At 63.5% G+C, this 57,671-nt stretch carries 42 protein-coding genes and 1 pseudogene (1 of these 43 running past the window's edge); 10 read left to right on the forward strand and 33 right to left on the reverse strand.

Annotated features, from left to right (window positions below; translation table 11 throughout):
* Window positions 1-571, forward strand: partial view of a thiamine phosphate synthase gene (gene thiE / locus HA399_RS11250; RefSeq protein ID WP_404325030.1) — the 3' portion only. The gene continues 53 nt to the left of window position 1, outside the view; only the last 571 of its 624 coding nucleotides appear in the window; the start codon falls outside the window, past its left edge; its stop codon occupies window positions 569-571.
* Window positions 572-681: 110 nt separating this feature from the next.
* On the opposite strand, the pseudogene HA399_RS11255 reads toward thiE, so the two are convergent.
* The 4 genes and pseudogenes from HA399_RS11255 to HA399_RS11270 all read right to left on the reverse strand — a co-directional run.
* Window positions 682-936: pseudogene (locus HA399_RS11255) on the reverse strand (ethanolamine permease); the annotation flags it as partial.
* A 103-nt stretch (window positions 937-1,039) separates the two neighbouring features.
* Window positions 1,040-1,900 (reverse strand): ethanolamine ammonia-lyase subunit EutC, encoded by an 861-nt coding sequence (eutC, locus tag HA399_RS11260; RefSeq protein WP_404325031.1) that lies wholly within the window; start codon window positions 1,898-1,900, stop codon window positions 1,040-1,042.
* Window positions 1,897-3,303, reverse strand: a complete 1,407-nt coding sequence (locus HA399_RS11265; protein WP_404325032.1) for an ethanolamine ammonia-lyase subunit EutB — start codon at window positions 3,301-3,303, stop codon at window positions 1,897-1,899. Before HA399_RS11265 ends, eutC begins: the two co-directional genes overlap by 4 nt.
* Window positions 3,304-3,481: 178 nt before the next feature.
* Window positions 3,482-4,414 carry a MurR/RpiR family transcriptional regulator gene (locus HA399_RS11270; RefSeq protein WP_107336380.1) on the reverse strand — a complete coding sequence of 311 codons (933 nt, stop codon included), beginning with the start codon at window positions 4,412-4,414 and terminating at the stop codon, window positions 3,482-3,484.
* A gap of 166 nt (window positions 4,415-4,580) precedes the next feature.
* Here HA399_RS11270 and HA399_RS11275 point away from each other — a divergent pair, with 166 nt between their 5' ends.
* The 3 genes from HA399_RS11275 to HA399_RS11285 all read left to right on the forward strand — a co-directional run bounded on the left by HA399_RS11275 (window position 4,581) and on the right by HA399_RS11285 (window position 8,061).
* Window positions 4,581-5,909: an aspartate aminotransferase family protein gene (locus HA399_RS11275; RefSeq protein ID WP_404325033.1), complete on the forward strand. Its 1,329-nt coding sequence runs from the start codon at window positions 4,581-4,583 to the stop codon at window positions 5,907-5,909.
* A gap of 65 nt (window positions 5,910-5,974) precedes the next feature.
* Window positions 5,975-6,547, forward strand: a complete 573-nt coding sequence (locus HA399_RS11280; protein ID WP_404325034.1) for a carboxymuconolactone decarboxylase family protein — start codon at window positions 5,975-5,977, stop codon at window positions 6,545-6,547.
* 257 nt (window positions 6,548-6,804) lie between these two features.
* Complete coding sequence (locus HA399_RS11285) at window positions 6,805-8,061, forward strand: NAD(P)/FAD-dependent oxidoreductase (protein WP_404325035.1); 1,257 nt, start codon at window positions 6,805-6,807, stop codon at window positions 8,059-8,061.
* A 14-nt stretch (window positions 8,062-8,075) separates the two neighbouring features.
* Here the strand turns inward: HA399_RS11285 and HA399_RS11290 are convergent, their stop codons facing one another.
* The 16 genes from HA399_RS11290 to HA399_RS11365 form a co-directional block, all read right to left on the reverse strand.
* Window positions 8,076-9,182: a glycosyltransferase family 4 protein gene (locus HA399_RS11290; RefSeq protein WP_404325036.1), complete on the reverse strand. Its 1,107-nt coding sequence runs from the start codon at window positions 9,180-9,182 to the stop codon at window positions 8,076-8,078.
* A gap of 686 nt (window positions 9,183-9,868) precedes the next feature.
* Window positions 9,869-10,348 (reverse strand): hypothetical protein, encoded by a 480-nt coding sequence (locus HA399_RS11295; protein ID WP_347420849.1) that lies wholly within the window; start codon window positions 10,346-10,348, stop codon window positions 9,869-9,871.
* A 17-nt stretch (window positions 10,349-10,365) separates the two neighbouring features.
* Window positions 10,366-11,532 (reverse strand): glycosyltransferase family 4 protein, encoded by a 1,167-nt coding sequence (locus tag HA399_RS11300; protein ID WP_404325037.1) that lies wholly within the window; start codon window positions 11,530-11,532, stop codon window positions 10,366-10,368.
* Between the two features lie 219 nt (window positions 11,533-11,751).
* The gene (locus HA399_RS11305) at window positions 11,752-12,870 is read right to left on the reverse strand and encodes a hypothetical protein (RefSeq protein ID WP_052384903.1); all 1,119 of its coding nucleotides are present in this window, start codon (window positions 12,868-12,870) and stop codon (window positions 11,752-11,754) included.
* A gap of 8 nt (window positions 12,871-12,878) precedes the next feature.
* A complete protein-coding gene (locus tag HA399_RS11310; protein ID WP_404325039.1) occupies window positions 12,879-13,676 on the reverse strand; it encodes a glycosyltransferase family 4 protein in 798 nt (265 codons plus the stop codon).
* Window positions 13,677-13,790: 114 nt separating this feature from the next.
* The gene (locus HA399_RS11315; protein WP_131432407.1) at window positions 13,791-14,780 is read right to left on the reverse strand and encodes a phosphoribosyltransferase family protein; all 990 of its coding nucleotides are present in this window, start codon (window positions 14,778-14,780) and stop codon (window positions 13,791-13,793) included.
* Between the two features lie 142 nt (window positions 14,781-14,922).
* Complete coding sequence (locus HA399_RS11320) at window positions 14,923-16,047, reverse strand: glycosyltransferase (protein WP_107336372.1); 1,125 nt, start codon at window positions 16,045-16,047, stop codon at window positions 14,923-14,925.
* The gene (locus tag HA399_RS11325) at window positions 16,041-17,510 is read right to left on the reverse strand and encodes a lipopolysaccharide biosynthesis protein (protein WP_404325040.1); all 1,470 of its coding nucleotides are present in this window, start codon (window positions 17,508-17,510) and stop codon (window positions 16,041-16,043) included. The genes HA399_RS11320 and HA399_RS11325 overlap by 7 nt, the downstream gene beginning before the upstream one ends.
* Window positions 17,501-18,340, reverse strand: coding sequence for a WbqC family protein (locus HA399_RS11330; RefSeq protein ID WP_404325041.1), 840 nt, complete (start codon window positions 18,338-18,340; stop codon window positions 17,501-17,503). The genes HA399_RS11325 and HA399_RS11330 overlap by 10 nt, the downstream gene beginning before the upstream one ends.
* Before the next feature lie 2 nt (window positions 18,341-18,342).
* Window positions 18,343-19,485, reverse strand: coding sequence for a DegT/DnrJ/EryC1/StrS aminotransferase family protein (locus tag HA399_RS11335; protein WP_054556247.1), 1,143 nt, complete (start codon window positions 19,483-19,485; stop codon window positions 18,343-18,345).
* A 178-nt stretch (window positions 19,486-19,663) separates the two neighbouring features.
* Window positions 19,664-20,974, reverse strand: coding sequence for an exopolysaccharide biosynthesis polyprenyl glycosylphosphotransferase (locus HA399_RS11340; protein ID WP_225996327.1), 1,311 nt, complete (start codon window positions 20,972-20,974; stop codon window positions 19,664-19,666).
* A 55-nt stretch (window positions 20,975-21,029) separates the two neighbouring features.
* Complete coding sequence (locus HA399_RS11345) at window positions 21,030-23,249, reverse strand: polysaccharide biosynthesis tyrosine autokinase (protein ID WP_107336369.1); 2,220 nt, start codon at window positions 23,247-23,249, stop codon at window positions 21,030-21,032.
* Between the two features lie 90 nt (window positions 23,250-23,339).
* The gene (locus tag HA399_RS11350) at window positions 23,340-24,458 is read right to left on the reverse strand and encodes a polysaccharide export protein (RefSeq protein ID WP_054556249.1); all 1,119 of its coding nucleotides are present in this window, start codon (window positions 24,456-24,458) and stop codon (window positions 23,340-23,342) included.
* A gap of 1,650 nt (window positions 24,459-26,108) precedes the next feature.
* Window positions 26,109-27,218, reverse strand: coding sequence for a glycosyltransferase family 4 protein (locus tag HA399_RS11355; protein ID WP_404326966.1), 1,110 nt, complete (start codon window positions 27,216-27,218; stop codon window positions 26,109-26,111).
* A gap of 119 nt (window positions 27,219-27,337) precedes the next feature.
* Window positions 27,338-28,519, reverse strand: a complete 1,182-nt coding sequence (locus tag HA399_RS11360; RefSeq protein WP_404325042.1) for a glycosyltransferase family 4 protein — start codon at window positions 28,517-28,519, stop codon at window positions 27,338-27,340.
* The gene (locus HA399_RS11365; RefSeq protein ID WP_404325043.1) at window positions 28,516-29,568 is read right to left on the reverse strand and encodes a glycosyltransferase family 2 protein; all 1,053 of its coding nucleotides are present in this window, start codon (window positions 29,566-29,568) and stop codon (window positions 28,516-28,518) included. Before HA399_RS11365 ends, HA399_RS11360 begins: the two co-directional genes overlap by 4 nt.
* Before the next feature lie 709 nt (window positions 29,569-30,277).
* Here HA399_RS11365 and HA399_RS11370 point away from each other — a divergent pair.
* Window positions 30,278-31,039 (forward strand): sulfite exporter TauE/SafE family protein, encoded by a 762-nt coding sequence (locus HA399_RS11370; protein WP_054556253.1) that lies wholly within the window; start codon window positions 30,278-30,280, stop codon window positions 31,037-31,039.
* Window positions 31,040-31,501: 462 nt separating this feature from the next.
* On the opposite strand, the gene glmS is transcribed toward HA399_RS11370, so the two are convergent.
* The 11 genes from glmS to HA399_RS11425 form a co-directional block, all read right to left on the reverse strand.
* Window positions 31,502-33,451: a glutamine--fructose-6-phosphate transaminase (isomerizing) gene (gene glmS, locus HA399_RS11375; RefSeq protein WP_404325044.1), complete on the reverse strand. Its 1,950-nt coding sequence runs from the start codon at window positions 33,449-33,451 to the stop codon at window positions 31,502-31,504.
* 179 nt (window positions 33,452-33,630) lie between these two features.
* Complete coding sequence (locus HA399_RS11380; RefSeq protein WP_153636201.1) at window positions 33,631-34,977, reverse strand: UDP-glucose/GDP-mannose dehydrogenase family protein; 1,347 nt, start codon at window positions 34,975-34,977, stop codon at window positions 33,631-33,633.
* A 671-nt stretch (window positions 34,978-35,648) separates the two neighbouring features.
* Window positions 35,649-36,599 (reverse strand): glycosyltransferase family A protein, encoded by a 951-nt coding sequence (locus HA399_RS11385; RefSeq protein ID WP_404325045.1) that lies wholly within the window; start codon window positions 36,597-36,599, stop codon window positions 35,649-35,651.
* Window positions 36,583-37,338 carry a glycosyltransferase family 2 protein gene (locus HA399_RS11390; protein WP_279832758.1) on the reverse strand — a complete coding sequence of 252 codons (756 nt, stop codon included), beginning with the start codon at window positions 37,336-37,338 and terminating at the stop codon, window positions 36,583-36,585. Before HA399_RS11390 ends, HA399_RS11385 begins: the two co-directional genes overlap by 17 nt.
* A complete protein-coding gene (locus HA399_RS11395) occupies window positions 37,331-38,605 on the reverse strand; it encodes a glycosyltransferase (RefSeq protein WP_404325047.1) in 1,275 nt (424 codons plus the stop codon). Before HA399_RS11395 ends, HA399_RS11390 begins: the two co-directional genes overlap by 8 nt.
* Window position 38,606: 1 nt before the next feature.
* Window positions 38,607-40,109, reverse strand: coding sequence for a polysaccharide pyruvyl transferase family protein (locus HA399_RS11400; RefSeq protein ID WP_404325048.1), 1,503 nt, complete (start codon window positions 40,107-40,109; stop codon window positions 38,607-38,609).
* Between the two features lie 151 nt (window positions 40,110-40,260).
* On the reverse strand, window positions 40,261-41,652 hold the full coding sequence (locus HA399_RS11405; protein WP_404325049.1) for a hypothetical protein: 1,392 nt from the start codon (window positions 41,650-41,652) through the stop codon (window positions 40,261-40,263).
* Window positions 41,649-42,716: an EpsG family protein gene (locus tag HA399_RS11410; RefSeq protein WP_131432419.1), complete on the reverse strand. Its 1,068-nt coding sequence runs from the start codon at window positions 42,714-42,716 to the stop codon at window positions 41,649-41,651. Before HA399_RS11410 ends, HA399_RS11405 begins: the two co-directional genes overlap by 4 nt.
* A gap of 2 nt (window positions 42,717-42,718) precedes the next feature.
* Window positions 42,719-44,014 (reverse strand): sugar transferase, encoded by a 1,296-nt coding sequence (locus HA399_RS11415; protein ID WP_054556262.1) that lies wholly within the window; start codon window positions 44,012-44,014, stop codon window positions 42,719-42,721.
* A gap of 198 nt (window positions 44,015-44,212) precedes the next feature.
* Window positions 44,213-46,576 (reverse strand): GNVR domain-containing protein, encoded by a 2,364-nt coding sequence (locus tag HA399_RS11420; RefSeq protein ID WP_404325050.1) that lies wholly within the window; start codon window positions 46,574-46,576, stop codon window positions 44,213-44,215.
* A gap of 73 nt (window positions 46,577-46,649) precedes the next feature.
* Window positions 46,650-47,849 carry a polysaccharide export protein gene (locus HA399_RS11425; RefSeq protein WP_213114537.1) on the reverse strand — a complete coding sequence of 400 codons (1,200 nt, stop codon included), beginning with the start codon at window positions 47,847-47,849 and terminating at the stop codon, window positions 46,650-46,652.
* A 1,430-nt stretch (window positions 47,850-49,279) separates the two neighbouring features.
* Here HA399_RS11425 and HA399_RS11430 point away from each other — a divergent pair.
* The 5 genes from HA399_RS11430 to HA399_RS11450 all read left to right on the forward strand — a co-directional run bounded on the left by HA399_RS11430 (window position 49,280) and on the right by HA399_RS11450 (window position 54,349).
* On the forward strand, window positions 49,280-49,639 hold the full coding sequence (locus tag HA399_RS11430; protein WP_404325051.1) for a hypothetical protein: 360 nt from the start codon (window positions 49,280-49,282) through the stop codon (window positions 49,637-49,639).
* Complete coding sequence (locus HA399_RS11435) at window positions 49,639-50,427, forward strand: YjbF family lipoprotein (protein ID WP_404325052.1); 789 nt, start codon at window positions 49,639-49,641, stop codon at window positions 50,425-50,427. The genes HA399_RS11430 and HA399_RS11435 overlap by 1 nt, the downstream gene beginning before the upstream one ends.
* A complete protein-coding gene (locus HA399_RS11440) occupies window positions 50,421-51,317 on the forward strand; it encodes a hypothetical protein (protein WP_404325053.1) in 897 nt (298 codons plus the stop codon). The genes HA399_RS11435 and HA399_RS11440 overlap by 7 nt, the downstream gene beginning before the upstream one ends.
* A 100-nt stretch (window positions 51,318-51,417) precedes the next feature.
* Window positions 51,418-53,940 (forward strand): YjbH domain-containing protein, encoded by a 2,523-nt coding sequence (locus HA399_RS11445; RefSeq protein ID WP_404325054.1) that lies wholly within the window; start codon window positions 51,418-51,420, stop codon window positions 53,938-53,940.
* Window positions 53,941-54,019: 79 nt separating this feature from the next.
* Window positions 54,020-54,349, forward strand: a complete 330-nt coding sequence (locus HA399_RS11450) for a YkgJ family cysteine cluster protein (RefSeq protein WP_054556269.1) — start codon at window positions 54,020-54,022, stop codon at window positions 54,347-54,349.
* Between the two features lie 74 nt (window positions 54,350-54,423).
* Here the strand turns inward: HA399_RS11450 and HA399_RS11455 are convergent, their stop codons facing one another.
* Window positions 54,424-56,148: an acetyl-CoA hydrolase/transferase family protein gene (locus HA399_RS11455; protein WP_404325055.1), complete on the reverse strand. Its 1,725-nt coding sequence runs from the start codon at window positions 56,146-56,148 to the stop codon at window positions 54,424-54,426.
* 354 nt (window positions 56,149-56,502) lie between these two features.
* Complete coding sequence (locus tag HA399_RS11460) at window positions 56,503-57,444, reverse strand: LysR family transcriptional regulator (protein ID WP_043334148.1); 942 nt, start codon at window positions 57,442-57,444, stop codon at window positions 56,503-56,505.
* Window positions 57,445-57,671 lie beyond the last annotated feature (227 nt).

The following is a 57,671-nucleotide window of genomic DNA, read 5'->3' on the forward strand; positions in this document are numbered from 1 at the left end:
GCGCGGCCTGGAAGCCACCGTGATGGCCGCCGTGCGCGGTGGCGTCAGTGTCGTGCAACTGCGAGACAAGCATGCCAGCGACGAAGAGATGATCGCCCAGGCCATCCGCCTCAAGTCGCTGCTGGACGAGTACGAGGTACCGCTGATCATCAATGACCGCATCGAGGTCGCGCTGGCCAGTGGCGCCGATGGCCTGCACATCGGTCAGAGCGATGGCGACCCCGTCGAGGCGCGCCGCCGTCTCGGCGAGGACGCCTTGATCGGCCTGTCGGTCCAGACGCTTGAGCAGCTCAAGGCCGTCGATGTCGAGCGCATCGACTACCTCGGCCTCGGCCCGGTGCATGCCACCCCGACCAAGCCGGATCATGCCGCGCCGCTGGGCATCGAGGGACTCACGCAGCTCGTACGCTCAAGCCCGCTGCCGACGGTCGCCATCGGCGGCATCTCGCTGGCCAATGCCGGCGAAGTCATGACCAGCGGCACCGACGGCCTCGCCGTCGTCTCGGCGCTGTGCAGTGCCGAAGACCCCGCCGCGGCTGCCCAGCAATTCCTGGCGCAGTATCCTTTCTGATCAGAGCTGAACTGAGCTGAGCGGATCCAAGCCCGCCAGTCACGACAACGCCCGCCATGGTCAGCCATGGCGGGCGTTGTCGTCTTTGCTACCTGAACTGATTGAGCGGATCAGCTGGCCGCCAGGTCACTCTCGGCATTCGCCACCAGCGCGAACTCCTCCTCGGCGGTCTTCGCCACCAGCCGATGACGGCTGAAGATGGCGTAGTAGGCGATGCCCACCACGAACAGCACCAGGGTGTAATTGAAGGCACGCGGATCGAAGGCATAGACCCCGGTCAGCGCGATCAGCGATAGCACCAGCGCGATGGCGGACGTCACGATGCCGCCCGGCGTGCGATAGGGACGCGCCAGATAGTCCTGCTCATTCGTGCCGTGTTTCGTGTCGCGAGTCATGGTGCCGCCTTGTATGCCTCAGGCATTTGTCATTGTTGGATCGGGAGTTTCCCGCTGCTGCGCTGCCGTCCCATCAGGACAGCAGGAAGTTCTGGATACCGGTGCCGCCTTCCAGCGCCGTCTCGTCGCTTCTGTCCTTGAGGCCCACGCCGGTGAGGCCGAGCTTGCGTGCCTCACGCAGCAGGTAATGCAGACGCTGGGCGGCCATCGCGAAGTCGAGCCCTGCCGGGCGCACGTTGGAGATGCAGTTGCGGCTGGCATCGCTCAGGCCGACGCGCGGCTGCCAGGTCAGATAGAGCCCGAGGCTGTCCGGAGAGCTGAGGCCGGGACGCTCGCCGACCATCACCAGCACTGCACGAGCCTTGAGCAATTCACCGACTTCATCGCCGATCGCGACCCGCCCCTGCTCCACCACGCTGATCGGTGTGAGCGTCCAGGCATCCGGACCATCCTCGGCAAGCGATTCCAGCAATGCGGCGATGAAGGGCGCGGCATTGTTCTGCACCGCCAGAGACGAGAGCCCATCGACGACCACGATGGCCAGATCGGCAGGCTGGGCGTCGAGGGCGGACAGCTGCTGACGCGAATCCTCATCGAGACGCCGGCCGTAATCGGGGCGTTGCAGGTAGGTGGTGCGATCCACTGCGCGACTGTGCAGTCGCTGGATCTGCGGAGCATTCTCGAGCGCTGTGAGCTGATTGAGGTCCTCGATCAGTCGAGGAATCTCCAGCGGCAGGTGGACGGCGTCCTGGGCGCGGGCGTGCGCCAGCTGGAATTCCAGCGAACGATTGGTCGGCAGACTGATGCCGGCACGGCCAAGGCCGATGCGCGCATCCGTGAACTGGCCAAGCCGCTGCCAGGGATTGGGCGTGACGATGGCATCGGGTTCGAGGCTGCGCGAGGTCGCATCAGCAGAGGGCTGGTCATGGCTCATGCGTCTCCTCCTGTCACCTGACGCAGTGAATTGGCGAAGCGGTCGGGCATTTCGCTCGGCAGTGTCTGGGTGGCGACATCGGTGAAGATCTGCATCTCCTCGAGCCAGGCGGCGAATTCCGGCGCCGGGTCCAGGCCCAGCACCCGCCGTGCATAGAGAGCATCGTGGAAGGAGGTGGTCTGATAATTGAGCATGATGTCATCCGAGCCGGGGATGCCCATGATGAAGTTGCAGCCCGCCACCCCGAGCAGCGTCAGCAGGGTATCCATGTCGTTCTGATCGGCATCGGCATGATTGGTGTAGCAGATGTCGCAGCCCATCGGCAGGCCCAGAAGCTTGCCGCAGAAGTGGTCCTCGAGGCCGGCGCGGATGATCTCCTTGCCATTGAACAGATACTCGGGGCCGATGAAGCCGACCACGGTATTCACCAGCAACGGCGAGTACTTGCGTGCCACCGCATAGGCGCGCGCCTCGCAGGTCTGCTGGTCCAGGCCGTGATGGGCATCGGCGGACAGCGCACTGCCCTGGCCAGTCTCGAAATACATCACGTTGTCACCCACCGTGCCGCGCTTGAGCGACAGCGCAGCCTGCTGCGCCTCCGCCAGCACGGAAAGCTCGACACCGAAGCTCTCGTTGGTGGCCTGGGTGCCGCCGATGGACTGGAAGACAAGATCCACCGGGGCACCCTGCTCGATGCACTCGAGGGTATTGGTGACGTGCGTCAGTACGCAGGACTGGGTGGGGATCGCGTACTTCTGGATCACCTCATCCATCAGACGCATCAGCTTGATGCTCTGGGCCACGTTGTCGGTGGCCGGGTTGATGCCGATCACGGCGTCGCCGTTGCCGTAGAGCAGGCCATCTAGAATGCTCGCCGCGATCCCAGTGACGTCATCAGTGGGATGGTTGGGCTGCAGGCGGGTCGAGAGATGGCCGCTCTTGCCGATGGTATTGCGAAAGGCGGTGACCACCTCGCACTTCTTCGCGACCAGAATCAGGTCCTGATTGCGCATCAGCTTGCTGACCGCGGCGGCCATTTCGGGGGTGATACCGGCGCGTACCTGCGCCAGCACCGCGGGGGTCGCGAGGTCACTCAGCAGCCAGTTGCGGAAGTCGCCGACGGTGAGATGCGCGATCGGCAGGAACGCCACCGGATCATGCTCATCGATGATCAGGCGGGTGATGTCGTCCTGTTCGTAGGGAATCAGCACGTCTTCGAGGAAGGTCTTGAGGGGCAACTCCGCCAGACACAGCTGAGCGACGACTCGCTCCTCGGCGGTTTCCGCGATCACGCCAGCAAGACGATCTCCGGAGCGGGCGGGCGTCGCCTTGGCCATCAGCTCGGCCAGATTGGCAAAACGATGGACCTGACTGCCCAGGGTGTAACGGTACTCGCGGCTCATGGGAAATTCCTTGCCCTGACGGATGTCATTTCATATCAGTCGTTTTGCAGGAATCACGCCAATCTCCCTCCATGCCTCTTTGGTCCTGTATGTGCCCGCAAGCTGCATTGGGCAGACCTGCGCTCGCACCACCGTGGTGCATGACCGCGTTCACGCTCGGTGCAGTGAGTCGCGGGCATCAGCCGCGCGCGCCTCCCAACTCCGTGATGATCGCCTCGCGCTGCTTGAGCGAGGCCACACCCGCATCGCCCAGCTTGCTGGCCACCTCACTGAGCAGGCCTTCGGCGAGAAACATGAAGGCGCTCATGCTGTTGCTGTAGAAGAGGCTGTGATTGGGCACATGGAAGCTGTAACGCGCCAGCGGCTCCAGCGGAGAGCTGGCCGAATCGGTCAGCGCGATCACCTCGACCCCACGCTTCACCGCCACCTCGGCGCAGGCCACCACGCTTGGGGTATAGGGGAAGCAACTGGCCACCACCAGCACGTCACCGGCCGACAGCTGGGCCAGAGCATCGGCCACGCCCTGACGACTGGCATCCAACGGCGCCACGTCAGGGCGCAGCATGCCCAGCCCATAGGCCATGAACAGCGCCAGGGAATTGAACTGACGCATGCCGTGCAGGCGCACGCGCGGCGCCTCGGCCAGCAAGGTGGTCGCGGCCTCGAAGGCCGCGGCGTCCACCCTTTCCAGCATGCTGAGGATGTTGGCGCTCTCCTGTCGTCCCAGACGCGCAAGCTGGGCCATGGCGCTGCTATCGGCGTCTCGCGCCAGCAGCTGCGAGGCCTGCTGGCTGTAGAAATGCTCGCCATCCGTCACCGCTTGGCGAAAGACATCCTGAAACCTGCTGAAGCCCTCGTAGCCCAGCCGCTGGGCCAGACGCGAGAAGGTCGAGGCGTTCACGCCGGTCAGCTCCGCCAGCTGGCTGATGGAAGACACTGCCGTGCGTTGCGGGGACTCGATCAGCACCGCCAGCACGCGCCGGGAACTCGCGCCGAGACGAATCTCTACCTCACGACGATCGATCGCCGCCAGCAGCTGCTTCAATCCCTCCAGGGTCTCCGGCGGCGAGTCAGGGGATGCGGGCCCGGGGGCTCGGGAGGATGGGGGCATGGGATACCTCCTTGGCAAGGGACAGGAAAGTTGGCGGCAACGGTAGCATCTCTGGCCGGTCGAGTCCGAAGGCACAAGCGACCATATGCAATTATTTATTGCACAAACGATAAATGCACTACATATTTGCATTACGCCTTCGCACCCCTGCCGCCACGGAGCCCGCATGAGCCACGTACTGCATCGCAACCTCAATCAGAATTATCCCACCGCCGTGAAGGGCGATGGCCCCTACATCGTCGATCGAGAGGGTCGCCGTTATCTGGATGCCAGCGGTGGCGCAGCCGTGTCATGCCTGGGGCACAGCGACGAGGCGGTGGCGCAGGCCATCAAGGATCAGGTCAGCCAACTGGCCTACGCGCACACCTCGTTTTTCACCAGCGACCCGATGGAGCAGCTGGCCGACTTTCTCATCGAACGCGCTCCCGCTGGGCTCGACGCCGTCTACTTCGTCTCCGGCGGCTCGGAAGCGGTCGAGGCGGCACTCAAGCTGGCCCGTCAGTATTTCGTCGAGATCGGCCAGCCCCAGCGCAAGCATCTGATCGCGCGGCGCCAGAGCTATCACGGCAATACGCTGGGCGCGCTGGCCACCGGCGGCAACGCCTGGCGGCGTCAGCAATTCGAGCCGCTGCTGATCAACGTCAGCCACGTCAGCCCCTGCTACGCCTATCGGGACCAGCAGCCCGACGAGACGCCCGAGGCGATGGGCATTCGTCTCGCCGCGGAGCTTGAAGAGGAGATCCTGCGCCTGGGCGCCGACAACGTGATGGCCTTCGTGGCCGAGCCGGTGGTCGGTGCCACCCTGGGCGCCGTCACCGCGGTACCGGGCTACTTCAGACGCATCCGCGAGGTCTGTGATCGCTACGGCGTGCTGCTGATTCTCGACGAAGTGATGTGCGGCATGGGACGTACCGGCAGTCTGTTCGCCGCCGAGCAGGAAGGTGTCACGGCAGATCTGATCACCATCGCCAAGGGGCTGGGCGCCGGCTACCAGCCGATCGGCGCGACCCTGGTCAGCCAGCGCATTCGTGAGACCATCGCCAATGGCTCCGGCTTCTTCCAGCACGGCCATACCTACATCGGCCACGCCACTGCCTGTGCCGCGGCGCTGGCAGTCCAGCAGACCATCGAATCCCGCGACCTGCTCACACGCGTCAATGTCCTCGGCGAGGGGCTCAAGGCGCGCCTGAACGAGCGCTTCGCGCATCACCCCCATGTCGGCGACATCCGCGGTCGCGGCCTCTTCCAGGGGCTGGAGCTGGTGGCGGATCGCGATTCCAGAAAGCCCTTCGATGCCTCCCTCAAGCTGCACGCGCGGCTCAAGAAGGCCGCCATGGCCGAAGGCCTGATGTGCTATCCGATGGGCGGCACCCTCGATGGCCGCCAGGGCGATCACATCCTGCTGGCACCGCCGTTCATTCTGCAGGAGTCGCATCTGGACGAGATCACCACCAAGCTGGGGCGGGCCATCGATACCACCCTTGCCAGCCTGTGACGGCTCAGCTGCAGACGCATTACCTACCTAACGATCTTTGAATGGATTTGAATGGAGTGACTTTCATGGCGATCACATCGCGCCTGACCGAACTGGATGACGCCAGCATGAGCGCGGCTCAGCGCGAGGTGCTGGCCGAGATTCTCAGCGGCCCGCGCGGCAATCTGGACGGCCCCTTCCTGGCCTGGATCCACAGCCCCGAGCTTGCCAGTCATGCCCAGCGCCTCGGTGCCTTCTGCCGCTACGCCACCGGCCTTGAGCTGCGCCTCAGCGAGCTGGCGATTCTCACCACGGCGGTGTGGTGGAAATCCCAGGCTGAATGGCAGATTCACGCGCCGATTGCCGAGCAGGCCGGCCTCGCGCCCGAGGTCATCACGGCGCTGCGCGAGGAGCGTGAACCCGCGTTTGAACAAGACGATGAGCGGTTGGTCTATCGCATCACCCGCGCCCTCTACGCCGAACGGCGCGTCGATGATGCCCTGTACGGCGAGGCCGTCGCGATGTTCGGCGAAACCGTGGTCGTGGAGCTGGTCGGGGTGCTGGGCTATTACGCCCTGGTGGCGATGACGCTGAATGTCTTCGCCGTCCGGCGTGGTGATGACATCCCGCTGCCCTTCGAGGAGCCGAGCCGATCTTGAAACACGTGTCTTGAAGGGCCTGGATTGCGCCACTCTCGGAACGCTTGAGTACGACACGCCCGGTGACAGCGCGCTTGCCGAGCTGTCGCCCGCGAGGCATGCTCGAAAGGCCACCTGCTGCGCCCCGGTCACCCCCGGGGCGTGCGTCATTACGGCGCGAATACCTCGATGACGACGCTTCGATATCGACGCCAGGATGGCAACACCTCGATAACAACACCTCGATAACAACAAGATGACCACAAGGTGAGCGATCAATGAGTGATAGCGAACACACGGAAGTGGCGGTGATCGGCGCAGGCGCCGTGGGTGTCGCCTGCGCCCTGTGGCTGCGGCGCAGCGGCCACGAGGTGACGATGATCGAACGCGAAGGCATCGCCAGCGGCACCTCCTTCGGCAATGCCAGCACCCTGGCGGATTACGGCTGCCTGCCCATCGCCCGTCCGGAAATCTGGCGCAGCATGCCGTCGCTGCTACTGTCACCTGACTCGCCTTTCGTCATCGACTGGAAATGCCTGCCCAGGCTCTCGCCCTGGTTGATGCGCTTCATGGGCCAGTGCAACGCCACTCGCTTTCGCGCCAACAGCGAGATACTGGCCCAGCTGCTCAGCCATACCTACACGGACTACCAGCCGCTGCTGGACGATGCCCCCGCCGCCGCCGCGATGATTCAGCGTAAGGGCTGTCTGTATGCCTACGGCAAGGCCGAGAACCTGCAGGCCGCACAGGGCGATATCCGACTGCGCGACCAGCTCGGCATCCACCAGCAGGTGCTGACGGCGGACGAGCTGATCGCGCTGGAACCGGCCATGGAGCGCCACACCGCGGGCGGCGTGCTGTTCCCCTCCTCCTGTCACCTCGATGACCCGCAGATGTTCATCGACACCCTGGCCACCCCGCTGCGCCAAGAGGGTCGAATCGTCAGCGCCGAGGTCACCCGCCTGAGCCGACAGGCCTCCGGCATGCTGCTGGAGTACGCCGATGGCCGGCGACTCATGGCAGACAGAGTGGTGCTGGCAGCCGGGGCCTGGTCGGCACAGCTGGCCCGCCAGATCGGCGACAGGATTCCGCTGGATACCGAGCGTGGCTATCACATCGAATTCGATCTCGAGCACTCACCGCTCAACCGCCCGACCTGCCCGGTGGAAAGCGCCTTCTACATGACGCCACTGCACAGTGCCGAGGGTGCGCGTCTGCGCGTGGCCGGCACCGTGGAGCTGAGCTCGCTTGCGGGGCCGGCCAACCCGGCCCGTTTCGACTATCTGGAAAGCCGGGTGCGCAAGGTACTGGGCATTGACGCCCCGGTAGCCCGCCGCTGGCTGGGCTTTCGCCCCACCCTGCCCGATTCCGTGCCGGTGATCGGCCCGTCACCCAATGAGCCACGCGTGATCCATGCCTTTGGCCATCAGCATATCGGGGTGACACTGGCAGGCGTGACTGGCCGCCTGGTCAGCGAATGTTTAGCCAAAGGCTCACCAGAGTGGATCACGCCCTGCTCTGCGGCCCGATTTTGACACTCTGGGAGGATTCACGAGGCATCCGCGATGCGGGTTCGACCGGAGGTCAGGCGCTCCAGCAGCTGCTGCCACTCACCGCACAGGGTGTCCGCATCGAAGCGCGCGGCATTGTCGCGTGCCAGCAGGGACATCTCGCTGCGACGAGCTTCATCCGTGATCAGATCACGGATCTCGCGCGCCAGCGCCTCATCGTCCTCGACATCCACCAGCACGCCGCTGCCGCCGGCCAGGATTTCGGCAGGCCCGGTTTCACAGTCTGTCGAGACCACCGGCAAGCCGAAGGATTGCGCTTCCAGCAGGGTCATCGGCAGCCCCTCCCAGCGTGAGCTCATCACGTACAGCGCCGCGCGTTGATACTCCTTTTCCACCTGTGAGGTGCGGCCCACGAAGACGACGCTATCACTCAGGCCCAATGTCCAGGCCTGGGCCTTGAGGTCATTTTCATCCTCGCCCCAGCCGACGATGCGCAGTCGCCAGTCAGGATGGACCGACACGACCTTGTGCCAGGCGTTCAGCAGCACATCGAAGCCCTTCTGCTCCGTCAGGCGCCCGACGGCAAGCACGGTACGCGACGCTGTGCTCTCTTCGCTGGGCTTGGGAAAGTGCGGCACCGGATTCCAGATCGCGCCGACCTTGTCGCGGATGCGATAGCGCGCTCGCCAGGCCTCGGCATCCCGCTCGGTGAGCACCACGATGGCGTCGGCCAGGCGCACGGCGGTCGAGCGCCCCACCGAACGCAGGCGTGAACCATGATCGGTGGCGAGGTTGAAATGCTCCCAGCAGATGATCCGGGCGCGCTGGAACGGGGCCCACGGCGCACAGAAGGCAAACAGGATCGAATCCACCAGCACCACCACATCGGCCTGTTGATGGCGGACCTTGCTCAGCAGCGCCGAACTGATGCCCAGAGAACGTCGGGCCCCGCCTCTGGCTTCCTTCAGATTCAGGCAACAGGTCGTGATGCTGTCCTCCAGGGAAAACGAGCTGGTCGCTGGCCCGAACAGACTCGCGATCATCACCTCATGACCCGAGCGCGCCAGTCCGCTGGCGATTTCGCATGTGACACGTTCCGTGCCTCCGTCGCTGGAAAGATTACCGACGACAAACAGAATCTTCATTGGCTCATGCGCTCCACAGGGAAATGCTCGCCGCGAGGCACCCGGCAGCAGGCGAGATATCGCCTTGCTTTGATCGAAATGCTCAACTGCGGCGCAGAAAAAACCCGCCACCGACGAGGGTCGATGGCGGGAGATAGGGGGTATGACATGAAGCGGTGCGATCTAGTGCAGAACGCTAATGCAGAATGCTAGCGCAGCAACGGTCGCGCAAACTTGCTGAAAGCAAGACGAGCGGCGGTCACCACGTCTTGACCGCTTCATGAAGAACAATGCCTCAGGCATTTTTTGGAAAGACTGTACGTCAGAAAGACAGCACGTCAGCAAGACAGCGCGTCAGCAGGACAGCGCGTCAGCAAGACAGCGCGTCAGCAGGACATCGCGTCTGCAAGACAGAACGGCAAGAGGAGCGTGCGCGGTAAGCGGGCACGGGGAGCTAGTACGGAAAGCGGGTTCGGAAAACGAGAGTGGCAAGCGGCCTGAGCGCTGAACAAACACTGCCAGGCATCATGCGAGGTGCCAGCTCAACGCGTCTTGCCCCCCCGCCTTCTGAGAAGCACGCTTGTCCTGAATCATGGTGAGCGTACAACGCGCGCCGTGGCATGGGTGATGAAAAGATAAATCCAATGCCGGCGCGCCAGGCTCAGTTCAATAGCTCAATAGCTCAATGCTGGCACATGAAGACAGGATCAGCGGCCAGCCATCGGGTGCGACGACTCAGCGTCCTGCTGGCTCGTCCGGCTGGCAGTGATGGCCTCAGTCGAGACGCGATGGATGATGCCGCAGTCTTCACAGTGATAGAGCGGCGCCTTGCCGGCCAGTCGCTGCCACCAATGGCGTTTTACGCGATGTACGCTGGCGCCCCCGCATTGGGCGCAGAAACGATATCCACTCATGACGACATTCTGCTCTCTGTTGATGGTGTTCACGGGCATCCTTCCCTTTGATAACGATCGATCGCGTTCCAGCGAGACGGCCTGTTCAGCGACACGCGGTGTGTCATTGCCAGAAGAAGCACTGTCCCGACCGATTGAGCTCTCCAGGCAGGCGCCTGTCACTCTCACTCGCGGGGCCATTATGCGCGTTAAATCCAGCAGCAGTTCCTGATATTTGCCCAACTGTCGAGAACGATTTTCTTCATCTTCCTGACGAAAATCCAACGGTGTCAATGTGTTAGCGCCCCGCCTCAGGCGGTAGCGAGTACTGACTTACGCAACTCGATATCCAGTGTGTGCTGCAGACAGCCCAGATAGGCACGCACCACGATCTGCTGATCAAATTCACGTTCGATACGCACGCGTGCCGCCTGCCCCGCCTCCATCAATGCCGCATGCGGCATGTCCAGACAGCCCTGCATCTGCTGCTCAAGAGACGCGACATTGGCCGCTTCGCACAGCCAACCCGTGACGCCGGGATTGATTGAGCTGCGACAGCCCGGCACATCACTGACGATCGCCGGACGCCCCATCGAGGCCGCCTCCAGTACCGTGCGCGGCATGCCTTCCCGATACGACGGCAGCACCAGCACATTGGCCTCGGCCAGGAAGGGGCGTACATCCCGCTGTTCGCCCAGGTAGTGCAATATGCCGCGCTCGCGCCAGGCAGCGATTTCCTCATCGCTGATCGCGGTGCGATTGCTGATTCCCGACGGGCCGATCAACCAGAAGCGTGCCTGCGGATAACGCTCATGCAGACGCTCGGCCGCCGTCACGTATTCCCGCACCCCCTTGTCGCCGATCAGGCGTGCGACCATCACGAAGGTCAGCGGTGGCGTCTGCGGTTGCGGCGCAAAGGCGAAGCGTTGCGGGTCGATACCGGCGCCGGGCAGCACGACAGACGGCGTGGACTTCTGCAGCCCGAGGCGCATGAACAGGCGTTGGTCATCACGGTTCTCGAAGAACACGCAACGCGCGCCACGGTTGGCGAAGCCATACAGCGCCCGTACCCGACGAAACAGCCAGCTGTCGTGTATGAAGGCGGTGCCCAACCCCGAGACGTTGTTGGTATAGGGAATCTTGAGCAGCCGACAGGCCAGCCCCGAATAGACATTGGCCTTGATGGTGAAGTTGAGAACATAGTGTGGCTTGAGTTTCAGCAATGTCCCCAGCAGTGCCAGCAGACTCTTGCCCTCACCGATCAGCGAGGTGCCCTTGCCTTCCATGCCCAGCGCACGATGCTCGACCCTGAGCTCGTCCACCAGGTACGCGCTATGCGCATCGGTGGGCGCAAGGCACACCACGCGATAGCCCGAATCACGCAGCCCTTCGATGACGCCGCGATGGAAGTTGTAGAGAAAGAACGACGAGTTGGAGACCAGCACCACCGTGGAGGTCTGAGCGTCACGTGTTGGCATGGGGCATTCCTTGCGTGTCATGCGAAGAAGAACATGCGCGAGCATGAGCCCGCGCGACCGGAAGCATCCGGGAGAGAAACCTTGAATAAGGGGAGCCATCGACAAGAGAAACGATCGAGAAGCGACACCAGCGCGAAAGGAAAGACGTCGCGGCTCGGGCCGGCAACTCGGTCCAGCAATTCGGTCCAGCAACCCAGTCCATCAACTCGTTCCAGCAGGTCAGTCCAGCAATGCAGGCCGGCGTTGCTGCTGCCACAGACGCACCAGCCCTGTGTCATGCGCCATGCACACCACATAGATGACCAGGAACGGGAAGCGATAGCGCACCGCGGTGCCGTAGTTGAAGACGACCAGCCCATAGATGGTGAAGGCGCCGATCAGATACAGCAGCCAGAAGAGCGTCTTCTCACGCTGGACCTGCCAGCACTTGAGGGTCAGCCAGACGAGGAAGGCGACCACCAGCAGGTTCTCTCCCGACTGGATCAACTGCAGCGCATTGGCGGCTTCCCAGGGCAATGGCTTGATCAGGAAATAGAGCGCGCCCTGGATTCCCGTCACCACGAAGTCCCCGAAGCCCTGAATGACCTCCACATCCTCGATCTTGCCGCCATCCTCCAGATACATGGCCGCGCGGAAGAAGTTGATCTGGTCCACCGCCAGCGGATAGATGACCAGCACACTGGCGGCCAGCCCGACCAGCAACCAGCAGAATCGCTTGGTCGACAGGCCCTGACGGCTGACGTCGTAGAGGAGATAGATGCCGAGGAAGATCAGCATGATCAGAGCGTTCTGGAACTTGATGATCCATAACGGCAACAGGAAGATCAGCGCCCACATCGGCCGACGTTCGATGGCCAGCAGGAAGCTGCCGAGCATGAAGCCGGTGACCAGGGTGTCGCGCAGGCTCAGTGAGCTGTAGAGCACCAGGCTCGGGTAGCACAGCACGAACAGCAGTACCGCGTGGGAGATGATGCCGCGGCGAATCAGCACCATCAGCGCGCCGATATAGAGGAACTTGTTGAAGAAGCCCAGGCTGGTGATGGTTTCCGCCAGCGGCAACGGCAACAGCGCTAGAAATCCCGACGAGACCGAGACGGTCAGGGAGTGGTCCATCGCTCCCCAGTCCATGCTGCGCATGGCCAATACCTGCTCCCAGTAGCGGAACTGGTCCGGCATGTATTCGGCATCGAACAGCACATTGTTCAACAGGTACGGCACCGCACTGCTCAGACTCAGGATGATCGCGACATTGCGCGTCACCCAACCACGCAGAAAGCCCACCATCACCAGTACCAGACAGACGAGCAGGTTGGGCAGGTCGAGCAGAATGTGTTCCATGGAAAGACTTATTCTCGTGCGCCGCTGTTGGCCAGTTCGGCCTGCAGACTGGCGGATGACATGAGAGGCGCGGACGCGCCGGTATCAGCGCTGGTGGCCTGCCGACTCACCACGCCAGAGGTATCGAGGGACGGCGAGGACTGCGCGAGGCCAGCCGCAGCTCCCCCATTGCTGACCTGCCAGCGTTGGGACGAGAAGGGTGACGCGCCCTCGACCTCGGCTGCTGACAGCATCAACGACAGGCACTGCATCAATTGATGCTCGCTCAGCGCGCCCGTCTCCTCATCAGGGGCCAACGGCAACGTCACGACGCGCGCTGCCTCGATTCCGCCCTCGTGGCGTGCCTGACAGCCCGCTTCATCGCTTTCGACCAGCACCAGTGCCGCATGCGGATACTTGAGCGCCATTCTGCGCCTCAGGCCCCGCGCCTTGCTGCCCGCCGCCACCAGTTCACTGGCCGGTGTCACGGCATGATGCGCAATCACCGGCACGCGCCAACGATCCAGACGGCGCGCCTTGAGCGCATTGAGGTTGGCTTCCAGACCGCTGGACAACAGGACACATGGGCGATGACGCGCCAGATAGCGCGTCAGGGCCAGCACGCCCGTCAACTCAGTGTGCACGCCCAGCTCTACCAGCCGCACCCCATGTGCCAGACCTTCGATCAACTCCTCATGGGCCTGGGGCACGATGAGGTCCACCTCGTGACCCAGGCGCGTCAGCCCCGCCGCCAACGCCAGCATCTGGCGAGTCTCGAGGGTCATCTGCCGTGCCACGACCAAAAGCGCCATCCGATGCGTCTTCATTGCCACTCCTTCGCCAGTGTTAGCCTTGAGCCAGGCTTGATCGAGTCAATTCACGATGACCGCCATGCCACCTGCGCATGGCGGTCATCGTCAGCCCCACTTCCTTCGGTGTGTTCAGGCCAGGCGCTGATAGACACTGCGCGCCTGGCGGGCCAGCGGCGCCGGCAACCAGGTCACGACCCGGCGCGCCATGCGCTTGAACGTGCACACCAGCACCTGGCCCTTCTTCTGCGCTGACATCGAGGCCCACTCGGGGGTCATCATCTGGTGGGCGTCCACGCAATAGACGGGCCTGCCGGTCATGCGCGTGATGTTGGTGGCCTGCCCCACCTCGCTTTCGATGAACAGGCGACAGCCGGAGTCACGGTAGTAATCCGCCTTGTGACTCGAATGGCGATTCTGGCGCAGCCGCTCTTCCTTGCTGGGCAGGTCGAGCATGATCAGGTGGTCATACTCGACACCGTGACGGGCCAGCCAGGCGGTCGTCTCGGGACGATATTTTTCCAGCCGGTTGGTGACCAGCGAGTGCACACGGTAGGTCGGGATATGCAGAGGCGCCGCGTTGGTCAGGAAGTCGCGATAGCGCGGGCCGTCATCGTTCTGCTCAGGCGTCGGGTCGAGGCACAGCACGCCATCGATATCCAGGCAGCTATCGGCCAGCGCCGGGTGATGGAACAGATTCCACTGGAAGGCACGCGGGTGCTCCAGCTCGACCAGATACATGTCCACCCCCACCACCGGTGCCGGATTGGCATAGATGACACAGGTGGTGATGTCACAGGGGCATTCTTGCGGAATGCGCGCCAGGGAGGCCTTGAGCGAGGCTCCACTGTTGAAACTGTCATCGACCAGCAGCACACGCTGATTTTCCCAGGCGCTCTGCGCCGCCCCCCGGACCTTGCGCGTCATTCCCTTGCCGGGCGAGCCGTTGGCGATGAAGGTGTCGAGATCCGTGCAGGCCCGATTGAGCATGGCGCTGATCATGTAGGCCGGCACCATTCCACTGCGCGGGATTCCGACGATCAGATCGAAATTCCCGGCCTGCAGGCGCGACAACTGTCTGGCGATATCCGAACTCAGGTCGGCGTAACTGCGATAATTCATGTTGCGGTCCCCTTGCGACTCACGACGGCCCAAGGCCGATATCCTTCGCGCTTTTGTGTGTTGCAGCGCTTTTTTGATGTCATTGACGACGTCCTGTCATCAAACGCTTCTCCCGCCCTCATCCCCCGATAACCGGGGGCATTCAGGCGCTTTTACGCTTCTGCACTGCGCTGTCGGATGTCACACGACGGCGACGAGTGCCTATCAACCTGGTCATCACATCCTGACGCACGAGGCGCAGCAGCCGACTGCGGTCCATGTGCGAGAGCAGCGCGACCCCCTGGCGGAAGTTGGCCAGGCGCTGCATGGGGCTCGCGGGCGCCATCACGTACTGCTTGAAGTAGTGATAGAGCGGGATATACAGGCTGTCGGAATGCGGCATATGCCGGGTATTGGCATGAAAGACGTCGATGGCCGAGATCATGTCGCGCTGATAGCGCTGTTCGGCCTCGCTTTCCTGCTGCTGCGATGTCCAGGAACCCTTGGCATTGCGGCGATAGACACAGGCAGCATCTTCGTAATAGAGAGTCTCGCCTTGCAGTGCCATGTAGGACTGCAGGAAGAAGTCCATGATCGGGGCGCCGCGATAGGACGCCATCATCGCGTCGACGGTGGCATCGACGCGTCGGAAGCTGAAGGCCGGCGACGGAATGGAGGCGCCGCGCAGCCCGATCACCGCCTCGGCAGAGATCTTCTTCACGCTATCGGCATAGCGGCAGATGAGCGAATGCTCGCCGGTGGCTTCATTGAATTCCAGCGCCGGATGGAAGCAGACCGTCGCCTCGGGATAGGCATCGAACAAGGCGACCTGACGGGCCAGCTTGTCGGGTTTGATCCAGTAATCATCGCCTTCGCAATAGGCAATGATGTCGCCGCGCATCACCGGCATGCAGAAGGTGATCGGCCAGATATGCTGCGAGTACTGGTTCACGTCCTGCAGGATCGGCCGCACGATGTTCGGGTAACGGGCCGCATATTCCTCGATGATTTCCCGCGTGCCATCCGTCGAGACATCGTCATGCACGACGATCTCGAACGGAAAACGCGTGCGTTGCATCAGAAAGCCATCCAGCGCCATGCGAATGTAGTCGCCATGATTGAAGGCGAAGCACATCACCGAGACGCGCGGGGCGCTGAGATCGCCCTCCCACTCGGCCATGATGGCGGCTTCCTCGGCGGGCGCCGGCGGTACAGGCAAGGGGCCTGACTGCGGTGTGCCATCCATGAGGGGCGTCGCGAGTGCCCGGGCATAACTCAGTTCTAACATGCAGTATTCCCCACTTTCCGTTGTGAAAGACGCTCCTGGATCCAGCCGGCGCCGTACTGCCAGGCCGCGAAGCGCAGCCAGCAGGACAGCAACAGGTAGGCCGCCCCTGCCAGCAGGCCTGATGCCACCAGTACCACCGGCGCCGGCCAGATGGCCAACAGCGCAGGCACGGCCCACCAGGTCGTGCCCGCCACCGCAGTGGCCAGCAGCAGAGCCGGCAGGAAGTCGGCCAGCTGCTCGCGGATGCTGTAGTTGATCAACTCCCGCGAGAACCAGGCATTGGGGATGTAGGACACCACCGCCACCACGATCTGCCCGATCAGGATCGCCATCACGCCATGGCGCCAGGTCACCGCCAGCACCGCACAGATCAATACCTTCTTGACGATCTCGAGCCCGAGGAACAGGTCCGAGCGCCCCTTGACCTTGAGCACATTGAGATTGAGCGTGCTCAGGGGATACATGACGGCCGCGATGCACATCAGCTGCAGATAAGGCACCGCCGCCAGCCACCGCTCGGGCAATAGCGTCAGGAACAGCGGCTCGGCCAGCGCCGCCAGCAACAGCATCGCCGGGAACAGCAGATAGACCATGACCTGCAGGATCTGACGATAGGCACTCTTGAGGCGTACGGGATCCGCCTGGATGCTCGCCAGCGCCGGGAAGGTCACGTTCTGCACCGCCGTCACCAGCTGATTGATCACCAGCTCCTTGAGACGCTCGGCGAAGAAGAACAGCCCCGCCACCGAAGCGGAGAACAGCTTGGCGATCAGCAGCACATAGAGATTGACGAACAGCACATCCAGCATGCGTGACAGGAACATCTTGTAGCCGAAGCGGAACATCGCCTTGAACGACACCACGTCGAATTCCAGCCGCGGCCGCCAGCTGCCCCACCACCACATCAGGGCGGTAGTGACCAGCGCCGCCGTCAACATCTGCCCCACCAGTGCCCAGACCCCGAAGCCCAGCCAGCCCAGCAGCACTGCCACCCCGCCCGACACCACGCTGCCGGGAATGCCAGCCTTCATGCGCGTGCGAAAATCCAGCGCACGGTTGAGCATCGCGCCCTGAATGACCTCGAAGGAATTGATCAGCACCACGATGCCGCCGATACGCACCAGCACGATCAGGCGTGGCTCGGCATAGAAGTCGGCGATCAGGGGGGCGCTGGCATACAGCAGGCCGTAGGCCAGCACCCCGAAGGCGATATTGCTGAAGAAGGCGGTGCTGGCATCACGCGGCCCGAGGGTCGGCATGCGCAGAATGGCCTGCTGAAGACCGGAATCCATCATGGCCGAGGCGATGGTCAGAAAGACCAGCACCATCGCCAGCAACCCGAAATCTTCCGGCACCAGCAGCCGCGCCAGTAGCAGCGTGACCAGGCTGGCCATGCCACGCCGCAACAGCTGATCGGAGAAATTCCACAGAATGCCGATGGCGGTCTTGTTGCTCAGTGACACGAGGCGTGGCCCCCCTGTTGCGAGTGGGCCGAGACATCGCGCGCCAGCGGCCCCGGCACAGACGCCGTATCACCCGCAACATTGCCCGCGGCGCGCAGCAGCTCCAGGTCTTCCGGCAGCAGCTGGTACTCGGCGAGTCTGTCGCGCACCTCGCCCGGTGAGCACCACATCAGCACATCGATGATCGACAGGCCGGCGACGAACTCCGACTGACGCCCCGAGCGACGCGAATCAAGCGGTGTCTGGCAGTAGTCACTCGGCTGGCTGGCGAGGAATGACAGCGTGATGCCATTGGCCGCAAAGGGCGCCGCCTGGTAGAGCTTGCGGCCGCCGATGCTGTTGATGTAACCCTCGGCCCCGCGCATCAGTGACATCTCGATCAGACGGTCCTGGGCCTTGAGACTGCGATCGTGCTCAAGCTCACTGGTGAGCAGAAAGCGACACTCCAGCCCCAGGTAGTCACACACCCGCTCGAAGCTGTACTTGCACAGCGCCCCGATGCGGCGGTCTTCATGCTGGAACACCGCCTGCAGCAGCGGCATGACCTGTGCGTAATACGGCGCCTTGGCATAGGCGTGATGCAGCGTGGTCAGCAGGCTGTCCGGTGTCGGACCGAAGACGAGTTCGCTGATCAAGCGGTTGGGCGACGCCTTGGGCACCGACAGCGTGAAGCGATGCGCCTTGCCGCCCAGCAGTACATTGTTGCGATTGATATAGCCACGCGGAATGAAGGCGACATCGTCATAGACGAGAAACTCGTCACAGGCATGCATCAGCTGGAAATAGCCGATATGCGGGAACAGATAGGGCTGCATGATCGCGATGTTCATGATCAGGCGGCCTTGACGTGGCGATTGACGATGATGCGCACCGCCCCGAGGATCTCGCTGACCTCAAGCCCCGAGTAGAGCGGCAGGCACAGGATACGACTGGCGATATCGGTGGAATGCACGATCTGCGGGGTGATGACATCCTCGTCCTGCAATTCGGCGGCGGGCCGCCCGAGGAAGGACAGCGATTCCAGCGACGGGCAGAAGTAACGTCGTGCCAGATAGCCTTCCTGCTGCAGACGCTGCATCACCTCGAGCAGCATGCTTTCGCTTTCGAGAATGATCGGGAAGTAGGCGTAATTCAGGCTGGCGCCGGTCTGGCGGGTCTGCAGCTGGACATTGCCGCGCAGCGCCTGGGCATAGGCATGCCAGACCAGCGCCCGGCTCTCCAGATTGCCTTCGATCTCATCCAGCACGCACAGCCCCATCGCCGCCTGGAACTCATTCATCTTGGCGTTGATGCCCAGTTCCTCGATGCACTCCGGGCCGGTGATGCCGAAGTTGATCAACTTGCGGGCACGTTCCAGGTCTTCCTTGCGCTTGAAGATGATCGCGCCGCCTTCGATGCTGTGGAACAGCTTGGTGGCGTGGAAGCTCAGGGTGCTGGCATCGCCATGTGACAGCAGGCTGTTGCCGCGATAGGTCACGCCGAAGGCGTGGGCACCGTCATAGATGACCTTCAGATCATGCGCCTCGCCCAGCGCATCGATGGCCTCGACATCACAGGCATTGCCGAACACGTGCACCGGCACGATGGCACGGGTGCGTGGCGTGATGGCCGACTCGATGCGTGCCGGGTCCAGACACAGGGTGTCGGGGTCGATATCCGTGAACACCGGCTGCATGCCCTCCCACTTCAGGCTGCTGGCGGTGGCGATGAAGGTGAAGGGCGTGGTGATGACCTCCGCCGATTCGTACTGGCCCGGCATCTGGGCGATGCCCAGCGCGCGATAGGCGATCTGCAGCGCCAGGGTGCCATTGCTGACCAGCAGCAGGTTCTCGACGCCCAGGTAGGTTTCCAGGCGCCGAGTGAGCTCCTGCTCGAGCGGGCCGTGGTTGGTCAACCAGCGCCCCTCGAAGATGGAATCCACATAGCGGTCGAAATTCTCCCGCTCCGGGAAGTAGGGACGCGTCACCGTAATCATGATATCGACTCCTTTCGTACATCAGATGAAGGTTGGCTCTGACAGCAGACGAGTGCCGGTGCAGCGCGTTCGCTGCCGGGTTCCTCTGGCAGCGACTTGGTACACGTTTCAGAGAAGTGCCGCACACTCGCCTGCGGAGACACTCGTCTACAGACGTCTATAGATAGTGCAGGCCCGCTCAGCGCGAGCCGTTGCCGCTGATCACGATCTTGATGGTGCGAATCACCACCAGCAGATCGAGCCAGAAGGAAAAGTGCTTGATGTAGAAGAAGTCGTATTCCAGCTTGCGGATCATGCCTTCCACTTCAGCGGCGTAGCCCTGCTCGACCTGCGCCCAACCGGTGATGCCCGGACGCACGACATGGCGGTAGTGGAAGAACGGCACGTCCTTGCGATACCAGTCGGCCAGGTTCATCGACTCGGGGCGCGGGCCGATCAGGCTCATGTCGCCCTTGAGCACGTTGAACAGCTGGGGCAGCTCATCGAGACGGCACTTGCGGATGAAGCGCCCGACTCGCGTGATGCGCGGGTCACTGCCTTCCTGGGTGAAGCCCGCGCCCTTCATGCCGTCATACATGCTGCGGAACTTGTAGACGGTGAAGGGGCGGCAGTGAAAGCCCATGCGCGGCTGACGAAAGATCACCGGCCCGGGACTGTCGAGGCGGATCGCCAGCGCCGTCAGCAACATGACCGGCGCCAGCAACGGCAGCATGAGCGCGGCGACGGTGAAGTCCATCCAGCGCTTGATGACCTCATAGTCCTCCCGCGGCGTCAGCGAGCCGAACTCGTTGGCGTAGAGGTGATCCAGCAGCACGCGACCGGTGATCATCTCGTGGGCATGGGTGGCGTGATAGACCGGAATACGGTGGATGGTGCAGTCGGCCAGGAAACTCTCCCACTCGCTGGGCAGCTCACCGCGCAGGTCCGCCACCACGCCGTCGATACGCGGCAGGCCGACCAGATCAGGCCCGCGCAACGACAGCCACTCGACGCCCGGGCGGGTGCACAGACTCGGCGCCTTGCCGTAGGGCACCACCGCGAAGCGCATCCGGCGCAGTCGGGTATCGATGTAGTAGTAGGCCGTGCACAGGCTCACCGCGAGCAGGAAGGACAGGCCGACCTGGTGACGCGAATACTCCAGCCCCAGCACGCCCAGCACCATCATCAAGGTCAGATAGGAGATGACGATCGCCGGCACGACATAGAGGTAGGAGCGCGTGCCCGGCAGGCGGGACAGGCGATTGACCGCCGTCACCGACAGGGTGTACGCCACGCCGGTGCCCAGCAGGGCATGCCACTGATCATCGCTGGTCAGCCACCAGTGGGTGTCACCCTGCATCAGCTGGTTCAACCCTGCCTGGTACAGTGCCGGCGCGATGACCACCACCAGCATCCCGAAGATCAGCTGCAATCGCTTGCTGGCCAGCAAGCGCTCGTAGTGATGCGAGTAACGCCGCTGATGCTCCATCGACAAGGGTATACCGCTCATCGTGCTTACCTCCTCCGTGATTCAAGCGTCATGAGAGCTGCCAAGCGAGACGATGTCAGGCGTAGCTGTAGTTGTAATAACCGTAGCCATGCTTGTCGCCAGCTTGCGGTTCGATGGCATTCAGGATGGCGCCCTTGACGTGAATGCCATTGTTCTCGAGCTTCTTGCGTGCATGCTCGAGTTCGCGCACCTGGTTCATGCCAAAGCGCGCCACCATCAGACTGGCGCCGACGTGACGACCGATGATCAGCGCTTCGGTCACGGCCAGTACCGGCGGCGTGTCGATGATGATCAGGTCGTAACGCTCACCGAGTTGCTCCAGCAGCTCGGCGAAATTGGGCTGCATCAACAGCTCCGACGGGTTGGGCGGCGCGACGCCACGGCCCAGGAAATCAAGATTGTCGATGCGCGAGTGATACAGCACGCTGTCCAGCGGACTGGCCCCGCTGAGCACATCCGACAGACCGCCCTGCTCGGAGGTACGCTGGAAGGCGTGATGCAGGTGGCCGCGGCGCATGTCGGCATCGATCAGCAGCACGCGCTGACCGGCCTCGGCGCTCACCGCCGCCAGATTGAGGCTGACGAAGCTCTTGCCGATGCCCGGACTCGGCCCGGTGAACATCACCGACTTGCGGCGATTGTCGAGCAGGGCGAAGTGCAGGCTGGTACGCAGGCTGCGCAGAGCCTCGATACTGATGTCCGACGGCTGGGAGGTGGCCAGCACCCCCTGATAGATCTCGCGGCCGCCCTTCTCGCCCTTGAGGCGCACGCGGCGCATCATGTTGTGCTGCTGCGGCGACAGCGGCACCGTGGCGTAGACGGGCAGGTCCAGCGCCTCGATCTGCTCGGCGGTGTCGATGCCCTTGCGCATCGCATGACGCAGCAGCGCGGCCAGCGTGCCCAGCATCAGGCCGATCATGCAGAACACGGCCAGCATCAGGGACGTCTTCGGCGAGATGGGCACCGGCTGCAGCACCGCGGGGTCCAGGATGCGCACATTGCCGACGGTGCCGGCCTTCTTGAGGCGCACTTCCTCGCGCTTGTTGAGCAGCGCGACATAGATTTCCTGGCTGACGGTGACATTGCGGTTCAGGTTGAGCGCCTCGCGCTGGGCGGCCGGCAGTTGCTCGGCCTGCTTCTGCACGCGCGCCTTCTCCTGATTGAGCGAATCACGACGTGCCACCAGCGCCCGATAGGCCGGGTGCTCGCTGGTGTAGGCTCGGGACAGCTCGGCCAGGCGCAGCTTGATCTCGGTCAGCTGATTGTCCAGCCCGACGAGATTCTCCATCACCTGCTGACTCTCGGCGGTCAGATCGACCGAGTCGCGACGGCGGCGATAGTCGTTGAGTGCCGATTCGGCCTCATCAAGCTGGCCACGCAGCGTCGGGATCTGGTCGCCCAGAAAGCCGAGCTGATTGTCCGCCTCGGCAGATTCCCGCTCGATGTTCTGCTGCAGGAAGACATTGGTGATGGTGTCCAGGGTGTTGACGATGGCGGTCTGGTCACTGCCGGACAGGCTCAGCGTGACCACCCCGGTGTCGGTGCCATTGCGCACGGCGGTGAAGCGCGACTTGAGCGAATTGATGGCGCTCAGGTCCGAGATACTGGTCAGCGTGAAGCGCGCCCCCGGCTCGGCTGACAACTCGCGCACGAAGACCTTGATGCCCTCCGCCAGCGCGTTCTCGCCCACCTTGCCATCGACGATCGCCTGCCCCTCGGCATCCAGCAGGCGGTAGCGCTCATCGCCCAGGGCCTCTAGGGTCAGCGTCTGCTGTTGCCACGGGCCGCTGAGCTCGAGCGTGGTGACCTTGAGGGTGTCATCGCCCCAGGCGTAATCCTGCCCGCCGAGGCTTGCCGGCAGGCGCAGATGGCGGTTGGAGAGCCAGTCACCGATGACCGGGTAACGCACCGGAGAGACCACGATATTGAGGCGCTCGCGATCCACGGCCTGGCCCAGTACCAGTCGTGAGGCGAGAATTTCCAGCTCATCGCTGGTGCTGCTCTCGTCGCTGCCGGTCGCCTGACCGGCCAGCGGACCCAGCAGACTGGCGCTGCCGCCCTTGTCCTCGATCTGGATCAGGGAATCGGCCAGGTAGATGCGCTGCTGGCTACCGACGAGATAGATGCCCAAGAGAGTGAACAGCAGCGTGCTGCCGATCAGCCACCAGCGTCGATGCCAGAGCAAGGCGAGAATGGTGCTGAAATCGAGTCGGCGCGTGGTGTCCTTGCCAGGCTGTGCAGAAGAGGATGGCATGGGAGAGGTGTACTGATTCATGACGCCGCCTTGAGTAAACGATTCAGGCCCGGCGGGCAGGTGATACGGCAGGTCGCGACGCGACCTGCCATGCGGGAGTGGGACATGACCTCAATCCTCGATGTCATCGATGACCGAGACGAAGGCCCCGGTACTGGTCACGGACGGCAGCAGCTGGCTCAGCACACGGTTCCAGCGGCTGACCGGCGCGGCGGTCACGTAGACCACATCACGCGGTTGCAGCGGGAAGCGCGCGCCCAGCATCAGCGAGGTCGCATCCGAGATATCGAGAATGAAGACCGTGGCCAGCTTGTCGGACTCCGGCGAATTTTCACGCACCACGAAGACGCCTGACGGATTGGCGCGGTCCTCATCGACCCCGCCGGCCCGCGACAGCGCATCGGTGAGGCTCAGACGTTCATTGCCCACCGGCATGTTGCCGGGCTTGAGTACCTGACCGAGCACGAAGACATTCTGGTCTTCCGCCACCGGCACATTGATCACGTCGCCATCCTTGAGCAGACGGTTCTGACGCATGTCGCCCTGCTGCAGCAGCTGATAGAGACTCAGGTGCTCCTGCTGGCCGTCGCGCGTCAGCGTGATGTTGTGGGTGTTGGCCAGTGCGGTGACCCCGCCGCTGGCACTGATGGCATCGATCAGGGTCAGCGGAACATCCGTGACCGGCACGAAGCCTGGCTCGGTCACGGCGCCACTCAGATAGACGCGCTTGGAGCGGAACTGCGCCACCGAGACATTGACCTGCGGCTCGGTGATGTAACGGGACAGCCCCGCGACCAGCGCGGCGCGCACCTCATCCACCGTCATGTCGCGAATGTTGATGCGCCCGACATAGGGGTAGAACAGCGTGCCATCCGGCTGGACGATGTAGGTCAGTGCCTCGACCGTCTGACGCTGCACACCGCTTTCCTGAGCCAGGTCCAGCGGCGTGCTCAGGTTGATGGCCAGGATGTCGCCGCCGCCCACGCGGTAGACGTACTGCTTGATGTCATCGACCAGCTCAGGCGGCGCGGGAGCGGTCTGGGCGGGGCGTGCGCGATAATTGGAGATCAGCCCGGGGGTGATCGGCGTGACTTCCACCTGGTCGGTCAGCGGCGCGACCTCGGCTTCATAATCCATGTGCCCACCGGGCGCGAAGGCACACCCGCTCATCGCCAATACCACGGCGGCAAATGAGAACGCCCGGAGCGTCGTTCTGACCGGTATATCCATATCCTGTCTCTTCCCCTGTGATCCTGACCGCTACCGCCAGGCGCTGTTTCGGCACGCTACCGCCCCGAGGAACTGGCGTTCTCCCCTGCTGCCGATAGCGGCGCCCTGTTGGCGTACATGTCATCTGTCATGGAGTGGTCACGCCTGCCCTTCGATACCCCTGCGATATCACCGGACACACGTCAGGCATGTGTCCATGACACATGCCCATGACCGAACTCCGAAATGGAACGTTTATTAGTATTTTAGTAATTCACTACCAGGCATCTAACACATGAAACATATTGCATTGATCGACTTTCTCATCAATCAAGACAACATGGCTCATTTGATTAACCGATACTTATAAGATTGATCGCACCAACATTACTGATTACTTCTTTCTTGCACTTTTATTGACATTTCCGTTCAAGCGACTCGTTGCTTGAACCTGTCAGGAGCTACTGTCGACGGAAGGTTTGTGCCGCCCCTTCAAGCAGGCGAGACCTGACGATCTCGTTGGCGAGTCAGCTGGCACGGCAGCGTCAGAACGGGATGAGAATTCATGCCCGCATGCATTCCATGGAGAGGTGCGATGATTGAGGTGCAACGCTCGATCGCCCGGATGCGCCTGCGCCATCTGCCCGACCTGGCAGGTAGCGCGACCTCGAATGAGGCGACCGCCCAATGCCCCGCAAGGCAAGGGACACGGCCGCTGGCGCGTAAGGCACCGACGACTTCTTCAATCACGTCCAATATATCAAATCCATTTAATACAAGGTGTTACTGACATTCTCTGCCTGAGCTGACGCACTATCCTGTACGTCTGTGGCAAGCTCGGGTCTGACTGACCACCCAGCGGCAATGGCCCCGACCCCAGACTCGACCCCGGGACTTGATGCCTTCTCATGAAGCATTTCGCCGTACCCGGTGTCGCCCGCTGGAGCGGTACCTCTACCCGCCTGACTGCCCATCTGCGAGGCCCGGCCTGCTCTTGTCTCGTGCTTGTATCGCGCTTGTGTCGCTCGACTCCTGCACATGCTGTCTGCATGCCTCGGCCATGCCCGGCGACCTCGATAGGCCATGACATGACGCACGTCGCAGCGAAGAGAACCTGGCGCTTTACCGGCGACGTCTGATTCGCCAATAAGCGACATTACTGTCCCCTCTTCAACAGGGCTGATAATAAATCAATTGACTTCAACAGCAAGGACTTGTCGGGTCGTCGAGACGATTGTACTGGCGGTGGTAACTTTAAGCTGCTTCCCCTAATCCTCATCATTGGCAGTCAGGCACCTGACAGACGACAGATTACCCTTAGCGCATCTAATGCGAATTGCGAAATCAAACTACTTTAATTTAGCAACAACTCATCATCTGACTCACCTTTGCAGAATGAGAAATCCCAACTGCACTTTGCACGGGCCCCACATACGCTCCGCAGACCCCTGGATACGCCCCGCAAACGTTTAGCAGATACCGCGCAGATACCTCGACCACGCCTGGACACGCCCCAAAGACGAAAAGGCCAGGGAGTGTCAGCGACACCCCCTGGCCTTTCCAATAACGATCATGAGCGACACAACGTGGCCGGCTTTCCTGACCATGCCTTTCCTGAACATGCCTTTCCTGAACATGACTTTCCGTCACTTGGGTGTCCGCTGCGGACACTCAGGGCGTCACCTCCAGCCCCGAGGTGTCCTGCGCCGGTTGGTGGCTGCCATACAGCGCCAGATGCCCGCTCAGGGCGGTATCGATGTGATAACTGGCCCCGTAACGGCGCGCGTTGCGGGCGAAGGCACGCCGCAATTCAGCATCTCCCACCAGTCGCCCCAACGCCTCGGCGTAGCGCTCAGGCGTGTGCTGGTCGACCACCAGGCCGTTGCCGACCCGATGCACCACCTCGGCACAGCCGCCGACATCGGTGACCAGCACCGGCAGACCACTGAGCGTCGCCTCCAGCAGCGAGATCGGCAGCCCTTCCCAGGCAGATGACATGATGAAGGCATCGGCGCTGGCCAGCAGCCCCGCCACATCCGAGATATTGCCCAGCAAGCTGACCTCATCAGTGAGCCCGAGCGCCTCGATCTGCGCCATCAGCTGTGCCTTGTGCGGGCCCTCGCCGGCGATCCTGAGCGTGAACGCCAGGCCCTGCGCCTTGAGTCTGGCGCAGCTTTCCAGCATCAGGGGGTATTGCTTGGCATCGGTCAGACGACCGATCGCCGCCAGCTGTACCGGGGCCTGCTGATTCGCCTCCCGCCAGCCACTGGCCTTGAGACGCGCGCCGGAGACGGCGTTGTCGATCTGTACCACCGGACGCGCCGCAATCGGCGCCAGCTTGTCGGTGCAGGCGCGACAGATACCGACGTAGGCCGTCACGCGACGATCAAACAGCCGGAACATCCAGGCCGGCGCGCCCAGCTCGATACTGTGCACCGTCATCATCACCGGCAACTGACGCGGCAACCCAAAGGCGAACATCAGTGCGTAATACAGGTGGCAGTGCACCACATCCGGCGCGAAGCGCGTCACTTCCCTGCGCAGCCTCGTCACGCCTCGCCACGGGCGGCGGCGTGTCTCGATGCCCAGAAACGAGTAGCTGACATTGCCGGCACTCAGCTGGCTCAGAAAGCGATGCTCGTATTCGAGGTCACGGCCACATTGCGCGGCGGTTTCCAGAAAGGTGATATGCACACTGTGGCCAGCGGCCACCATCGCCAGACTCAGGTCCTTGACGTAGACCTCGGCGCCGCCAGAGGCGGGAGTCGAGATGACATGCATGATTCTCACGGCGATAGCCTCCTGCTGTCGTTCATGAAAAAAGTGAGGGCGGCTGCCCTCACTTGTCTGTCCACTGGCTGTCTTGCCTACCACCCTCATCCAGGCGGTCGTCATGCCGATCAGATCACCTTCAACAGCGCCGGGGCCTCCAGTCCCTCAAGCATCGTGCGCCAGCTGGCCTCGACGGTATTGCGCGAGAAGCGGTCCAGGCCGTAATCCACATTGGCGCGCAACCTGTCGAGCACCGCCTCATCCCCCAGCACCTCATCAAGCTGACGGGTCATGGCCTCCACATCACCCTGCGCGACCAGATAGCCATTGACGCCATGCTTGATGATCTCGCCCGGCCCGGCCGGACACGCGAAGCTGACACAGGGCACGCCACAGCTCAGCGCCTCGACCAGCACCAGGCCAAAGCCCTCGAAGCGCGACGAGAGCACGAACAGGTCCGCCGCGGCGTATTCGCGCCGGATATCCCGGCATTGGCCCGGCATCTGCAGCTGATGGGTGATCTTCAGGCGCTCGGCCTGCGCCATCAGGGCGCCACGCTCTGCACCCTCGCCGACGATGCGCAAGACCCAGCCATCACGGGTCGCCTCAGGCAACGCCGCCCAGGCCTCAAGCAGCAGATCGAAGCCCTTCTGCGGCTCGAGGCGGCCGACGGCCACCGCCACTTTGGGCGACCTGGCGTCTCGTAAGTCCGCCACCTGCTCAGCACTGCTCTCACGGCTCTGATGCGCCTGACGCTCGGCAACGACATGCTCCAGCGGATTGAGGTTGGGCACCACGCTGAGTCGCTCGCGCGCGGCCGGATGCAGACGCTCCCAGTACTGGCGGTCTTCATGCGACAGCACCACGATGCGGTCGGCGCGATGCGCCGCCAGACGCCGCGCCGTATCACGGCGAGCAACGCCGAGATCCGAGGTGGCATTGAAGTGCTCCCAGCACAGGTAGCGCGTGCGGCGACAGAGCAGCGTCGGCAGCAGGAAGGGCAGGAAGCCGATGCTCTCGACCACCACCACCACATCCGGGCGCTTGCGCAGCACCACCCACAGCAGGCGCAGGAACAGCCACAGGCCACGCACGGCGCCCAGATGCGAGCGCTCGGGATAGAGTGATTCGTGCACGATATCGTCATGCAGCGGATAGGGACTCTCCGCCGGGCCATATTCGCTGAGTATCTCGACCTGATAATCGCCACTGGCGGCCAGCATGTTGGCGGTATCGGCGCAGGCACGTTCGGTGCCGCCGGTGCGTGACTGGGCACCGGTATAGAACAGGATATGTTTATGAGTGCTCATGAGGCGTATTGGCTCCGGCGGACAAGTTGCCGGGACAATGCCGGGCTCACTGCATAGCTCATCAACAGTGCCTGCTCCTTCAGCGAGAGCTGGCGCAGAGATGACCAGGACGCTTGTCGCACCTGATCGAGCACGACCTTGCGCACCCGCGAATCATCCGCCGTCTTGTTGATCGCCTGACGCATGATGAAGCTGACGCCGACGAAACGCAGGCCGCGGATTTCCAGCAGGGCCATGCCGTGCGTCGCGGCGAAATGCTCGCGATAATGCTCCGCGAAGACCCGCCAGCTGCGGTGGAACTTGTCCAGCTCCTGGTTGCTGAACGGCTTGCGCGTCAGAGAGCCGTCACTGCGCTTGTCGAAGTAATACAGCACCTCGGGCAGATACAGTACGCGCTCTGCGCGTCCGAACAGATCCAGGTTATAGAGGCCATCCTGCGACACGGGCAGATCAGGGAAGCTCAGCGAGCAGGCCAGATCGGCGCGGATCGCCTTGCCCCAGGGAGACGACACGATGGTGTCATGCATGAAGTCACGAAAGGCCCGGGCCAGCGGGCGCTCCTCGGCCTGCTGGCAGAATGCCAGGCTGTCGTGATCGCCCTTGGGGCCTTGCAGGCAGTAGCGGAAGACCACCGCCTCGGGCGAGTCGAACGCCTCGATGCGGGCCTGCAGAATATCCAGCGCGCCAGGCGCGAAATGATCATCAGCGTCACAGAACAGCACATAACGGCCGCTGACCAGGCTCAGACCATGATTGCGCGTGCCACCCGGCCCCATGTTGTGAGGATTGCGGCGCAGAACCAGCCGCCCGGGGATGTCAGGCGTCTCGCCGGGCGGCGTGGACACTGAGGATTGCTGCTCCATTTGCTGCTGCGCCCGTCGCTCAGCCCACAGGAATCCATCATCCGTCGAGCAATCATCAATGATGATGTGTTCATAGGATGCCTGGTTGTCACGCAAGCTGTTGATACAGCGCGCAAGACCATCCCCTGAATTGTGATTTGGCGTCACGATGGAAAAGTAAGGCGACTTCCCTGTATAGCGTTCCATGCCCTGCCTTCTTTATTGTTCACTGTCGTTGACCAGCACAGCCGACCAGCGCCCTCGAAGCAGAGCACACACTGCACTGAAGAGTGGGTCAGTTCTTGCGACTGACTTTTATTCGCAATTTCTTGGATTTTAGTGCTTGAATCCCGTTCATCCGCCAGAAGCTGATCCTGCACTGAAGATGACAGGTGAACGACGTCACCCTGAGGAGTGGACACTGGAGGGATGTCCGCTCGTGAGAAAGGTAGTGGCAGAAAGTGGCAGAAAGTGGCAGAAAGTGGCAGCAAATGGCGACACTTCCTGCCCCGCCGTTGACCACAGACTAATAATCCCCCCCAGCCCAAACAAGCTGCGCTGTCGCCAAAAGCCGAAATCATGAGCGTTTATGCGCCAATCCTCCGGCAACTCATGCCAGATACTGAGAATCAGTGACTACTGAAATGCGCCCCGCTCACTGAGCCAATTGAGCCAGCGCGACCAAAGCCGTCATGCCCGCGGCCTTATGTGACGCACATCAACGTGAGCACTTTGCGCGAGTGTCATACTGCCAGAGCGCGATGCAGGCTATGATGGCAGGCATTGGTCGGCCTGCCCGCACGCGCACGGCGCCCGCTCTCAAGCGCCCTTGCCTGCCAGCGCCAGGCCTCGCGCATGTTGAAGCCAGCGCCGCCCTGCCCTTTCTGTTCTATCCCCCCTTGCCCACGGAGACTTCATGGAGCCTTGGCAACTTGTCGCCATCATGATGAGCCTGGCACTCGCCAGCTATATCCAGACCCTGACCGGTTTCGCCTTCGGATTGATCGTGATGGGCCTGCTGGCGACCCTCGATGTGCTGCCCATCGAGAGCGCCGCATTGCTGTGTACTCTGCTGGGCCTGTTCAACAACGGGATGGCCATGCGCGGGCACTGGCGAGAGATCAATCCGCGTCTGGCTCGCCGCCTGCTAGTCACCAGCCTGCCAATGTTGCCGGTGGGCTATTTCCTGGCAGTCTGGCTGGGCAGCGAAAGAGCCCCTCTGCTGGGCATGTTGCTGGGCATCGTCATCCTGATCGCCTGTCTCGCCCTGCTGGCTCAACCGGGCCCGCGTGCCACGACATCGCCACGCTGGCACTTTCATACCGCCGGTGTGCTGTCAGGCCTGATGGGGGGGCTGTTCGCGGCCAATGGCCCGCCTCTGGTGGTCGTGCTCTATCGTCAGCCGATGACGCTGATCGCCATTCGCTGCACGCTGTTCGGTGTCTTCATCGTCACCGGCATCGTGCGCATGGGCCTCAGCATCGCGGCCCCGGGGCGTATCGGCGACACCCTGCCCCAGCTGCTGCTCGTGGGTCTGTCGGGCGCTCTCGTCGTGATGCTCTTCACCGAGCTGGCGCGTCGCTTCCCGCCGCCCTTGAGTGACAATCGTCTGCGTCAGGTCGCCTATGCCATTCTGCTGGTCTCGAGCGTCAATCTGATCATCAAGGGCCTGATCTGATGACTCGGACTCCGCCAGCACAGGACGCGACTGATCCAGCGGGCGATGAAGGCTTCATCGAACTCTCGGAGAGCACGATTGACGCCATCAAAGCGGCGGGCAGAAAGCTCGATGAAGACGTGCAGGCGGGGCGTGTCCCTGCGGGCAGCTCGCGCTGGATGATGGCACCGTCGGGGGAGCGCTTCTGCATTCGTCATTCCGGCCCAGCCCTTGATGCAGAGGCTGATGAAAACTCTGATGACGCGCCCGAGCCAGATGCCGACACGCATCGCCAGTCACTGGTGACTCGCTGCTGGCAGCGTCTGCTGGCGCGCGTGAAGCGCGCAGGCGTTATGCGAGGCTGACTCATCGACAAAAGCCCTCGATATCGCTCGCGACAAAGCTCTCGATATAGCCTGCAACAAAAAAGGGACTGCCCATGGGCAGTCCCTTTCGTTTACTTCATATCAACTACCGCAGGGGTCACTCCACCGTGACACTCTTGGCCAGGTTGCGCGGCTGATCGACATCGGTGCCCTTGAGCACGGCGACGTGATAGGAGAGCAGCTGCAGCGGCACCGCGTAGACGATCGGTGCGAGGAAGCGGCACACGCCCGGCACGGTGACGACGTGAACGCCCTCACCGGCCTTGAGGCTGACTTCCGGGTCCGCGAACACGAACAGCTGACCGCCGCGGGCGCGAACTTCCTGCAGGTTGGATTTCAGCTTCTCCATCAGGTCATCCATCGGCGCGACCGCCACCACCGGCATGTCTTCGTCGATCAACGCCAGCGGGCCGTGCTTGAGCTCACCGGCCGCGTAGGCTTCGGCGTGGATGTAGGAGATTTCCTTGAGCTTGAGCGCCCCTTCCATGGCGATGGGGTACTGGCTGCCACGCCCGAGGAACAGGGTGTGGTGACGGTGCATGAACTTCTCCGCCAGCTGCGCGATTTCCCCATCCAGCGCCAGGGATTGCTCGATCACGTGCGGCAGGTCCTTGAGACGCATCAGCAGCTGACGGCTCAGCAGGTCATCCGTCTGACCATCGCCCTTGGCCTGACGCAGCGCCAGGGTGGTCAGCATCAGCGCTACCAGCTGGGTGGTGAAGGCCTTGGTGGAGGCAACGCCGATTTCCGGCCCGGCATGGGTCAGCAGTGACAGGTCGGATTCACGCACCAGCGAGCTGCCCGCCACGTTGCAGATGGCAAGGCTTGCCAGATAGTGGCCGGCCTGCGGGCCTTCACGGTTGAGCTTCTGGATGTCGCGCAGCGCCGCCAGCGTATCGGCGGTCTCGCCGGACTGGGACAGGGTCAGGAACAGTGTCCCCGGTGCCGCGACGCGCTCGCGATAACGGAATTCCGAGGCCACCTCGACCTGAGCCGGAATGCCCGCGACCTCTTCCAGCCAGTAGCGCGCCACCATGCCAGCGTGATAGCTGGTACCACAGGCGATGATCTGTACCTGACGCACATCGGCGAACAGCTGTGTCAGGCGCGCCACATCCACGACCTGCTTGCCGCTCTCGCTGCCTTTTTCGCTGGCGGCGAGGAAGGAATGGCGCGAGACATCGAAGGCCTCCAGACGCACGCCCTGCGGGTCCAGTCGCTCAGCCAACGTGCGCGACAGCACACGCGGCTGCTCCATGATCTCCTTCATCATGAAGTGGCGATACTCGCCCTTGCCGGCGGCTTCGACACTGTGTTCGTAACGCACCACTTCACGCGTGACCGGCGTCAGCTCATCGCGGTCGCCAGTACGTTCCAGCACCTGGATACCCGCCGGCGTGATGGCGACCATGTCGCCTTCATCGAGATAGATGAAGCGATCGGTGACCGGCAGCAGCGCCAGCGGGTCGGAGGCGATAAAGTGCTCATCGATCCCCACGCCGACTACCAGCGGGCTGCCCTGACGGGCACCGACCAGCAGCTCGGGGTTGCGCTGTTCCATCACCGCCAGCGCGAAGGCGCCATCGAGACGCGCGGTGACCGCATTGACGGCCTCCGGCAGTGCCAGGCCGCTGCACAGTTCGCGATCGACCAGGTGCGCGACCACCTCGGTGTCGGTCTCGGAAGTGAAGACATAACCGGCAGCTTCCAGCTCGCCACGCAGCGCTTCGTGGTTCTCGATGATGCCGTTGTGCACCACGGCGACCCGCTCACTGGAGAGATGCGGGTGCGCATTGTGCTGGGCAGGACGCCCGTGGGTCGCCCAGCGGGTGTGCGCCACGCCGATGGCGCCGGACAACGGCGCCTCGCGCAGCTCGTCTTCCAGCGCACGCACCTTGCCCACGGCACGCGCACGACGCAGTTCTCCGGCAGGGTCGATGACCGCCACGCCGGCGGAGTCATACCCGCGGTATTCGAGGCGATGCAGCCCCTCGATCAGAATCTTGCTGATATCACGCTGAGCCAGACCGGCAACGATGCCACACATGAGAAATTCCTCTACTGCGTGCCACCCTCATGGGGAGCGTGGCACGACTGAATGGATGTCTTTCAGGGAGTGCGTACGCAGATCAGGTACGCGTGCTGAATCTTTCAGCGACGTTCAATGCCTGCTTGAGCACTGACGCTTGAGCACTGACGCCCGGGCTGTGATGCCAAGCCGCAAGCTCAAGCCTGATTCAGCAGCAGGGTGTCACCGCGGCCGACCGCGTAGTACATCAGGCCAGCGGCCTTCATGGCGGCAGGCTCGAACAGGTTGCGGCCATCGACCACCACCGGGAAGCCGAGCTGGGACTTCAGCCACTCGCCGTCCAGGGTGCGGAATTCCTTCCACTCGGTGCAGATCACCAGCGCATCGGCACCCTTGACCGCCTGCTGACGGTCCGCGACCAGTACCAGCTCATCGCGCTCGCCGTAGATGCGGCGGCATTCCTTCATGGCTTCCGGGTCATAGGCCTGCACGGTCGCGCCCGCCGCCCACAGCGCTTCCATCAGCGTGCGGCTCGGCGCATCGCGCATGTCATCGGTGTTGGGCTTGAAGGCCAGCCCCCAGACGGCGATGGTCTTGCCCTTGAGGTCGCCATCGAAGGCCCGCGACAGCTTGTCGAACAGCGTGACCTTCTGGCGCTTGTTGACGGATTCCACGGCGGTCAGCAGCTCGGCTTCATAGCCGATCTGGCTGGCAGTACGTGCCAGCGCCTGGACATCCTTCGGGAAGCAGGAGCCACCATAGCCACAGCCCGGATAGATGAAGTGGTAACCGATACGCGGGTCACTGCCGATGCCGCGACGCACTTCCTCGATGTCCGCACCCAGGCGCTCGGCCAGGTTGGAAATCTCGTTCATGAAGCTGATCTTGGTCGCCAGCATGGCGTTGGCGGCGTACTTGGTCAGCTCGGCGGCGCGCACATCCATGAACATCAGCTTTTCATGGTTGCGGTTGTAGGGGGCGTAGCATTCGCGCATGCGCTCACGCACCGCTTCGGAATCGGTGCCGACCACGATGCGCGCGCCACGCGTGAAGTCGTCCAGCGCCGCGCCTTCCTTGAGGAATTCCGGGTTGGAGCAGACATCGAAATCGACGCTTGCACCACGGTCCTTGAGCACGTCCTTGACCCGCGCCTTGACGCGGTCCGCCGTGCCCACCGGCACGGTGGACTTGTCGATGATGACCTTGTAGTCATTCATGTGCTCGCCGATGGTGGTGGCGACGGACAGCACGTACTTGAGGTCGGCGCTGCCGTCTTCATCCGGCGGCGTGCCCACGGCGATGAACTGCAGCACGCCATGCTCGACGGCTTCACGCGCGTCGGTGGTGAAGCTCAGGCGACCGGCTTCCACGTTGCGCAGCAACATGCCTTCCAGGCCCGGCTCATAGATGGGAATCTCGCCCTGCTTGAGACCCTCGATCTTGGCGGCGTCCACATCCATGCACACTACGTCGTGGCCGACGTCGGCCAGGCAGGTACCCGTGACCAGACCGACATAACCGCTTCCAAAAATCGTGATCTTCATTGATGTCATCCTTGCTGGCCTTGTCGCCAGATCGTGTCGTGATACTCAAAGTGAAACGAGGCAATGACGGCTGAATCCTGTGCACATCTGACGGCTTTTCAGCGGCAATCGAGGTGGACCCCAGGGCATTTCGCCGTAAAGTTCTGTTCCCTCACGACTCCCTCGAGACTGCCTCGGATCTCTCTCAAGAGATGTCTTCGTAGGCGGAATTTCCCACCTTCATTGGCCGAAAATGAAATGCCGACAATGTCCTGTGCAAGAGGATCCACCCCCATTGAACAGCGATATTTCGTGACAGCGGCGCGAGGTTACCCAACCCACGGGCCAGAAGGCTCGCAGGTGATTGCAGGTAGACTGCAGGTAGCTCGCAGGGAAAAGACGCGCCGCTTGAGTCAGTGACGGGCAATCATCGCTGCCCGAAGTGTGGCTCTGTTATAAAGCAACTTCGTGAAAATTCATCCTGTCGGGCGCAATATGATCCAAAACATGACCCTATATAACTTGTGACTTATCTTTCTGATCCTGCCTGCCGCAACTTCCCTGATATGCCGCTTGATCAATTGACTACCCGGGCGGCAATGGCCACCTCATGGATGGCCATGCCTTCGCGCTAGAGTCGTCATCAAATCAGAGCCATCAGCAAATGAGAGCCGTCAGCGGTGCGGCAGCCATCAGCGAAAGTAATGCTTCGCGAAGGTCGCCAGGTGGCCATGCTTCATGGCGACCGGCGCCTTGCGCAGGAAAAAGGCCAATGACAACGGCGAGAAACGACTGCCGGTGGCGCGGGCAAACATGCGCCCCTTGGTGCGCGCCTTGGCCGGCGTGCTGTAGAAGTCGCTGCCGGAGGTGACCCCCGCATGAGCGACGATACCCAGATTGGCACGCATCAGACGCGCGCCCTGACGACGCGCATCGCTCAGCACGATGAACTCCTCGCCGGAGGGCTGATCAGTGCCCAGGCCGAACTGCTCATCGAAGCGTGCATGGAACTGGCAGAGATCCAGCGCCATGTCGACCGAGCGCACGCGCGCCAGTGACATCAGGCTGTGGGTCTTGAAGGACACCGGCGGCGCGGGCCGATCCGGGTCTCGCTCATGCAGCGGGAAGGCCTTGACGTGGGGGAAGCTGATCGCGGCCGCTTCGGTGCAGGTGAAGGCTTCCATCACCAACGCGACAGCCTGGGGATGCAGCTCGATATCGTCATCCAGCACATAGGCGTATCGCGTCGCACAGGCGGCCAGCGCCGTATTGCGACTCTTCGACAGGCCCCGCCCGTCGATCGCCAGGTACTCGAAACGGCTGTCGAAATTGGCCAGCGCGTACTCGCGATATTGCTCGCGGCTTGCGGGGTCTGACAGCTGATGCACGATCAAAAAGCGCGCCCCGGGCAGCGCATCATGACGCGGCACGCTGTAGAGGCCGTCATCCAGGGTCGAGATCAGGAAGGTCAGCTCCGGCACCTGGCGACGCGCGCTGTCATCCACCTGGCGTGCCCCGACCAGCACGCGCGGGCGCGAATCGAGGGGCGGCTGCGCGCTTGCATCGGCGTGGCGGGAAGCCGCCGTGGACTCGGTGGAAGGTGTCGCGGACGCCGCGACATCCTGTTCAACGATGTTTTGCATAACCGTTCACCGCGTAATGGACAAAGTTGCGACTGGCGCTGATCACATCCATCCCCAGCACCTCACGATACAGACGCCACTGATAGGCGGCGGCCTTGAACTTGTTGGACGACACGCTGCTCTCGCGACGCGTATAGCGCGCCAGCGGTTCCGGCATGCCCTGCGCCGGGCCCAGCTGACCGATGATGATCAGCCACAGCGCCAGGTCCTGACGCTTGCGGATCGTCGGCATGTAGAAGCGCCCATAACGACCGGCGTCATAGATGGCGGTCAGGCAGCCGATGGAGTTGGAGCGCAGCATGTCGTCACGCGTCAGGCGCTCGGGCGGCGCGAAGTACGAGACGTGCTCGCCCTGCTCGTCGACCATCTCGTAGCCGGTGTAGGAAAGCCCGGCACCGGTGTCCTGCATGAAGGCGATCTGGCGTTCGATCTTCTCGGGCAGCCAGGCATCATCGGCATCCAGAAAGGCGATATAGCGGCCCCTGGCCTCGGCGATGGCACGGTTGCGTGCCCGGCCCGGGCCACCGTTGGTGTCGGTTTCCAGCACGCGGATCTCGACGCCAGCGGTGTCCAGCGCCGCGAAGTCATCACGCAGACGACTGGCGGCACCGTCCGGCGAGGCATCGTCGCTGATCAGGATCTCGCGTACCGGCTCGCTCTGGGCCAGTACCGAGTCGACGGCGGCGTGCAGGCGGCGGTCATAGCCGTAGTTGGGCATGATGACGGAGACATCAGCCATGGGCCTTCTCCTCAAGCGGCTGTCGCTGAACGCGACGCGAGTGTGTGTCTGGGCGCGTGTCTGCGGATGAGTCCTGACGCGCCTGCCCGTTAGTCGCCGCATCGCCGGGCGTCGGCGGCGCGAGACGCGAGATCAGACGCTGATATTGCGGCAGCACCGCGTGCGCGCTGTAGCGATCAAAGCTCTGCCAAGCACCGCTTGAGAGGCGCAGCAGAAGCTCGTCATCGAACTCGAGGCGCGCCAGCTCGTGGGCCAGCTCGGCGATGATGGCGGCATCCCCGCTGCCATCCGGTTCCGCGCTGAGCATCCCGTCACGGCCATGCTCGATCAGCGCCAGCGGGCCGGAGCGCACCGGGCGCGACAGGCATGGCAGCCCCTCACGCTTGGCCTCGATCACGTTCATCGGCAGGCATTCGCGCTCCGAGGTCAGCAGCAACAGGCGTGCACGCCGCAGCTCGTGGGAGACATCCCTGAGCGCGCCGGTGAACAGCACCTGAGTGCCGGCAGGCACCGTGCTGTCGTTGGCGCCCTGGAAGACACGCAGTCCCATCTCGTTGCACAGCGCCAGCAGACGTTCACGCTCCGGGCCGTCGCCGACCACCACCAGGCGACCGCGACGGTAGCCGGAATCCGCGAAGGCACGAATCGCCAGATCGAGGCGCTTGATCGGCGCCAGACGCCCGACCATCACCACATCGACCTGATGCTCGCAGCCGCTGCGTGCCTCGTCCGCCCGCTGGTCGTCCAGATAATTGGGAATCACCGTCGGCGTGAGGCCACGGCGACGCCAGCATTCGGCATCGACCTCATTGAGCACCTGCAGCACGTCGAGGTGGCGATAGGCCAGCTGCTTGACGATGCGCTTGGCACGGCGGTCGTGATGATAGGCGCTGTGCTCCTGGGCGATGATGCGCGTGCGCGGACGCGGACGCCCCTCGCCATCGACGCCACCGGTGCCGCGTGCCGCCAGCTGCGCCGCCAGATGGAAGGCGAAGTAGCCGCTGACCATTACCTCGATCCGCTCCTCCAGCATCAGGCGACGCAGATGCGTCACCCAATGGCGGAAGTTCTGGCGCGTGCCGGTGGCCGGCAGTCCGAGGGTGCGATATTCGACACCCTCCAGACGCCCCCAGTACGGCTCGCCTTCGCGCACCGAGACCAGCGTGACTCGGTGGCTGGCGCTCAGATCCCGCGCCAGACCATGCATCACCTTCTCGACGCCACCACAGGCACTGATGTCCTGGATCAACAGAGCGACATGTGCCATATCAGGCTCCTCGCACGACAGGCTCGCTGTCATGAGCGGCAGTTGCGCTGTTGTCGCCGGCAGGCGCATCCGCAGCCATGGCCGCCTCGGCAGCAGCTGGCTTGGGCGCCACCGGTGCCGGGAAGGCAGCGTCATTGAGCTTCAATTCACGCTGGCCCCAGACGCCGGAACGTCCCGGTGCACGACGCAGGAAGTCGCGCGTGATATCGGCGGTGATCGCCAGCTTCTCGGCGATGACCTTCTCGGCCAGCGCCGGGAAGGCCTTGTCGGCGACCAGCTGTTCGATATCGGCCACGATGCGTGCCGGGTCGAAGTTCTCGATGTCCTGCACACTGTCGCCGAGACCGAAGTCACGCATGATGCCCGGCGCCTTGGGGCCACAGTAGGACAGCGCGTAGACCGGCGTGCCGGACATCAGCGCGAAGATGACCGAGTGGAAGCGGGTGCCGACCAGGAACTGGGCATCGCGGTAGAGATCGACCAGCGCGTCCGGGCTCGGGTCGCCCTGCACCAGCTCGATACGCGTGGCGAGGTCTTCCCCGCCCGCCGTGGCCAAGGCCTTCTGCAGATGATCGAACACCAGCTGGGAGATGCGCTGGTCATTCTCGATATCGGTCGGGCCCAGCACGTGCGGTACCACCAGCAGGCGCTCGATGCCCAGACGCTCGCGGGATTCCAGCAGTGAGCGCGACAGCACCTCGACACGCTCGGCGAAGGCTTGCTGATCCAGGCCCCACCAGTCGCGCAGGGTGATAACGGCATACGGCGAGGCCACGCCATTCGGCGCCTTGACCGCGGCATGCTCGTCGCTGGCACGCGGGGCCATGGCGAAGGCCATGTCGGTGCCCAGCAGCGCGTGCGGCAGCTTCGGGTCGGCCTTCTGGGTCATGGCGTGGGTGATTTCCTCACGCGAGACCACCAGGCAATCGCTCAGGGTGCGCAGGAAGAAGCGCTCCTGGGCCGGGGTCTTGAACGGGCCGAAGGAGTGACCCAGCAGCAAGACGCGCTTGCCGGCCTTGCGGGCCAGCATCACCGGCGCCAGATAGCCGATCAGCGCCAGCCATGAGGACAGCGTCTTCTTGAAGCTGCCGTTGTGGAAGATATGGCCGCCCTTGACGACCACCAGGTCCGCGGCGTCGATGATGTCGTTGCCACTCTTGCCCTGCTTGCCGAACATCATCTTGGCGCCCAGGCCAAGCAGCGAGGTCACGAAGCGCAGCTTGTCACGCATCGGCGGCATCAGCGGCTGGCCGACGGTGACGCGTTCACGGTAGCGGCGACGAATATGCCGGAACGGGCCGCGCTCGGTGGCGAACACCTGATCATCGATGGGCAGGATGTCGATGCGGTGGCCTTCGGCCTTGGCCACGCCGGCGCCGGAGACATCGCTGCGGCCCTGTTCGGCATCGATCAGCTGATCGAGAAAGTCGATGGTACCCATCAGGATGGCGGAGTCGCCCTTGTTGTCGTCATGCCATCCGTGCGTCATGCATATCTTGGCCATGCTGTTCGTCCTTCTGTCCGTAATGTCGCGATTCGAACGCGCGATGCCTGAGGGCTGTGTCTGCATGCCCGGCATCGCCGTCATGTCATCAACCGGAAGGCACAGATGCTGACCTTCCGATTCCTGCTGCGCCCGTGAAGCCCGGTCAGACTCAGGCACTCGCCGCAGCGTTGTCTTCGTGTGTCTTGCCACCGCGGGAAAGTGATGGCTGGAAGAGGATCGCCATCGCCAGCATCACCACTTCGGCGCCGACCGGCACACACAGGAAGAGGCTGTAGAGATCGACGCCCAGAAGGCTGCCGGTGTCGCCGGACGCGTTGCCCAGCGAGTGGTTGAGCGCCGCGATCGCAAGGCCCCCGCCGACCACCAGGGTGGCGCCGGTGCTCTGGCACAGCAGGCGCTTGCCGTTGAGGCGCAGCGCGGCCAGGCGCGTGAAGGCGCAGGTGACGAAGGCGTGCACCAGATAGACCAGCGCGAAGGCGCGCAGCGTCAGGGTCAGGCGCGGGTAGGCGCCGCTCAGGAAGTGTTCCGCCAGCCACGGCGCGATCAGCGCCAGCCCCCCCGCCACCGGCAGCGCGAAGCCACTGGCGATGACCAGGTACTCCTTGAGGCGCGCATCGCCGTGGGTCAGCTTGGGCAGGTAGTAGCGATACAGGCTGGTGGGGAAGACATAGAGCGCGAACACGATGGAGGTCACCACCGAGACACTGGCCACCTGAGCGGGCGCAAAGGCCAGCCCGGCCAGAATCACCCAGGCCTGCAGGTAGGCGAACGACATCAGGTTGTTGTAGAGAAAGCCGCGACCGCGCGCGAAATCCGCCTTGCTCGGCAGGCGACGCTGGCCCGCGCCCTCTTGGCCCACGCCCTCATGGCCCGCCGCCGCGTCGGCCTCGGCCCGGGCATCCGCCAGCGCATCACGTGACAGCCACATGCCCAGCGCCATCACGATGACCAGCGCGATGGCGCTGACCATCACGAAGGTCGGCACCGGCGCCAGGCCGAACATGCCGGCGGGGGTGGTCAGGTCAGCGCTGAACTCGGCGCCGGTGACAAGCTCGACGCCCTGATGATAGAGCGCCGGCCCAGCGGCGCAGGCGACGGCGATCGCCACCGCCAGCGAGATCAGCACCGTCATCAGATTGACGCGACCCAGGCGCTCCTGACGCTGCAGGCGCGAGTTGATCATCTGCAGGCCGACCTGCTCCGCCGCGGCACGCAGCGCACAGAAGGCGAAGATGAAGGCCGACAGGCCCAGCAGCGGCGCGATGCCGACGGCAAAGCCGATCGCCAGCAAGGCATACAGCGAGATGCCGACGCCCATCCAGCGGCGCAGTGCCGACGCGCTGGCGCCGTCGCGGGTGACCAGCAACACCTCGTTGCCGCCCATGCGCGCCAGTACGCCCAGCAGTACCGCGTAGTTGAGGGCCAGCGCGTATTCACCGAAGGCCTCCGGCGCCACGGCACGCGCCAGCAGCAGGCCCGCGGCGGAGGACAGGCCGCGCGCCATCAGATTGAACAGCGAGAAGATCAGCGCTTCGCTCATGACTGGCCTCCGTTGCCGACGACCAGGGCTTCATCGCTGAGGAAATAGAACTCGTAGTTGTTCAAGAAATCGTGGTCCTGATTGCCGGCCGCCACCTTCAGCGACATGAAGAACAGCGCCATCATCAGCACGCCGCTGATCAGGCTGGGCAACAGCTTGTCGCGGAAATGCTCGATCACGTCACAGATGACGAAGATGGCGAACGGCAGGAAATAATAGCTGGCACGTGCCACATGCTCACCGTAGGTGATGAACAGGGTGTAGAGCGCCACGCCGATGAACATCAGGTTGAAGGCCCAGGGATCCAGTGACAGGCGGAAGTGCTTCCACATCACCAGGGTGCCCAGGCAGATCAACAGGTAGATGACGTAGAGCTTCTCGCCACCGCCGGAGAAATCCTCGAAATAATGCGCATAGAGGCCCAGCGCACTGAGAATGCTCTTGGCCAGCGGCCCGGCCACGAAACACAGTGGCAGCAGCCCCAGGTAGAGCCAGAACGGGTAGGCACGACGCAGCAGCGGATAGATCACCAGCAGGGGCAGATACAGTGCCAGGGTGTAGTGAAAGCTGGTGCCGACGAGCATCAGCACCAGCGCGGGCAGCCGCATGCCGCGCTCCAGACACGCCATCGCCAGCATGAACAGCGCAATCGCCACGTGCTGCTTCACGAACCCGAAGGCCGACAGATAGATCAGCGGCAGGCAGACGAAGAACAGCAGGCACCAGGCCAGATTGCGACGGCTCATCACCAGTGCCGAGACGAAGCACGACACGTAGAGGATGGCGGTGATGATGAAGAACAGCTGCGGCTCGCCCCAGGCCCGCGCCATGCGTGCCAGGGCAGCAGGTGCGGGCTCGAGAAAGCTCAGGTCGACCTGCCAGGTGGCCATCTGGCGGTACGAGAAGTAGTCGTACCCTGCGTCGTAACGCAATGCCATGAACGCCAGACACAGCCCACCGGCCAACCAGGCACCCACCATGCGGGTGCGCTCGTTGGCGGCCAGCGGCAGGATTGCCACCAGCAGGGCCATGAAGCCGACGTAATAGCCACTGACGGTCAGCATGCTCAGCGTGCCCCGAAGCCGGTCAGCATGGTCTTGATGGTACGGCCGACGATCAGCAGGTCGAGCCACACGGAGAAGCGCTTGATGTAGTAGAAGTCGTGCTCGAGCTTCTCGCGGGTCTCGTCGGCGTCAGAGGCATAGCCCTGAGTGACCTGTGCCCAGCCGGTGATGCCCGGACGCACCACGTGACGGTAGTTGTAGAACGGGATCTGTTCGGCGAATTCATTCACGAACTTGACCTGCTCCGGACGCGGGCCGATCAGGCTCATCTCGCCCTTGAGCACGTTGATGAACTGCGGCAGCTCATCGATGCGGGTCTTGCGGATCACGCGACCGATGCGGGTCACGCGCATGTCATTGGCCTGGGCGAACTGGGCGCCGGTCTTCTCGCTGTCGTGGCACATGCTGCGGAACTTGAACATGCGATACGGACGACCACCCTGGCCGACACGCTCCTGGACGAAGAACACGCCACCCGGCGAATCGAGACGGATCAGCACGGCGGTCACCAGGCAGATCGGCAGCACGAACGGCGCCACGGCGAGCACGGCCAGCATGTCGAACAGGCGCTTGAACAGCTCATATTCACTGTTGGGGGCCAGCTGGCCGAAGCTGTTCTCACGCACCTGATCGAGCTCGACACGGCCGGTCAGCGACTCGCGGACTTCGCTGGCGTCATAGACCGGGATGCGATGCAGCACGCAGTTGGCCAGGAAACGCTGCCATTCTGCCGGCATCTCGGCCTCCAGGTCGGCGACCACGCCGTTGTAGCGCTCTTCGCCGAGATCCGGCGCGCGCATCAGGTTCCAGCGTGCCCCACGGGTGGTGAACAGGCTGCGGTAGTCACCGAAGGGCACCACGGCCAGCTTGCGGATGCGGGTGCGCTGCTCGGCCCAGAAGCCGATGGAGCAGATCAGCATCGCCGCCAGCCACGAGCTGCCGAGCACGATGCGGCTGAAGCGCAGATCCAGCGCGATCAGCACGCTCATCGCCAGCAGATAGCTGATGGTGATGGCCGGCAGCACGTAGGCGAAGGCCTTGGCGCCGGGGTAGCGCGACATGTGACGAATCGCCTGCAATGCGAGCAGGAAGCCGCCGCTGGCGGCGATGACGCTGTGCATGCGCATCTCGCTGACCCACGGGCGCAGGCCATTGATCAGCAGCAGCGGGACACCCACTGCCAGAATCAGACCGACGATGGCCTGACACAGCGAGTTGAACATCAGTCGCTCGTACATGCGGGAGTGGCGCTGACGCCCTTCCAGCCCGGAGCTTGCATGGTTCGTCGTGGTATTCATATGCCGTTACCCCCTTGGCTTGCGTTCGTGTTGTGGTTCCGTTCATCACGCTCGGAGCCGCTGGTGCCGTCGCTCGACGGCGTGCTACCCGATGCTTCACCCGTACTGCCTCGGCTCTCGCCTCGACTGCCGATCCCCACTGCCAACGAGGCACGCAGTCTCGGACATCGGGTTCGCGGGCTCTAATGCAAGTGGCCGCTAACCCTTGGCGCCACCCTGGTACTGATAATCGTGATAGCTGTAGCCGTAGCTGTAGGTCGTGGTGGCCTTGCGCTCGACGGCATTGAGAATCGCGCCATCGACGTGCACGCCACTGGAGGCGAAGCGCTCCAGCGCCGCTTCGATTTCCTTGGGCGAGTTATGCATGAAGCGCGTCACCATCACGCTGACACCGCACTGCTTGCCGACGATGGCGGCATCGGTGACGGCCAGGATCGGCGGTGTATCGACGATGACCATGTCGAAGTTGGCGCTGGCCCACGTCAGCAGGTCGCTGAAGCGTGACTGCAGCAGCAGCTCCGACGGATTGGAGGGCGAGGTACCGCGCGCCACATAGCACAGGTTGCTCGGCGCGCCGTTGGCGGCCACCCCTTCGCCAAGCGCCGTAGCGGCGGTCTCGGACATCGCCAGACTCGGATCAGTGATGCCACGCACGATGCTGTCGCGGTCGGCCTTGCCGAGCAGGAAGTCGCTCAGGCCCGGTGCGGCGTCGCTGGGCGAGACACCCGCCATGCTCTGGTGGACATGGCCACGGCGCATGTCGGCATCGATGACCAGCACCCGGTTGCCGGCCTGGGCACAGACGGCGGCCAGGTTGGCGGACACGAAGCTCTTGCCGATGCCCGGGCTCGGGCCACAGATCATCAGGCGATTGTCGGGGGCTTCCATCATCGCGAAATGCAGGCTGGTGCGCAGACCGCGCAGACCCTCGATGGAGAGATCCGCCGGATTGCGGATCGCCAGCAGCCCCGGTGCGACATTGTCATTGGCCGCTGCGGCGACACCGCGACCGGTGAAGCGCTTGAAGCCACGCGCCAGACGACGATTGAGGCGTGCCTGCTCTTCGGAGAGCGGCAGGGTCGCGTGGACATTGAGGCCCAGGTCGGAAAGCTCCGACGGCGTCTCGATACCGCGATGCAGCATGGAGCGCAGCAGCACGAAGACCACCCCGAGCATGCCGCCCAGCAGGGTCGCGATCACCACGATCATCGCCTTGCGCGGGCTGATCGGATGTGGCTGTGCGACGGCCTCGTCCAGAATGCGGATATTGCCGATGGTGCTGGCCTGGGCGATGTTCATTTCCTGGGTCTTGTTGAGCAGCTGCACGTAGATCTGCTGGTTGACCTCGACTTCACGCTCCAGACGCAGGATTTCCTGCTGGGTGTCCGGCAGATCACCGACCTGCTTCTCCAGCTCCTTGCGGGTGCGCTGCAGGTCCGCACGCTTCTTGCGCAGCGCCACGTAGTTGGGGTGACTGGGGTTGAACTTGCCGGACAGCTCCGCTTCTTCCAGCTGGGTCTCGTTGATCTGATTGTCGATATTGACCAGCTGCTCGAGCACCGACTTGGTCTCGAGATCCAGATTCACGCTATCGCTCTTGCCGCGATAGGCATTGAGACGGTTCTCGGCCACTTCGAGGCGTTCACGCACCGTCGGCACCTGCTTCTTGAGAAACTCGAGCGACTTCTCGGCTTCGGCGGACTGACGCTCGATGTTCTGCTGCTGGTAGGTATCGGTGATGCGCTGCAGGGTCTGTTGGGTGCGCAGCGGGTCTTCGCCGACCAGCGCCAGGCCCAGCACCCCGGTTTCCTTGCCCATCTCGGCCACCGCGAAGCGTGAACGCAGCGCATTCGTCGCTTCCAGGGTCGACTGATGCATCAGCGTGAATTCAGCGCCCCTGGCCGCGTCCAGTGCGCTGACCTTGAGCGTCACCTCGCCCAGCGGGCCATCGAAGCGTGAGGCTTCGCCGACCACACCGGTGCCCAGCGCATCGCCGTCGTACTGCAATTCGTACTCACCGCCCTCTCCCAGCGATACCAGCGTCAGCGGCACATCGTCCCAGGCCGCCGGCACTTCCAGGCTGGCCACGTCGATCGACTCGCCGGCCCAGACCATGCTGGAACCGGCAAGCCAGCTCGGACGCGCGAATTCGTGGGTGCGCAGGAAGGTGCCGATCAGCGGGTACTGATACGGCTTGACCACCAGATCCAGCTGCTCCTTCTTGACCGTCTCGCCCAGCACCAGGCGTGAGGTGATGATCTGGATCTCGGACTCGGACGGCGGTGCCTCGCCACGCAGCAGGCTGGAGACATCACGCAGCGGGTTCATGTTGCCGCCGCCCTCCTCGACCTGCACCAGCGCATCGGCCTTGTAGATCGGAGTGGCCAGCAGCGCGTAGAGCACCGCCAGCACGGTGAAGGTGCCGGTGATCAGCGCCAGCGTCAGACGGCTGTCATACAGCTGGCCCAGCATGCGGCCGAGATCAAGACTGGTGCGCGCGGGCACGCTTGACGACTCGCTGGCCGAGGCCTGACGCGTGGTGTGGGAATTGCGGTTCGACATCGTTGGGTCACTCTCCTGGTGTCCTGCCCGGCCACGGCGGTGCCGGGCAGGGACGCCTTGACGACCCCTCGCCTTACTGGCCGAGGGTATCGAGGTTGTCCTGGATTTCGGTGCTGTAGTAGATGGAACTCACCGTCGGCAGCAGCTGGGTAATCACACGGTTCCAGCGCGAGACCGGTGCGGCGGTGACATAGACGACGTCCTGCGGCTTGAGGCCGAAGTCCGCGCCCAGAATCAGCGCCGTGGAATTGCGCGCATCCAGCTGATAGACGGTGGCCAGCTTCTCGGGGTCTTCACGATCACGGCGGATGACGAAGATGCCCGACGCATCGGCGGAGTTTTCCTTGATGCCGCCGGCACGCGCGATGGCATCGGTCAGCGAGATCGGGCTTCTGCCCAGCGGCAGGCTGATGGACTTGTCCACCTCGCCCATCACGAACACCTTCTGGGTACCGACGTCCGGCACGTAGAGGGTGTCGCCATCCTTGAGCAGGCGGTCATTGCCCGCCTCATCGTTGGCGCCATTGCGCTCGGCCAGCAGCTCATAGAGGGAGATGGTGGTCTCTTCGCCATTGCGCTTGAGCACCACGTTGTGCCAATCGGCGTCTTCGGACAGACCACCCGCCGCCGCGATGGCGTCCAGCAGGCTCAGCGGCACATCGCTGATCGGTTGCACGCCGGGAGACTGGACCTCGCCGGTGATCCGCACCTTCTGGCTGCGGAAGGCGGCGACCTTGACGTCGATCTGCGGCGCGTTGAGATAGGGCTGCAGCTTCTCGCCGAGATCACGGCGAATCTGGTCCAGCGTCATGCCACTGACCTTGACGCGACCGACATAGGGATAGAACAGCGTGCCATCGGCGTGCACGACGTTGCCGGCTTCCTGCGCACTGCGCTCGGAACCCGTCGGCAAGGTCAGCTCGGGATGGTCATAGACGATGATGGTCAGGATGTCGCCGGGGCCGACACGGTACTGATAGTCCGGTGCCAGGCTGGCGCGCGTGCTGCTGTTGAGCTCCTGGGCCAGCGCCTTTTCAAGCTCACGACGCTGCCTGTCATCGCCACTGGATTGGCGTGATTCGGCGTCTGCGCGCGCCTGGGCCTTGATCAGGCCAAAGGTGATCGGTTCCACATCGACGATGTCGTCCACCGGCGCAGCGCTGGTGTCGTAGTCGATGTTGCCACCGGGGGCGAAGACGCACCCGGCGAGCCCGGTGAGGGCGCCGATGCTCAAGCTGGCGCCCAGAAGTCGTGCTATCAGTGCATTTTTCATCTGAAGTCCGTTGAGTCGACAGGCCCGATGACCCGGCACCCCAGTGCCATGATCATCGCGCCTTCCCCCGCCGCACATGGCCGCCGGGATGGATTCGATAACGTCTTCAGTTCCTGCTGCGTCATGCGTGTCGCCGGCCTTGCCTGGCTGTCACGCGGCTGCCGAGGGTGGGCCCTCGTGCATTTAGGTACCGGACCCTGGCGGTCTCGGCGTCTTGCGACTGGCCGCTGCGACCTCATTCACGCTGCGCCAGTGTGATCCGCAACGCTTACAGCGATATTTCCGCCATATGAATCATGCACATGGCTTGTCATATCCCGCCGTCATCCCCAGTCAGAATGTAGGCGCATCGCTCAAGATGTACGAAACACGACCCTGAACCGCAACCGGCGATGCTCAGACGGTAGGTGCATTCAATGTGCTTTCCACTTGCGGCTCTGACACCACTCTCTGCATGGCGGCCTTCATGCCACTCTTGCTGTCATTTGGGCAATATCTTCAGCGCCATTGCAGAGCAAACTTTCTATAGTTTTTTTACCGAAATGCGGCACACCTCTTTCGACCACAGCCCACGACCCATGGAGCTGCCAGAGGATCCGCCGCTGAATCAGTAACACCAATGCCGTGGCATCGCCGTGCATTGGATCACGCCATTCGTGGCGTTTTTGGCAAGGTGACCAAACCCTGTCTGCCGTGCATTTTACCTGATACACGCCTCCCGCCAATCAGCGCCCTGTTACAAAAATCCAATAAAAACATTGGTTTGTAGCGCCGCAAGTACGCTCGATGTCGCCACTTCCACGAAAGACGCGTTGCCGATGACAGACACCCCAAGCCCCATTTCGTCGGCAATGCGACACACTCAAGCGCAGGATTCCAGTCGCCACGCGGACCCCGTCTGGCGTAGCGCCCGGTGGAACATCGACAGCCACGTCGCCAATCATCCACACCCCAATTACTCTTTTTTACATAAATAATCGTCAAGCGATCAACGCGAATAATACGCAAGTCTTCACGCTAGACAGTTCACATATTCTCGTTAACATGAGCCTCGCTTTGCCACGACTCATCGGCTTTGTGTCTGTGTGGAGAAGGACTTCCTGCATCAACCGCTCTGCGGCTGATACCTGACAGGACTGTCAGGCGCAGACAGCAAGGCGCAACGATGAATTTCGGCAAGCGCATGACCAGGGAATACGGTCATGACAGGAACACCTCAGGACGAGGTCGCGCCACGGAGGATGCCAGGGATGGTGTCAGGGACGGCGCTCTTCTCCTCTATCGATATCTTCAGCAGCAGGGTTGGATGATCGCCAGCATCTGCTGGCAGCCTCGACGCCGATGCCTCAGTCCTTGAGTCATCACATCGTGGTCTGACATCCCTCCCTGGTCGGCTGACCGCCGACAATGCTCATCAAGGAGAGTTATCCATGCGCAAGACACATCTCGGAGCCATCATCGGCCTGACAGGTGCCCTGCTTCTCGCTGGCAATGCCATCGCGGAAGAAGAAGCGCCTCAGGGTGCGACCGGCACCATCGGTACGACCGGTACGACTGGGACTACCGGCACGACTGGGACCACCGGCACGACTGGGACTACCGGCACTGTGCCGACAGGTAGCGCAGCCGGCACCGGCACTGCCAGCCAGAATGCCACCGGCAGCGTGACGCCGAGCGCCAGCAGCGGCAGCGTCGCTGCAGGTGCGGCCACCGGCACCGTCGGCGGCGGCACTGGCACGACCGGTACCACCGGGACAACCGGCACCACTGGTTCAACCGGGACTCGCTGATGAAGACGGCACGTGCGACGCAACGCTTCACGTTCTCAAGCCCTGCGTGGGGCACGGCAGCTACCTCGGTGGTCTCCCGTGCTCTGCGCAGCAGGTCGTTGGCGGCCTTCGGTACCCTCGCGTGCCTGGTGTCGCTGTCCGGCTGTGCCCAGATCGTCTCGAGTTCGCTCGGTGACGTGATGGGCAAGGACGAGTTTGACGCCACACGTGCCAGCGAGCTGCCCTATGCCTCCCTCAAGCTGAAGCATGCCAACAGCACCGCGCTGGTGGTTCTGGCGACGCTGGAAGGCAATGGGCGCATCGCGCGTTTCGAGAGTCGCGACCGCGGCATCCTCGAATTGCGCGATGGCGTCCTGTCCGCCACTTCAGGCTTTGCGCGTGATGTGGCAGACAGGCGTGAGCAAAGTACTACCGGGCGCGCTCTGGCGCGTCCGGCCTGGTTGATGGCCAGTGGCACGACCTATCAGGTCAGTGTCAGTGCGCTGTCCCCCTACCCGCGTCGGCTGGAGCGTCAGGATGCCGCCTCCACCGGCAGCCAGCGCCAGGACGACGTCGCCGTGATGCAGGTACACGAGGCCACGGCGCGACTCGAATGCGAGGCCGCCGCCCCATATTCGCTGCCGCTGGCAGAACTGCCGCTGCAGCACTGCCGCGAGATTCTGAGCTGGGACGATGGCAGCACCACGCGCAATGACCTGTGGCGCGACGAGAACCGCGTCTGGGCGGCCGACATGACGGCCTGGCCCGATGGCCCGCGGTTCGGTTGGGAGGTCGCCAAGGCATGGTGATCCCCGTCTTCGCATCGCTGGCCCGCCTGTCATCACTGGCCCGCCTGAACAGCGCCGCCCTCCTGCTGCCACTCGGGCTGAGCGCACTGCTGGCCGCGCCCCTGGCGAGCGCTGCTGACACCCCGCTGCCGTTCAGCGCCGCGAGCACGCCGCTGGCCAGTCAGGTGCTGCAGGCGCAATGGGATGGCCTGGCGCCGTCAAAAGCGCTGGATTGGCGCTACAGCTTCGTCAGCACGCCGCTGATTCGCCAGCAGATGGCCGCGCGGGCCAACCGCGTCAGCGCCGAGCTCGAACTGATCGCGGCGCGCTACGCCGTCGGCGCGAAGGACGCTAGCCCTCAGGCGCGTTACGCCGAGGCATTGCAGGCCTGGCAGGCCTATGTCGAGCAGGGCCGCGCGCCGGACACTGACGCCGTGGTGGCACGCCTGCCCGGTCAGCTCGACCCGCGCCGCGACATGCGCGATGGCCCGCAGGCGATTCGCATCGCCCCGGGCATGGTGGTCGGTGCCTGCCAGGCGCCGCGCAGCGTGGTGATTCTGGACGCCACCGGCGTTCACGAGCGCAAGTGGACGCCGAATCTCAGTCTGGACGCGCTGATCGATGAGCGCGCCGCTGCCGGCGGTATCGGGCCAGCCGTCGAGGGCAGCCTGGTGACGCCGCAGGGCCAGGTGCTGACCCGCCCGGTGGCGAGCTGGAATCGTCTGACCAGCGGCGATGCCGACCTGCCCGTCGCCCCCGGCGCCAGCGTGGTGATCAGCACGCCGGGCATCGACACCGCGCAGCAGTGGGTGAACGAGGCGCTACCGGCCTGGCTCGCCAGCCGCCTGCCGGGCCATGCCTGCCAGAGCTGGCAGCTGGACGCCGCGAAGCTGCCGACGCCCCCGCGCTAGCCGTCGAGCCTGCCCCGGCGCAGCACACTGCGCCTGACCCGCGAACCCAATCCCTTATTCACGTACGTGAGCCCCTGGCTTGCGTGCATGCGAGACGCCCATGTCGAGTCCTTTTCGCCCTGCCAATCACGTTACGCACTCACGCCCCGAGCAGCGCCCTGCCCTGGCACGCAATGGCTGGCTGGCACTCGGCATGGCGGGCGGATTGCTGGGCGCGCAGATCGCCCATGCGGCGACCGGCGAATCCCAGAGCGACTTCGGTGGCGTGGGTCTGATGCAGACGCCCACGGCGCGCTTTGCGCCCCAGGGCGAATTGAGCTTCACCTACAGCCGCACCCAGCCCTACAAGCGCTTCAGCGTCAACGCGGCACCCTTCGACTGGATGGAGCTGGGCTTTCGCTATGTCTCGGTGGAAACCGTCAGCTATGGCGCGGCCGCCCCGGACCGCGACTACCTGGATAAATCCTTCGACACCAAGTTCCGCCTGCTGCAGGAAGGCCGCTATCAGCCCGAAGTCGCGGTGGGTCTGCGAGATCTCGGCGGTACGGGCCTGTTCAGCTCCGAGTATCTGGTCGCCAGCAAGCGCTACGGCGACCTCGACTTCAGCCTGGGCCTCGGCTGGGGCTATCTGGGCACGCGCGGCGACTTCAGCAATCCGCTGGCAGTGGTGAGAAGCAGTCTCGAGACGCGCAGCGACTCGACCAGCGATGACGGCGGCGACTTCCAGCTCGGCAGCATGTTCAGCGGCAGCCCGGCCGTCTTCGGCGGCATCGAATACCAGACGCCCTGGGACCCGCTGACCCTGATGCTGGAATACGAAGGCAATGACTACTCCGACGAGCCACTGACGGTGGAGATCGAGCAGGACTCGCCGGTCAATCTGGGCGCGACCGTCAAGGTCAATGACAACCTGTCGCTGCATGGCGGCTGGGAGCGAGGCAACACCGCCATGCTCGGGCTGTCGCTGTCGACCAATCTGGCCGGGCTCGCCCAGGCCAAGGACGACGGCACGCCGGAAGCGGTCGCCCCCAGCACCCACAGCCGTTATCGCAACGACCAGACACCCGAGGCCTTCCGCGTGCGCTCGCTCAACGCGAACACCTCCTCGAGCACGGCGCCCTCCACCGCCAGCACGGCCCATTCGGCAGGCGTGACGGCAGAGCCGTCGGCCCATAAAGAGCCTTCAGCGCATGGAGAGCCTTCAGCGAACAGAGAGCCCTCAGCGCATGGAGAGCCGTCAGCGGGTAAGGAGCCGTCAGCGAATAAGGATCAACAAGGCCGCCTGCTGACACTCGACTCGTTCGGCGGCGCGCCCGCGGACTCCCCGCTCGAGCCGGGCGCGGCTGATGACCCAGAGGCAGAAGGTCTCCCGCGTCTTGCCGACGTCGACTGGGACGCACTGGCCGATACCCTGCGCGCCCAGAGCGGCCTTGAGGTGTCACAGCTGCGGGTCGAGGGCGACACCCTGATCGTCGAGGCCGAGGCGACGCGCTTCCGCGATGACCTGCAGGCCGAAGGCCGCGCCAACCGCGTGCTGCATAACCGCCTGCCCGCCGAGATCACCACCTTCCGCTATCGTCTGAGCAGCAATGGTCTGGCGCTGCGCGAAGATGAGCATCCGCGCCAGCCCTTCGTGGCCGCCGCCAATGACCGTCGCTTCGGCGCCGAATACGAGCACTCCATCACTGCCCACGCCGCCTCGCCCCGTGCCACCTCGCCCAATAGCGCCGATGATGCGGCACGCCAGGCGACAGGGGATGGCGTCAAGCTGGCGCGCGAGCCGTTCGGCTTCAGCTGGGGCTTCTCGCCGAGCCTCAAACAGAACTTCGGCGGTCCCGATGGCTACCTCTATCAGCTCAACCTGCAGCTGGACGCCCTGTGGCGCACCGACCGCAATGGCTGGTTCACCGGCGTGGCGACCTATCAGCTCGCCGACAACTTCGACAGCTACGAGTACATCGCCGATTCCGAGTTGCCGCGCGTGCGCACCTACGTCGGGGAATACATCAAGGAAACCGACCTGGGCATCACCAGCCTGCAGTACAACCGCACCCACCAGTTCGGGCGCGACTGGTACGCCCAGGCCTACGGCGGCATTCTCGAGATGATGTACGCCGGGGTCGGTGCCGAGCTGCTCTATCGCCCGATGAACAGCTCGCTGGCGCTGGGGCTGGACATCAACCGCGTCCGCCAGCGCGAGTTCGACCAGCAATTCGGTCTGCGTGACTACTCGGTCACCACCGGTCACGCCACCGCCTACTGGCAGTCCGGCTGGCACGATGTGCTGGTCAAGGGCTCGGTGGGGCGCTATCTGGCCGGTGATGTCGGCGCGACGCTGGACCTGTCGCGCAGCTTCTCCAACGGTGTCAGCGTCGGCGCCTGGGCGACCCTGACCGATGCCGGCGATGACTACGGCGAGGGTAGCTTCGACAAGGGGCTCTACGTCAGCATCCCGCTGGATGCCTTCTTCACCACCTCCAGCAAGGGCAGCACCGGCTTTGCCTGGGCACCGCTGACCCGCGATGGTGGCGCACGCCTCAACCGCCGCTATCAGCTGTATGACATGACGCGCGATCGTGATCCCGAGACTTACTGGGAAGGCATCGACAAGGTCTACAAGTAATCCGCGCGTGAGTGTGTTTCACTGCCGGCTGAAGCGTGCCGATGTTGGTGCCTGACTCACTGTGGCTGACCCTGACCCGATGAATATTCCGATTACCGACGTCTCGCCGGCCACTGCCGGCGCTGCGACACCCGCCAATCACGAGATCGCCTGCAGCAACTGCCAGGCCTGCTGCTGCCGGCTTGAGGTCATCCTGCTCACCGATACCGGCGTGCCGGACTACCTGATCGACGAGGATGAATGGGGCGGCGAAGTCATGCGCCGCCTCGACGATGGCTGGTGTGCCGCCGTCGACCGCGAGACGCTGATGTGCACCATCTATGACCGCCGGCCGCAGCTGTGCCGCGATTACGAGATGGGTAGCCCGGAATGCGAAGACGAGCGCCTGGAAAACGGCCTCGATCAGTAGGCCGCCTGCTAGCGCTCGTCCTGGTTGTTTCTCCCAAACACCCTGCCTGAGAGCGCCCTGCCTGATGTGCTATCTCAGGCAGTGGCGTCCGGCAGCGACGGGGTCGCTTCTTCAAGACTTGGCCCGGGTGCCGTGCGCATGGCGCGCATATGCCCTTTCACCTCTACCTCGCGATGCCAGCTCAGCGCCTGTTCCAGACAATGTGGCGTATGGCCGCCACGCTGGCACGCCTCCTCGAAGTAGGCGCGCAGCGCAGGGCGATAGCTGGGGTCCGAGCAGTTCTCGATCACCTGCACCGCTCGCTCGCGTGGCGCCAGACCGCGCAGATCCGCCAGCCCATGCTCGGTGACCAGGATGTCGACATCGTGCTCGGTGTGGTCCACGTGGCTGGCGAACGGCACCACGCTCGAGATATCACCGCCCTTGGCCAGTGACTTGGTGATGAACACCGACAGCTGGGCATTGCGCGCGAAATCGCCGGAACCGCCGATACCATTCATCATCCGCGTGCCGCAGACATGGGTGGAATTGACGTTGCCGTAGATATCGAATTCCAGCGCCGTATTGACCGCGATCACGCCGAGGCGCCGCACGATGCCCGGATGATTGGACAGCTCCTGCGGGCGCAGGATCAGGCGGTCACGATAGCGTTCGAGGTCCTTCCACAACGTGCGGCCACGCTCCTCGGTGACCGTGATGGAGGAGCCGGAGGCGAAATCGAGCTTGCCGGCATCCAGCAGATCGAAGGTGGAATCCTGCAGCACCTCCGAGTACATGGTCAGGTGCTCGAAGGGCCCTTCCTTCAAGCCACTCATCACCGCGTTGGCCATGCTGCCGATGCCCGCCTGCAGCGGCAGCAATGCCGGTGTCAGACGTCCCAGCGCGACTTCCTGCTTGAGCAGTTCGACCAGATGGCCCGCCATGCGTTGGGTGCCGTCATCCGGCAGCGTGCAGGTCGAAGGGCTATCACTGCCGCGGGTCAGCACGATGGCGGCGATTCTGGCGGGGTCCATCGGGATATAGGGCGTGCCGATGCGCGAATCCGGCGCGACCACCGGAATCGGCTGCCGGCTGGGGCGCATCTGCGGAATGTAGATGTCGTGCAGCCCTTCAAGCGCCGCCGGCGACTCGAGATTGAGCTCGATGATCACCTTGTCGGCGAGAATCGCATAGCTGGCCGAGTTGCCCACCGAGGTGGTCGGCACGATGCCGCCATCGGCGGTGATGGCGCTGGCCTCGATCACCGCGACATTCATGTCACTCAGCTGATGATTGCGCAACAGCTCCACCGTCTCGGACAGGTGCTGGTCCATGAACATGACTTCGCCGGCATTGATGGCACGGCGCAGCACCGGGTCGACCTGAAACGGCATGCGCCGCGCCAGCATGTGGGCGTCCGCCATCTGGCCGTCGAGGTCATTGCCCAGCGAGGCGCCGGTCATCAGCGTGATGGAGAACGGCTCGCGACGCGCCTTCTCGACCAGCGCTAGCGGCAGAGCCTTGGCCTCCCCCGCCCGCGTGAAGCCACTCATGCCCACCGTCATGCCATCGTGAATCAATTCGGCGGCCTGGCTGGCGCTCATCTGGCGCGACTGCCAGTCAGGCCAGCGACAGCGACGCGCGACCTCGGCATGCTGCTCCGGGCTCAGCTCGCCGACCTCCATACGCGCCAGCAGCGAGAAGACCTCGCTTGATGCAGCTGCTGCGACAGGCGCGGCTGCTGCCTCGGAAGCAGTGGAGGCTGCGGAGGCTGACGGAGCATGAGGCGTGACACTGGAGCGAGAACCGGATAAAGACACGACGGCAGAACCTCCTGATGGGCAAGACACCACGAAATGAGCAAACAAGGCGCTGGCAAGACGCTGACTGAGCCAAGCATAGCCAAGCCTGAAATAGCCAGGGCTGTAATAGCCAGAGCTGTAATAACCAAGCCTGAAATAGCCAGGTCTGTAATAACCAGGCGCTGGCTTTCAGCATCCCACGCAGCACGCCGCCCCCGCATCAGGCCTTGGTCGCAAGGCGGCGGCAGTGGCTGGAACCAGGTGGTGCACAAAGGGCGACGCCACACGCGGCGCAGATGGCGACGGCGAGACACGAAAAAGCCCGCTCATGAGGAGCGGGCTTTCGGGAGGCGCAGATGACGACGCGAGGCGTTACACCATGCTGTCGAAGTCCATGTTGTCGAAGCTTTCCGGCGCATCAGCGTAGCCGTAGAGCGTGTTGCGACGCTGCAGGCGGAATTCGCCCAGCAACTGCTCGTAGCGGCGCGGCACCTCGGCATTGTCACGCGTCACGATGTAGAGGTTCTCGTAGACGGCTTCGGTCAGCGGCATCTCGCGCACCTGACGCTGCCACGGCGAGGTTTCCAGCACCGTGCGCGAGACGACGGTGAAGCCCAGACCACGCGCCACGGCGTCCAGCACCATGCCGATATCGTTGGTGAAGCCCTGCTGCGGGAAGTGGCTCATGGAGCGGAATTCGCCGGCGAAGTTCTCTCGCAACAAGGCACTGGCATTGTTGACGCCATCGGCGTAATTCATGAAGCCCAGCGCCATCAGCTCATTGAGGCTGTTGCCGGCGAAGTCGGCGGGCACTACCAGGCACAGCGGCTCCTGATGCCACAGCTCGAAGTTCAGGTCCGGATGCTTGACCGGCTCGGTGACGATGCCCAGGTCGAAGCGACCCGCCAGCACGTCCTGCACGATCTCGGAATTGAAGGCGAAGCTGTAGCTGACCGTCAGCCCCGGGTGCTGCTGCTGATAGCCCAGCGTGAACGGATAGAACATCAGCCCGACGCTTGAGGGACTGGCCACGCGACATTCGCCACTGTCCGGGGAGTCATCATCCAGCGAGTGCATGAACTGGGTGTGCTCGGCGAACAGCTTGATGGAGTAGTCATAGCAGCGACGCCCCGCTGCGGTCAGCGAGAACTTGCGTCCCTGGCGATTGAGCAGCGAGCGGCCCAGATACTGCTCCAGCTTGCGAATATGCTGGCTGACGCCGGGCTGGGTCATCTCCAGCTTGCGCGCGGTATGGGTAAAGCTGCCGGTCTCCACCAGTGTGATGAAGGTACGAAAATACTGGGCGTTGAACATGAAGGCACTGACCACTCACGAACGGGGGACGCGACTCGGCGCATCGTGTTGCCGGCGACGACCTGCATGACGCAACTGCCATGTCTGCACAGGTGCCACCGACCCGCAAAGCACATGATTCTACCAGAGCTGGCCGCCATGCGCAGCGCTGCGCCCCGCCACTCTCGCGTGTTAGCATCATGGACAATGCCAGCTGCCACCTTGGCTGCGTCTGCCGTGTTCAACGC

Source organism: Cobetia sp. UIB-001, assembly GCF_044789135.1.
Taxonomy (GTDB): domain Bacteria; phylum Pseudomonadota; class Gammaproteobacteria; order Pseudomonadales; family Halomonadaceae; genus Cobetia; species Cobetia amphilecti.

Bases quoted from the DNA above. Each gene is read 5' to 3' on its own strand.
- eutC (WP_404325031.1), bottom strand. From the start codon at position 1,900: ATGAGCCATGACCAGCCCTCTGCTGATGCGACCTCGCGCAGCCTCGAA.
- HA399_RS11265 (WP_404325032.1), bottom strand. From the start codon at position 3,303: ATGAGCCGCGAGTACCGTTACACCCTGGGCAGTCAGGTCCATCGTTTT.
- HA399_RS11270 (WP_107336380.1), bottom strand. From the start codon at position 4,414: ATGCCCCCATCCTCCCGAGCCCCCGGGCCCGCATCCCCTGACTCGCCG.
- HA399_RS11275 (WP_404325033.1), top strand. From the start codon at position 4,581: ATGAGCCACGTACTGCATCGCAACCTCAATCAGAATTATCCCACCGCC.
- HA399_RS11280 (WP_404325034.1), top strand. From the start codon at position 5,975: ATGGCGATCACATCGCGCCTGACCGAACTGGATGACGCCAGCATGAGC.
- HA399_RS11285 (WP_404325035.1), top strand. From the start codon at position 6,805: ATGAGTGATAGCGAACACACGGAAGTGGCGGTGATCGGCGCAGGCGCC.
- HA399_RS11290 (WP_404325036.1), bottom strand. From the start codon at position 9,182: ATGAAGATTCTGTTTGTCGTCGGTAATCTTTCCAGCGACGGAGGCACG.
- HA399_RS11300 (WP_404325037.1), bottom strand. From the start codon at position 11,532: ATGCCAACACGTGACGCTCAGACCTCCACGGTGGTGCTGGTCTCCAAC.
- HA399_RS11305 (WP_052384903.1), bottom strand. From the start codon at position 12,870: ATGGAACACATTCTGCTCGACCTGCCCAACCTGCTCGTCTGTCTGGTA.
- HA399_RS11310 (WP_404325039.1), bottom strand. From the start codon at position 13,676: ATGAAGACGCATCGGATGGCGCTTTTGGTCGTGGCACGGCAGATGACC.
- HA399_RS11315 (WP_131432407.1), bottom strand. From the start codon at position 14,780: ATGAATTATCGCAGTTACGCCGACCTGAGTTCGGATATCGCCAGACAG.
- HA399_RS11320 (WP_107336372.1), bottom strand. From the start codon at position 16,047: ATGTTAGAACTGAGTTATGCCCGGGCACTCGCGACGCCCCTCATGGAT.
- HA399_RS11330 (WP_404325041.1), bottom strand. From the start codon at position 18,340: ATGAACATCGCGATCATGCAGCCCTATCTGTTCCCGCATATCGGCTAT.
- HA399_RS11335 (WP_054556247.1), bottom strand. From the start codon at position 19,485: ATGATTACGGTGACGCGTCCCTACTTCCCGGAGCGGGAGAATTTCGAC.
- HA399_RS11340 (WP_225996327.1), bottom strand. From the start codon at position 20,974: ATGAGCGGTATACCCTTGTCGATGGAGCATCAGCGGCGTTACTCGCAT.
- HA399_RS11345 (WP_107336369.1), bottom strand. From the start codon at position 23,249: ATGAATCAGTACACCTCTCCCATGCCATCCTCTTCTGCACAGCCTGGC.
- HA399_RS11350 (WP_054556249.1), bottom strand. From the start codon at position 24,458: ATGGATATACCGGTCAGAACGACGCTCCGGGCGTTCTCATTTGCCGCC.
- HA399_RS11355 (WP_404326966.1), bottom strand. From the start codon at position 27,218: ATGCATGTCATCTCGACTCCCGCCTCTGGCGGCGCCGAGGTCTACGTC.
- HA399_RS11360 (WP_404325042.1), bottom strand. From the start codon at position 28,519: ATGAGCACTCATAAACATATCCTGTTCTATACCGGTGCCCAGTCACGC.
- HA399_RS11365 (WP_404325043.1), bottom strand. From the start codon at position 29,568: ATGGAACGCTATACAGGGAAGTCGCCTTACTTTTCCATCGTGACGCCA.
- HA399_RS11370 (WP_054556253.1), top strand. From the start codon at position 30,278: ATGGAGCCTTGGCAACTTGTCGCCATCATGATGAGCCTGGCACTCGCC.
- glmS (WP_404325044.1), bottom strand. From the start codon at position 33,451: ATGTGTGGCATCGTTGCCGGTCTGGCTCAGCGTGATATCAGCAAGATT.
- HA399_RS11380 (WP_153636201.1), bottom strand. From the start codon at position 34,977: ATGAAGATCACGATTTTTGGAAGCGGTTATGTCGGTCTGGTCACGGGT.
- HA399_RS11385 (WP_404325045.1), bottom strand. From the start codon at position 36,599: ATGCAAAACATCGTTGAACAGGATGTCGCGGCGTCCGCGACACCTTCC.
- HA399_RS11390 (WP_279832758.1), bottom strand. From the start codon at position 37,338: ATGGCTGATGTCTCCGTCATCATGCCCAACTACGGCTATGACCGCCGC.
- HA399_RS11395 (WP_404325047.1), bottom strand. From the start codon at position 38,605: ATGGCACATGTCGCTCTGTTGATCCAGGACATCAGTGCCTGTGGTGGC.
- HA399_RS11400 (WP_404325048.1), bottom strand. From the start codon at position 40,109: ATGGCCAAGATATGCATGACGCACGGATGGCATGACGACAACAAGGGC.
- HA399_RS11405 (WP_404325049.1), bottom strand. From the start codon at position 41,652: ATGAGCGAAGCGCTGATCTTCTCGCTGTTCAATCTGATGGCGCGCGGC.
- HA399_RS11410 (WP_131432419.1), bottom strand. From the start codon at position 42,716: ATGCTGACCGTCAGTGGCTATTACGTCGGCTTCATGGCCCTGCTGGTG.
- HA399_RS11415 (WP_054556262.1), bottom strand. From the start codon at position 44,014: ATGAATACCACGACGAACCATGCAAGCTCCGGGCTGGAAGGGCGTCAG.
- HA399_RS11420 (WP_404325050.1), bottom strand. From the start codon at position 46,576: ATGTCGAACCGCAATTCCCACACCACGCGTCAGGCCTCGGCCAGCGAG.
- HA399_RS11425 (WP_213114537.1), bottom strand. From the start codon at position 47,849: ATGAAAAATGCACTGATAGCACGACTTCTGGGCGCCAGCTTGAGCATC.
- HA399_RS11430 (WP_404325051.1), top strand. From the start codon at position 49,280: ATGCGCAAGACACATCTCGGAGCCATCATCGGCCTGACAGGTGCCCTG.
- HA399_RS11435 (WP_404325052.1), top strand. From the start codon at position 49,639: ATGAAGACGGCACGTGCGACGCAACGCTTCACGTTCTCAAGCCCTGCG.
- HA399_RS11440 (WP_404325053.1), top strand. From the start codon at position 50,421: ATGGTGATCCCCGTCTTCGCATCGCTGGCCCGCCTGTCATCACTGGCC.
- HA399_RS11445 (WP_404325054.1), top strand. From the start codon at position 51,418: ATGTCGAGTCCTTTTCGCCCTGCCAATCACGTTACGCACTCACGCCCC.
- HA399_RS11450 (WP_054556269.1), top strand. From the start codon at position 54,020: ATGAATATTCCGATTACCGACGTCTCGCCGGCCACTGCCGGCGCTGCG.
- HA399_RS11460 (WP_043334148.1), bottom strand. From the start codon at position 57,444: ATGTTCAACGCCCAGTATTTTCGTACCTTCATCACACTGGTGGAGACC.